Annotated in this window: 49 protein-coding genes (2 of these 49 only partly in view); 15 read left to right on the top strand and 34 right to left on the bottom strand. The window is 68.2% G+C overall.

The window, feature by feature from the left end:
• Positions 1-697, bottom strand: the 5' portion of a protein-coding gene (locus ACWDPV_RS15150; protein ID WP_449743649.1) for an MFS transporter. Its footprint begins 863 nt before the window's first position; the window shows 697 of its 1,560 coding nt (coding positions 1-697); the start codon lies at positions 695-697; the stop codon falls past the left edge of the window.
• A gap of 98 nt (positions 698-795) precedes the next feature.
• Between ACWDPV_RS15150 and ACWDPV_RS15145 the strand changes: the two genes are divergently transcribed.
• Positions 796-1,263, top strand: coding sequence for a MarR family winged helix-turn-helix transcriptional regulator (locus ACWDPV_RS15145; RefSeq protein WP_449743648.1), 468 nt, complete (start codon positions 796-798; stop codon positions 1,261-1,263).
• Between the two features lie 111 nt (positions 1,264-1,374).
• On the opposite strand, the gene tsaD is transcribed toward ACWDPV_RS15145, so the two are convergent.
• The 18 genes from tsaD to eccCa form a co-directional block, all read right to left on the bottom strand.
• Entirely contained in the window at positions 1,375-2,421 is a 1,047-nt protein-coding gene (gene tsaD / locus ACWDPV_RS15140; protein ID WP_449743647.1) for a tRNA (adenosine(37)-N6)-threonylcarbamoyltransferase complex transferase subunit TsaD, read from the bottom strand.
• Positions 2,418-2,987: a ribosomal protein S18-alanine N-acetyltransferase gene (gene rimI, locus ACWDPV_RS15135; protein WP_449743646.1), complete on the bottom strand. Its 570-nt coding sequence runs from the start codon at positions 2,985-2,987 to the stop codon at positions 2,418-2,420. Before rimI ends, tsaD begins: the two co-directional genes overlap by 4 nt.
• On the bottom strand, positions 2,984-3,730 hold the full coding sequence (gene tsaB / locus ACWDPV_RS15130) for a tRNA (adenosine(37)-N6)-threonylcarbamoyltransferase complex dimerization subunit type 1 TsaB (protein ID WP_449743645.1): 747 nt from the start codon (positions 3,728-3,730) through the stop codon (positions 2,984-2,986). Before tsaB ends, rimI begins: the two co-directional genes overlap by 4 nt.
• Positions 3,727-4,176: a tRNA (adenosine(37)-N6)-threonylcarbamoyltransferase complex ATPase subunit type 1 TsaE gene (tsaE, locus tag ACWDPV_RS15125; protein ID WP_449743644.1), complete on the bottom strand. Its 450-nt coding sequence runs from the start codon at positions 4,174-4,176 to the stop codon at positions 3,727-3,729. Before tsaE ends, tsaB begins: the two co-directional genes overlap by 4 nt.
• Positions 4,173-5,303 (bottom strand): alpha/beta fold hydrolase, encoded by a 1,131-nt coding sequence (locus ACWDPV_RS15120; protein ID WP_449743643.1) that lies wholly within the window; start codon positions 5,301-5,303, stop codon positions 4,173-4,175. The genes tsaE and ACWDPV_RS15120 overlap by 4 nt, the downstream gene beginning before the upstream one ends.
• Entirely contained in the window at positions 5,300-6,526 is a 1,227-nt protein-coding gene (alr, locus tag ACWDPV_RS15115) for an alanine racemase (protein WP_449743642.1), read from the bottom strand. Before alr ends, ACWDPV_RS15120 begins: the two co-directional genes overlap by 4 nt.
• Before the next feature lie 155 nt (positions 6,527-6,681).
• Complete coding sequence (locus ACWDPV_RS15110; RefSeq protein WP_449743641.1) at positions 6,682-8,172, bottom strand: NAD(P)H-hydrate dehydratase; 1,491 nt, start codon at positions 8,170-8,172, stop codon at positions 6,682-6,684.
• Between the two features lie 6 nt (positions 8,173-8,178).
• Entirely contained in the window at positions 8,179-10,041 is a 1,863-nt protein-coding gene (gene glmS / locus ACWDPV_RS15105; RefSeq protein ID WP_449743640.1) for a glutamine--fructose-6-phosphate transaminase (isomerizing), read from the bottom strand.
• Between the two features lie 6 nt (positions 10,042-10,047).
• Positions 10,048-10,989, bottom strand: a complete 942-nt coding sequence (locus ACWDPV_RS15100; RefSeq protein ID WP_449743639.1) for an alpha/beta hydrolase — start codon at positions 10,987-10,989, stop codon at positions 10,048-10,050.
• Between the two features lie 10 nt (positions 10,990-10,999).
• Positions 11,000-11,260 (bottom strand): hypothetical protein, encoded by a 261-nt coding sequence (locus ACWDPV_RS15095; RefSeq protein WP_449743638.1) that lies wholly within the window; start codon positions 11,258-11,260, stop codon positions 11,000-11,002.
• The gene (locus tag ACWDPV_RS15090; RefSeq protein WP_449743637.1) at positions 11,257-12,285 is read right to left on the bottom strand and encodes a hypothetical protein; all 1,029 of its coding nucleotides are present in this window, start codon (positions 12,283-12,285) and stop codon (positions 11,257-11,259) included. The genes ACWDPV_RS15095 and ACWDPV_RS15090 overlap by 4 nt, the downstream gene beginning before the upstream one ends.
• Positions 12,285-12,635: a hypothetical protein gene (locus ACWDPV_RS15085; protein ID WP_449743636.1), complete on the bottom strand. Its 351-nt coding sequence runs from the start codon at positions 12,633-12,635 to the stop codon at positions 12,285-12,287. The genes ACWDPV_RS15090 and ACWDPV_RS15085 overlap by 1 nt, the downstream gene beginning before the upstream one ends.
• A 79-nt stretch (positions 12,636-12,714) precedes the next feature.
• Positions 12,715-13,410, bottom strand: a complete 696-nt coding sequence (locus ACWDPV_RS15080; RefSeq protein WP_449743635.1) for an HAD family hydrolase — start codon at positions 13,408-13,410, stop codon at positions 12,715-12,717.
• Between the two features lie 11 nt (positions 13,411-13,421).
• Positions 13,422-14,750: a phosphoglucosamine mutase gene (gene glmM, locus ACWDPV_RS15075; RefSeq protein WP_449743634.1), complete on the bottom strand. Its 1,329-nt coding sequence runs from the start codon at positions 14,748-14,750 to the stop codon at positions 13,422-13,424.
• Between the two features lies 1 nt (position 14,751).
• Positions 14,752-15,354: a 30S ribosomal protein S9 gene (gene rpsI / locus ACWDPV_RS15070; protein ID WP_449743633.1), complete on the bottom strand. Its 603-nt coding sequence runs from the start codon at positions 15,352-15,354 to the stop codon at positions 14,752-14,754.
• Positions 15,351-15,794 carry a 50S ribosomal protein L13 gene (gene rplM, locus ACWDPV_RS15065; protein ID WP_348802675.1) on the bottom strand — a complete coding sequence of 148 codons (444 nt, stop codon included), beginning with the start codon at positions 15,792-15,794 and terminating at the stop codon, positions 15,351-15,353. Before rplM ends, rpsI begins: the two co-directional genes overlap by 4 nt.
• 205 nt (positions 15,795-15,999) lie before the next feature.
• The gene (locus ACWDPV_RS15060; RefSeq protein WP_449743632.1) at positions 16,000-17,352 is read right to left on the bottom strand and encodes a type VII secretion-associated protein; all 1,353 of its coding nucleotides are present in this window, start codon (positions 17,350-17,352) and stop codon (positions 16,000-16,002) included.
• On the bottom strand, positions 17,349-21,431 hold the full coding sequence (gene eccCa / locus ACWDPV_RS15055) for a type VII secretion protein EccCa (protein ID WP_449743631.1): 4,083 nt from the start codon (positions 21,429-21,431) through the stop codon (positions 17,349-17,351). Before eccCa ends, ACWDPV_RS15060 begins: the two co-directional genes overlap by 4 nt.
• A gap of 197 nt (positions 21,432-21,628) precedes the next feature.
• Between eccCa and eccD the strand changes: the two genes are divergently transcribed.
• Both eccD and mycP read left to right on the top strand, forming a co-directional pair.
• Positions 21,629-23,182, top strand: coding sequence for a type VII secretion integral membrane protein EccD (gene eccD / locus ACWDPV_RS15050; protein ID WP_449743630.1), 1,554 nt, complete (start codon positions 21,629-21,631; stop codon positions 23,180-23,182).
• A gap of 1 nt (position 23,183) precedes the next feature.
• Entirely contained in the window at positions 23,184-24,581 is a 1,398-nt protein-coding gene (gene mycP, locus ACWDPV_RS15045) for a type VII secretion-associated serine protease mycosin (protein WP_449743629.1), read from the top strand.
• Positions 24,582-24,682: 101 nt separating this feature from the next.
• On the opposite strand, the gene ACWDPV_RS15040 is transcribed toward mycP, so the two are convergent.
• Complete coding sequence (locus tag ACWDPV_RS15040; protein ID WP_348802678.1) at positions 24,683-25,636, bottom strand: 4-hydroxy-3-methylbut-2-enyl diphosphate reductase; 954 nt, start codon at positions 25,634-25,636, stop codon at positions 24,683-24,685.
• Positions 25,637-25,688: 52 nt separating this feature from the next.
• Here ACWDPV_RS15040 and ACWDPV_RS15035 point away from each other — a divergent pair, with 52 nt between their 5' ends.
• The 3 genes from ACWDPV_RS15035 to ACWDPV_RS15025 are packed head-to-tail and all read left to right on the top strand — an operon-like array spanning position 25,689 to position 28,067.
• Positions 25,689-26,489, top strand: a complete 801-nt coding sequence (locus ACWDPV_RS15035; RefSeq protein WP_449743628.1) for a lipid droplet-associated protein — start codon at positions 25,689-25,691, stop codon at positions 26,487-26,489.
• A 49-nt stretch (positions 26,490-26,538) separates the two neighbouring features.
• The gene (gene xseA / locus ACWDPV_RS15030) at positions 26,539-27,792 is read left to right on the top strand and encodes an exodeoxyribonuclease VII large subunit (RefSeq protein WP_449743627.1); all 1,254 of its coding nucleotides are present in this window, start codon (positions 26,539-26,541) and stop codon (positions 27,790-27,792) included.
• Positions 27,789-28,067: an exodeoxyribonuclease VII small subunit gene (locus ACWDPV_RS15025; RefSeq protein ID WP_449743626.1), complete on the top strand. Its 279-nt coding sequence runs from the start codon at positions 27,789-27,791 to the stop codon at positions 28,065-28,067. The genes xseA and ACWDPV_RS15025 overlap by 4 nt, the downstream gene beginning before the upstream one ends.
• A 53-nt stretch (positions 28,068-28,120) precedes the next feature.
• Here the strand turns inward: ACWDPV_RS15025 and ACWDPV_RS15020 are convergent, their stop codons facing one another.
• A complete protein-coding gene (locus tag ACWDPV_RS15020) occupies positions 28,121-29,689 on the bottom strand; it encodes an FMN-binding glutamate synthase family protein (RefSeq protein WP_449743694.1) in 1,569 nt (522 codons plus the stop codon).
• Positions 29,690-29,839: 150 nt separating this feature from the next.
• Positions 29,840-30,421, bottom strand: a complete 582-nt coding sequence (locus ACWDPV_RS15015; protein WP_348802683.1) for a DUF4245 domain-containing protein — start codon at positions 30,419-30,421, stop codon at positions 29,840-29,842.
• Between the two features lie 157 nt (positions 30,422-30,578).
• On the opposite strand from ACWDPV_RS15015, the gene glpX reads away from it, so the two are divergent.
• Both glpX and ACWDPV_RS15005 read left to right on the top strand, forming a co-directional pair.
• Positions 30,579-31,574 (top strand): class II fructose-bisphosphatase, encoded by a 996-nt coding sequence (glpX, locus tag ACWDPV_RS15010; protein WP_449743625.1) that lies wholly within the window; start codon positions 30,579-30,581, stop codon positions 31,572-31,574.
• Positions 31,575-31,690: 116 nt separating this feature from the next.
• The gene (locus ACWDPV_RS15005) at positions 31,691-32,344 is read left to right on the top strand and encodes a YoaK family protein (RefSeq protein WP_449743624.1); all 654 of its coding nucleotides are present in this window, start codon (positions 31,691-31,693) and stop codon (positions 32,342-32,344) included.
• Positions 32,345-32,395: 51 nt separating this feature from the next.
• On the opposite strand, the gene ACWDPV_RS15000 is transcribed toward ACWDPV_RS15005, so the two are convergent.
• From ACWDPV_RS15000 to ACWDPV_RS14990, 3 genes are read right to left on the bottom strand one after another with little or no spacing between them, the layout of a single operon-like run.
• Positions 32,396-33,838, bottom strand: a complete 1,443-nt coding sequence (locus tag ACWDPV_RS15000; protein ID WP_449743623.1) for a wax ester/triacylglycerol synthase domain-containing protein — start codon at positions 33,836-33,838, stop codon at positions 32,396-32,398.
• Position 33,839: 1 nt separating this feature from the next.
• A complete protein-coding gene (locus tag ACWDPV_RS14995) occupies positions 33,840-35,321 on the bottom strand; it encodes an HAD-IB family hydrolase (RefSeq protein WP_449743622.1) in 1,482 nt (493 codons plus the stop codon).
• Complete coding sequence (locus ACWDPV_RS14990) at positions 35,318-37,558, bottom strand: glycerol-3-phosphate 1-O-acyltransferase (protein WP_449743621.1); 2,241 nt, start codon at positions 37,556-37,558, stop codon at positions 35,318-35,320. The genes ACWDPV_RS14995 and ACWDPV_RS14990 overlap by 4 nt, the downstream gene beginning before the upstream one ends.
• Before the next feature lie 154 nt (positions 37,559-37,712).
• On the opposite strand from ACWDPV_RS14990, the gene ACWDPV_RS14985 reads away from it, so the two are divergent.
• The 3 genes from ACWDPV_RS14985 to ACWDPV_RS14975 all read left to right on the top strand — a co-directional run bounded on the left by ACWDPV_RS14985 (position 37,713) and on the right by ACWDPV_RS14975 (position 42,270).
• Positions 37,713-39,413 carry a fumarate hydratase gene (locus ACWDPV_RS14985; protein WP_449743620.1) on the top strand — a complete coding sequence of 567 codons (1,701 nt, stop codon included), beginning with the start codon at positions 37,713-37,715 and terminating at the stop codon, positions 39,411-39,413.
• Positions 39,414-39,912: 499 nt separating this feature from the next.
• The gene (locus ACWDPV_RS14980; protein WP_348802694.1) at positions 39,913-41,328 is read left to right on the top strand and encodes a class II fumarate hydratase; all 1,416 of its coding nucleotides are present in this window, start codon (positions 39,913-39,915) and stop codon (positions 41,326-41,328) included.
• A gap of 255 nt (positions 41,329-41,583) precedes the next feature.
• Positions 41,584-42,270 (top strand): PIG-L deacetylase family protein, encoded by a 687-nt coding sequence (locus ACWDPV_RS14975; RefSeq protein WP_449743619.1) that lies wholly within the window; start codon positions 41,584-41,586, stop codon positions 42,268-42,270.
• Between the two features lie 78 nt (positions 42,271-42,348).
• On the opposite strand, the gene ACWDPV_RS14970 is transcribed toward ACWDPV_RS14975, so the two are convergent.
• Positions 42,349-43,326, bottom strand: coding sequence for a L,D-transpeptidase family protein (locus ACWDPV_RS14970; protein WP_449743618.1), 978 nt, complete (start codon positions 43,324-43,326; stop codon positions 42,349-42,351).
• A gap of 198 nt (positions 43,327-43,524) precedes the next feature.
• Between ACWDPV_RS14970 and ACWDPV_RS14965 the strand changes: the two genes are divergently transcribed.
• The 3 genes from ACWDPV_RS14965 (at position 43,525) to ACWDPV_RS14955 (ending at position 47,493) form a co-directional block, all read left to right on the top strand.
• Positions 43,525-44,484, top strand: coding sequence for a phosphotriesterase family protein (locus ACWDPV_RS14965; protein WP_348802697.1), 960 nt, complete (start codon positions 43,525-43,527; stop codon positions 44,482-44,484).
• Between the two features lie 109 nt (positions 44,485-44,593).
• Positions 44,594-46,096, top strand: coding sequence for a class I adenylate-forming enzyme family protein (locus ACWDPV_RS14960; RefSeq protein ID WP_449743617.1), 1,503 nt, complete (start codon positions 44,594-44,596; stop codon positions 46,094-46,096).
• A gap of 146 nt (positions 46,097-46,242) precedes the next feature.
• The gene (locus ACWDPV_RS14955) at positions 46,243-47,493 is read left to right on the top strand and encodes an MCE family protein (protein WP_449743616.1); all 1,251 of its coding nucleotides are present in this window, start codon (positions 46,243-46,245) and stop codon (positions 47,491-47,493) included.
• On the opposite strand, the gene ACWDPV_RS14950 is transcribed toward ACWDPV_RS14955, so the two are convergent.
• The 8 genes from ACWDPV_RS14950 to ACWDPV_RS14915 all read right to left on the bottom strand — a co-directional run bounded on the left by ACWDPV_RS14950 (position 47,494) and on the right by ACWDPV_RS14915 (position 57,481).
• Positions 47,494-48,204 carry a TetR/AcrR family transcriptional regulator gene (locus ACWDPV_RS14950; RefSeq protein WP_348808586.1) on the bottom strand — a complete coding sequence of 237 codons (711 nt, stop codon included), beginning with the start codon at positions 48,202-48,204 and terminating at the stop codon, positions 47,494-47,496.
• Between the two features lie 119 nt (positions 48,205-48,323).
• Positions 48,324-49,373, bottom strand: coding sequence for a phosphotransferase family protein (locus ACWDPV_RS14945; protein WP_425476171.1), 1,050 nt, complete (start codon positions 49,371-49,373; stop codon positions 48,324-48,326).
• A gap of 31 nt (positions 49,374-49,404) precedes the next feature.
• Positions 49,405-50,712, bottom strand: a complete 1,308-nt coding sequence (locus ACWDPV_RS14940; RefSeq protein ID WP_348808588.1) for an acyl-CoA dehydrogenase family protein — start codon at positions 50,710-50,712, stop codon at positions 49,405-49,407.
• Between the two features lie 46 nt (positions 50,713-50,758).
• Positions 50,759-51,580, bottom strand: coding sequence for an SDR family oxidoreductase (locus tag ACWDPV_RS14935; protein WP_449743615.1), 822 nt, complete (start codon positions 51,578-51,580; stop codon positions 50,759-50,761).
• A gap of 81 nt (positions 51,581-51,661) precedes the next feature.
• Positions 51,662-53,524 (bottom strand): ABC transporter permease subunit, encoded by a 1,863-nt coding sequence (locus tag ACWDPV_RS14930; RefSeq protein ID WP_449743614.1) that lies wholly within the window; start codon positions 53,522-53,524, stop codon positions 51,662-51,664.
• Positions 53,521-54,639: a polyamine ABC transporter substrate-binding protein gene (locus tag ACWDPV_RS14925; RefSeq protein WP_449743613.1), complete on the bottom strand. Its 1,119-nt coding sequence runs from the start codon at positions 54,637-54,639 to the stop codon at positions 53,521-53,523. Before ACWDPV_RS14925 ends, ACWDPV_RS14930 begins: the two co-directional genes overlap by 4 nt.
• A 62-nt stretch (positions 54,640-54,701) precedes the next feature.
• On the bottom strand, positions 54,702-55,832 hold the full coding sequence (locus tag ACWDPV_RS14920) for an ABC transporter ATP-binding protein (protein WP_449743612.1): 1,131 nt from the start codon (positions 55,830-55,832) through the stop codon (positions 54,702-54,704).
• Complete coding sequence (locus ACWDPV_RS14915; RefSeq protein WP_449743611.1) at positions 55,829-57,481, bottom strand: amidohydrolase; 1,653 nt, start codon at positions 57,479-57,481, stop codon at positions 55,829-55,831. Before ACWDPV_RS14915 ends, ACWDPV_RS14920 begins: the two co-directional genes overlap by 4 nt.
• Positions 57,482-57,651: 170 nt before the next feature.
• Between ACWDPV_RS14915 and ACWDPV_RS14910 the strand changes: the two genes are divergently transcribed.
• Positions 57,652-57,671, top strand: the 5' end (the start) of a protein-coding gene (locus ACWDPV_RS14910) for an NAD(P)/FAD-dependent oxidoreductase (protein ID WP_449743610.1). It continues 1,369 nt past the right edge of the window; the window shows 20 of its 1,389 coding nt (coding positions 1-20); its start codon is at positions 57,652-57,654; its stop codon lies off the right edge, out of view.

Here is a 57,671-nt window from a genome sequence, read left to right as displayed (position 1 = left end):
CGTCGAACTGCGCCCACCGGAAGTGCGTGCGCTCGCCGCGGGGGATCACCCGCATACCGATCACCAACAGCGCCAACGCAACCGGACCCGGGAACATCAGCGTCGCGCGCCACGACCACTCCGTCAGCAGTCCACCGAAGACCAGACCCAGCGAGAATCCACTCGCACCGCACACCGTGTAGATGCTCAGTGCCCGATTACGGGCCGGACCTTCGGCGAAGGTCGTGGTGATGATGGACAGACCGGCGGGCACGGTGAACGCCGCGGCCGCCCCCTTCACGAACCGCAATCCGACGATCACCCCGTCGACGTCGACGAGCCCGCTGATCACCGACGCCACCCCGAACACGCCCAGGGCCACCAGAAAGACCCGTCGTCGGCCGAGTAGATCACTGACCCGCCCGCCCAGGAGCAGCAGACCGCCGTAGCCGAGAACGTATCCGCTCACGATCCACTGCAACGCGGATTGCCCCATCCCCAGGTCCGCACCGATCGACGGCAGGGCGACGCCGACCATCGAGATGTCCAGGCCGTCGAGGAACAACGCCCCCGCCAGCACCACCAGCAGTATCCAGGTACGCGCCGGCCACCCACCTCCCGAGGTGATGTGGCCGGCCGCGACGTGGTCGGACGGGTTGATCTCTGGCGCGCGGAGCGCCTCCTGATGCGCGATCACATGCGGATCTGTCTGCGTCATGAGCAAAGTATATGCATATACATTTAATGTTTGTGCATCTATTGATCTCACATAATTTTCTCTTGCATGCGAATCCCGCGCGGTGCTAGCATGCAGCCATGAGCAGGGCGCCCGAGCCGACCGCCGCGATCGACAACACCGGGCAACCGGGTGCCGCCGATGACACGGCCGCCGATCATCTGGCAGCCGCCTGGCACGACCTTTCGATCCGTTTCCACCGCATCCAGTGCACCCTCGACCGCGAACTTCAGGACCGGCACCAGCTCACGGCCAGCGAATTCGAAGTGCTGGAACAACTCTGCGCCGCCGACGGTCACTCGCTGCGGATGAACGACCTCGCCGGCGAGGTGCACCTGACGCAGAGCGCGTTGTCGCGTGTGGTCGGCCGACTCGAGAAGGACGGCCTCGTGCACCGGACGATGTGCGCGACCGATCGCCGATCGGTGTTCGCCGCACTCACCCCCGCCGGGATCACCCGCTACGACCAGGCCCGCCCCACCCAACGCCGCATCCTGGCCGAATTGTGCGTCGGCTGCCCGGACCTGCTCCGCGAGCAGGCGCGGTAACCCAGCAGGCGAGGTAACTCAGCAGGCGCGGTAACCCAGTAGGCGCGGTAACCCAGTAGGCGAGGTAACTCGGACCGGCCGAGTCGGTCCCGCCGAGACAGTCCTGCCGGGTCAGACCTGCGAGAGCTGCACGCTCAACCCGGGATCGGTCGCCACGGTCAGCGGCGACGGCTGCGCCCCACCGGCGATCACATGAGCGCCCAGGGTCGCGATCATCACGCCGTTGTCGGTGCACCGTCGCGGGGTCGGAACCCGCAGGGTGATGCCGGTGGCCTCACACCGCTGCGCGGCCAGCGACCGGATACGCGAATTCGCGGTCGCCCCGCCACCGAGCACCAGGGTGCTCACACCCAGATCCTGACAGGCCCGAACGGCCTTGAGCGTCAACACATCCGCGACGGCCTCCTGGAACGAGGCGGCGACGTCGGCGATCGGCGCCTCCACGCCGTCGCGGCGGCACTTTTCCACATACCGCGCCACCGCCGTCTTCACCCCACTGAAGGAGAAGTCGTAGCGGGCATCGCGCGGGCCGGTCATTCCGCGCGGGAACTCGATGGCGTGCGGATCACCGTGTGCGGCAGCCTTGTCCAGTGCCGGGCCACCCGGGAACCCGAGGTCGAGGAGCCGGGCGACCTTGTCGAAGGCCTCACCCGCCGCATCGTCGACGGTGGTGCCCAACTCGACGATCGGCTCGGCGAGGTCGGTCACGTGCAGCAGATGGGTGTGTCCACCGGACACCAGCAGTGCCACGCATTCGGGCATCGGACCGTGTTCGAGCGTGTCGACCGCCACGTGCCCGCCGAGATGATTCATCGCATACAGCGGCACATCCCAGGCCAGCGCATAGGCCTTCGCCGCGGCCACCCCCACCAGGAGTGCACCCGCCAGGCCTGGTCCGATGGTCACCGCGATCGCGTCGGGACGGTTGACTCCGGCCGTCTCGCGGGCGCGCCGCATCGTCGGGACGATGGCCTCGAGGTGGGCGCGTGACGCGATCTCGGGCACCACTCCCCCGAAGCGGGCGTGCTCGTCGACGCTCGATGCCACCTCGTCGGCGAGCAGCACCGCACGTCCGGGCTCGTCGCCGAGACCGGGTTCCCACCGCACGATGCCGACCCCGGTCTCATCGCACGAACTCTCGATCCCCATCACGATCATGGCTGTTCACTCCTACCGCCGTGCACGTCGCTCGGCGCATCGGCCGACCGCACCTGCGGCTGCTCGGACCGTCGCGGACGGATCATCGTGTAGGCATCTGCTCCCGACGGCTGGTAATAGCCACACCGAACGCCCGACGTCACGAAACCGTTGCGTTCATACAGTGCGATCGCGGTGCCGTTGTCGACGCGGACCTCCAGGAAGACCGGTGCGTCGAGGCCATCGGCGACCGCCAGCATCGACGCGAGGAGGCCGCGTCCGTATCCGCGACCTCGATGTGTCGGTGCCACCGCGATCGTGTGGATCTCGCATTCGTGATCGCCCGGCGATCCGAGGGCGGAGATCCCCGCATAGCCGACCACCTGCGCACCGCGCTCGTCCCGGGCGGCGAAATACCGGTTGTACGGTGCGTTGAGTTCGGCGCGAAAGGCCGCGGCGGGCCACGGCGAATCCTCGCTGAACATCTCGCGTTCCAACGCCGCGCACCGCGGGATGTCCGAATACTCCAGCGCGTCGATGATCCCGCCGCCGGTCACCTGCGCACCTGTCACCGTCTCGCCTGTCACGGGGCGCTCACCGTCTTGGGCCGCTGATCCTTGCGTTCGACCGCATCGGGCCGGCGCAGGTACAGCGGCGTCAGGGGTCCCGGGCCGGCATCGGCGTAGAGGTCACCCCGTGCGGCCTCGACGAGGCCTGCCACCGTCGGCACCGAGATCACCGGATCGCTTCCGGCCCAGCCGATCAGGCGGAGATGATCGGCGGAGCCACCCACCGCGTCAACGGCGGCGGGTCCACCGTCGATGAGATCGGCGACGTGGGCGGGTGCGGTGACCTCGGGCCCGACGCGGCGGTGCCCGCCCGGCCCGTAGAGGGCCCAGTACACCTCGCGGCGACGCGCGTCGGTGGCCACCAGCACCGCCGCCGCCGGCACCGCACGAGCGGTCTCGCGGGCGATCGCATCCAGCGAACACACCCCGTACGCCGGAATGCCCAGGGCGTCGGCGAAACCCGCGCCGGTAGCCATACCCACCCGCAGTCCGGTGAAGGGTCCTGGACCGGTGCCGACGACCACCGCGTCGATCTGATCACGACCGATTCCCGCCTCGTCCAGGCACTGCACCATCAGGGTGGTCAGGATCTCGGCGTGGCGCCGACCGTCGGCACTCGCCCGCTGCGCGAGTACCTCGACCTCGCCGGTCGGGTGGCACCTCGCCACCCCGGTGACCACGGTGTCAGTCGCGGTGTCGATGACCAGCACGGTGAGCCCTGCGGCATCGGGCGTCTGCGCACGCGAAGTGATTGTGCTCATTGGTGATTCACCCATCCCCATTCGGCAAGCCGGACGTCGGTATCGGGATCGCGGGTCAACCGCACCAGCAGATGACGGTCGGCGAGTCGCTCGGCCACCCCCTCACCCCACTCGACCACCACCACGGCGTCGGCGAGATCGGTGTCGAGATCGAGGGCGTCGAGTTCCTCCAGACCGCCGAGCCGATAGGCATCCACGTGCACCATTCCGGGCCGCCCGTCGCCGCCCGGGCGGTGCTCGCGCGCGATGATGAACGTCGGCGACGAGACCCTGCCGACGACGCCGAGTCCGCGGGCGATACCCCGGGCCAGCGCGGTCTTCCCGGCGCCCAGCGGACCGTCCAGAATCACCAGATCGCCGGACGAAAGGCCATGTGCCAGTGACTCTCCCAGGCTCTCGGTGTCGGTGACGTCGGGGAGCTCGCGGGTCTGCACCTCGGTACTCATGCGCGCACCTTGCGCCGCTGCCACCACCGACGGGGTGGCTGCGGCAGCGCCACCCGGGCACGGTCGAGGAGTTGATCGATCGCGTCGGTGACCCGATCGGGTTCCTCCATCAGCACCATGTGCCCGGCACCGTCGACGACCTCCATCACCGAATCGGCACCGAGTTCGCCGTAGAGGCGCAAGGAGTTCGGCAGCGGTGTCATCTTGTCCGCGTCGCCACAGACGACCACGGTCGGCACCTGCGCCAGGATCGGCAGTGCCAGCATCTCGTCGTGGCGTTCGAGCGCGCCGAGGAAATTCACGACGGTGGTGATGGGCGTGTTCTGGATCATCTTCTCCACCGCACGGCCGGCGGCCGGGCTGTGGAAGTCCGGCCCGAAGCTCGCCTCCACCAGCACCGGTTCGAGTGCGAGGCGGGTCAGGTCCCGTCCGGCCTGGATGACGCGGGGGGTGTGCCGAGCTGTCAGGGCGAAGGCGTCGAGCAGCGGATTGCGAAGTACGCGACCGAGTCCGGCCTTGGTCAGTCCGCTCGCGGCCGTGGCCACGAGTGCGACCCCGGCCACCCGGCCGTCCGGTCCGAAGTGGCGCGGATGCCGATCGGCCAGCTTCATCAGCGACATACCGCCCATCGAATGTCCCACGAGGACAACCGGTCCGGCGGGTGCCATCGCCTCGATCACGGTGGCGGCATCGTCACCGAGGCGCGCCATGGTGCACTCCTCGGCCGGTGCGGCGTCACTGGCTCCGTGCCCACGCTGGTCGTAGAACACCATGCGGATTCGCCGGTCGGCCCACCGCCGGGCGAGGTCGTAACGCTGGAAGTGCCAGCTCGCCATCCGCAGGCTGAACCCGTGCGCGAAGATCACGGTGAACTCCGGCGTCTGTCCGGGTTCGAGACCGCCGAGATCGACGATCCGGACCGCGAGCGCCAGACCGTCGTCGGTGGTGACCGTCGCGGCGGGATCGTCATAGATCGTGGTGAAATCGATTCCGGCATAGGCATCGTCACCGCGGGCCATCCGTCTGCGGGTGACCGCGGTGCGTGCGGCGCCCGAGGCCACGAGGCCGCCGAGTGCCGCCACACCCGCCAAACCCGCTGCCACACCGAATCGTTCGGTGGTGTTCATCGGCGATCCCCCGTCGCTGAATGTCCGGCCACCTGGTGTGCGGTCACCGCCGTATCGCCCGCCACCGTGCCGTGGGCGCTCGGTGATACCGATGATCGGTGCACCCGGGCGGCGCGGCCACCGATACGCGACAGGATCTCGTAGTCGATGGTGCCGATGGTCTCGGCCCATTCCTGCGCCGTCGGGCCGCCGTCGGCACCGGTGCCGAAGAGTTCGGCCACATCCCCCTCGCGCACGTCGCCCCCTGCGCTGTCCCCACCGCCGGGTCCGAGGTCGACGACCATCTGATCCATACAGACCCGGCCGATCTGCGGGAAGTCCCGGCCGTTGATGCGGGCACGCAGCCGCCCGGACGCCAGGCGGGGTACCCCGTCGGCGTAACCGGCCGGGATGACCGCGATGGTGGTGTCCCGTTCGGCCACCCAGGTGTGGCTGTAGGACACGCCCTGTCCCGCCGGGATCCGTTTGACCAGCGCGATCTCCCCGGTCAGGGTCATCGCCGGGATCAGTCCGAAGTCACGTCCGGGGATCGGGACACCGCCGTAGAGCGCGATACCCGGCCGGACCAGGTCGTAGGCCAGATCGGGACGAGTCAGTGCCGCAGGCGAATTCGCCAGATGCATCACCTGCGGTGCGGCACCGAGCCGGGCCAGGTCATCGCGTGCCTCTTCGAGCCGGTGCGCCTGAAGCGAATTCAACGGGTGATCGGGTTCGTCTCCGCGGGCGAGATGACACATCAGGCCCCGCACCCGGACCGCGTCATCGGCGACCGCCTTGGCGAGATCGTCGGCGAAGTCCGCCCATTCGTCGGGTGCCACGCCGCTGCGTCCCAGCCCGGTGTCGAGCTTGACTGTGACGGTGGCGGTGGACCCGGTGGCCGCGGCGGCATCGAGGACCGCGGCGAGTTGCCTGCGTGAGGACAGCGCGAGATCGACATCGGCGGCGATCGCCGCCGAGAAGTCGGCCGAGTTTGTGTGCAACCACGCGGTGATGTGCGAGTCGATGCCGGCCGCACGCAGGTCGAGCGCTTCGCCGATGACGGCGACCCCGAGTTCACTCGCCCCGGCGGCCAGGGCGGCGCGTGCCACCGGGACCGCACCGTGCCCGTAGGCCTCGGCCTTGACCACCGCGATCACACCGGCCCCCGACGCCGCACGTACCACGCCCACGTTGTGGGCGATCGCGTCGAGGTCGATGGTTGCGGTCAGCGCTGAGGTACTCATCGGCGTCCATTGTCCCAGATGATGCGGAGTGCTCTGCCGACCGAGGTGACGGTCACGGTGGCTGGTCCGTCACTCTGCATCCCATCGTGACGCCGACCACGATGCGCGCCTGGAACGAAGCCGCTTCGATCGGCCGGCCGGCCGGCCCGAGGGCGTTACCGTCGCTGCTCGTGCTCACGACCGTGTGAGGTCAGCAGGTCGCGAATCGCCGGGCGCAGCGCCCCGAGCAGCGCCGACGCCCCGATGGGTGCTCCCCGCGAGGCCAGCGCGGCGGCGTGTGCGTGGACCCGCGCGGCGGCCGCACCGGCCCACGCCGGTGGCAGTCCCGCGGCCAGGAGCGATCCGGCGATCCCGGACAGCACGTCACCGGCGCCTGCGGTCGCCGCCCACGATGACCCGGCATCGTTGCCGTAGACGATCCCATCGGACTCGGCGACGAGGGTGATCCGGCCCTTGAGCAGGACCGTGACACCCCAGCGTCGGGCCAGTTCCCGCACGGCGGCGAGGCGGTCGGGGCCGACGGGTTCACCGGTCAATCGCGCGAATTCACCGGCGTGCGGGGTCAGCAGGGTGGGTGCGTCCCGGCCGACGACGAGGTCGTGGTGATCGGCGACGAGGGTCAGGCCGTCGGCGTCCACCAGCACCGGAAGATCGGTCGCCAGGACGGTCCGCAGGGTCTCCAGCGCGGCGTCGTCGGTGCCGGCCCCCGGCCCGATCGTCCACGCCTGCACCCGCCCGGAGTCGGCGAGATCGGCGACGGAGACGACCTCGGGGAAGTGTGAGACCACCTCGGCGTGGGCCGAGCCGACATACCGCGTCATCCCGGAGGTCGCCGACACCGCAGCACCCGAACACAGGATGGCCGCCCCCGGATACCGATGCGAACCGGCGATGATGCCGACGACGCCCTGGGTGTACTTGTCGTCGTGCGGCCCGGGGACCGGCCAGCTCTCGGCGATGTCGGTGTCGGTCAGCGCATACAGATGGGTGGCCCCTGTCGCGACTGCCGCGCCGGGCGCCGTCGGCTCCCCCTCGGCGTCCTGCGCCAACCCGATGTCGACGAGCACCACCCGCCCGCACTGCGGGGCGGCCAGCAGATGGACGTGGCGGCGCACCCCGAACGTGACGGTGATGTCGGCACGCACCGCCGGTGTATTCACCGCTCCGGTGTCGGCGTCGACGCCCGATGGCAGGTCCACGGCCACCACCAGGGTGCGCGGGTCGAGCGCGGCGAACACCGCCGCGGCCGCCGGGCGCAACGGTCCCCGACCACCGATGCCGACGACACCGTCGATGATCGCGTCGAGCCCCGTCGGCAGCACGTCGACGACGCGGCCGCCCGCTCGGCGGAGCGCGGCGAGCCCGCCGGGATGGGCCTTGCCGGGCGCGAGGAGCAGGGCACTCACCGCGACGCCTCGACGGACGAGCGCGGCCCCGGCGTAGAGGGCGTCTCCGCCGTTGTCACCGGCGCCGACGACCACCCCGACGCGGCGCCCGTGGCAGCCACCCGCGCGGGTGAACTCGTCGATCACCGCCTGCGCCACCCCGTGCGACGCGCGGCGCATCAGCGTGCCGTTCGTCAGCAGGTCGCCGGTCGCGCGTTCGGCCTCGCGGACCCGTTCGGCGGTGACGTAGGTGACCGGCATGGCTGCCTATTCGACGGTGACCGACTTGGCCAGGTTGCGGGGCTTGTCGACGTCGTAGCCGCGCGCCTGCGCGACGCTGGCGGCGAACACCTGCAGCGGGACGGTGGAGACCAGCGGCTGCAGCAGCGTGGGCGTCTTGGGGATCGGGATGAAGTGATCGGCGACGGCGCGAGCCGAGTCATCGTCGGGTTCGGCGATGACGATGGTCCGCGCACCTCGTGCCTGGATCTCACGGATGTTGCTGACCATCTTCGAATGCAGCACGGCACGACCGTCGGCCGACGGCATCACGATGATCACCGGCAGGCCGTCGTCGATCAGGGCGATCGGTCCGTGCTTGAGCTCGCCGGCCGCGAAACCCTCGGCGTGCATGTAGGCGAGTTCCTTGAGCTTCAGCGCACCCTCGAGGGCCACCGGGAAGCCGACATGGCGACCGATGAACAGCACGGTGTTGTGGTGGGCCAGCGATCGGGCGAGCTCCCGGACCGGTTCCATGGTGCCGAGGACGTCACGGACCGCATCGGTCATCGCCTCCATCGCCGCGAACTCGCGGGCGACCTCGTCGGAATACTTGGTGCCGCGGGCCTGCGCGAGCGCCAGCCCCACCAGATAGGCGGCGGCGATCTGCGCCAGGAAGCACTTGGTGGAGGCCACCCCGATCTCGGGGCCGGCGTGGGTGTAGAGCACCGCGTCGGACTCGCGGGGGATCTGCGCGCCGTTGGTGTTGCAGATGGCCAGGACCCGCGCCTTCTGCGTCTTGGCATGCCGGACCGCTTCCAGGGTGTCGGCGGTCTCACCGGATTGTGAGATCGCCACCACCAGGGTGGATCGGTCGAGCACCGGATCGCGGTAGCGGAACTCGCTGGCCAGTTCCACCTCGACGGGAAGTCGGGTCCAGTGTTCGATGGCGTACTTGGCGAGCATGCCGGCGTGGTAGGCGGTGCCGCAGGCCACCACGAAGACCTTGTCGACGTCGCGGAGATCCTGATCGGTCAGCCGCTGCTCGTCGAGCACAATCCGCCCCTCGTCGAGGTGACCGAGCAGGGTGTCGGCGATCGCGGCGGGCTGCTCGGCGATCTCCTTGAGCATGAAGAAGTCGTAGCCGCCCTTCTCTGCGGCCGCGAGATCCCAATCGATGTGAAAAGGCTTGCCCGCCTGCGGATTCTGATCGAAGTCGGTGATGGTAAAACTGTCCGCGGTGATCACCACGACCTCGTCCTGCCCGAGTTCGACGGCGTCACGGGTGTGCTCGATGAACGCCGTCACATCCGAGGCGACGAACATCTCGCCGTCGCCGACGCCCACCACCAGCGGGGTGGATCGTCGCGCGGCGACGATGGTGCCGGGGTGGTCGGAATGGGTGAAGACGAGCGTGAACGCCCCCTCGAGCCGACTCAGGGCGGCATACGCGCTGGCCACGAAGTCGCCGGCGGTGGCGCCGTGGGCGTACTCCCGCTCGATCAGGTGGACCGCGGTCTCGGTGTCGGTGTCGGAGCGGAACTCGATGCCGGCATCCTCGAGTTCGGCCCGCAGGGGGGCGTAGTTCTCGATGATGCCGTTGTGCACCACCGCGATCTTGCCGTCGGTGCTGACGTGTGGATGCGCGTTGCGGTCGGTGGGCTGCCCGTGGGTGGCCCAGCGGGTGTGTCCCATGCCGGTCGTCCCGGCCAGCGACTCCCGTCCCACTGTGGCGATCTGCTTGTCGAGGTTCTCCAGCCTGCCGGCCTTCTTCTCCACCGCCGTGTGACCACGGCCGTCGAGGATCGCGACCCCGGCGGAGTCGTATCCGCGGTATTCCATCCGTCGCAGTGCTTCCACCACGATGTCGAGGGCATCACGGCTGCCCACATATCCGACGATTCCACACATAGAAGGTCAGGGTACCGGGATTCTGCGGGCGATCCGGCCACGCTGATTGCGCGGTTTGGCGCCCAACAACCGTGACACGTGATCCAGCTCGCCCTCCGGGGTCTCCGACGGTTCGCTGACCACGGTCTTCTTGATGACTTCCGAGGCATCGGCGAACCCGGCATAGCGGTCGTCACCGGCCACCGCATGCAGCAGAAAGCCCGTCGTCAGCGCGCGGACCTGCGTGTGGGTCACCTTGTCGGCACCGTTGATGCCGAGCAGCGATTTCGGTGAGCGGTGTTCGAGGAATCCCTTGCTGGTGGCCCCGGGCAGGGTGCGCAAGACCACATCACCGCCGTAGGCCTGCGCCAGCGGGCGGGCGTTGGCGTCGAACGTGTCGAGGGCGGTACCGGCCGCGAGAACCAGACCGGACGCGCGGACCTGCGCCGCGGCGGCCGGGAGTATCGGGGTCGTCGGCGCGGGGAAGATCGCGACCACACCCGACGTCGACACGGCCGGTTGGCCGAGGACGACCTCGTCGGAGGCCGCGATCACCGCGGCCGCGGCCCCGAAGCCGTGGCCGAGAAAGCCGATGCGGGCCGGATCCGCGGTCACGGTGCCGTCGCCGAGGGGCGCGTAGGACACGATGGTGGCCGCCGAGCGCATCTCGGCGGCCAGACCCACGTCGGATGCGAACGGTCCGCGTTGGCCCTCGGGTACCGCGACCACGAAGCCCCAGGACGCGAGGTGATAGAGGAAGTCGCGATAGCGACCGGCCCCGGTGAGCCAGCCGTGCCCGAAGGCGAGCACGGGTCGTCGGGTGCCGTCGGCGGGCGCGAATACACGACCCTCGATGCCGACGATGCCGAGACCACCGGCGAGCACGCGATGCGGACCTCGCCGGGTCAGCTCCTTCATCAGCTTCACCGGGGGCGTGGAAGGTTTGCGGGAACGCTTCTTGCCGGGCACGTGTGACAGCCTATGCGTTCGGACGGCCCCGATGGGGACTGGCCTCGGACATGTCCGCGGGCAGCAGGATTCGGGGGGTGGCGGTGTCGCAGGCGTCCGCCGCGGCCTGCAGTTCGGTGCGCAGGTCCGCGACCTCGTTGCGGCGGATCTGCTGGTGTTCGCCGAGTTCGGTGGCCAGACGCAGCGTCGCCTCACTGAACCGGCGTGACTCCGCGGTCACCGTGGCGACGGTCCCGCGCGCGATCATCTCGATCTGCTCGGCGGCGTTCACTGATCACCCGCCAGTGCGAGGTCGGATTCCGGAAGCGTCGACGACGGGGGTGGTGCCGGAGAAGGCGGCATCGGCGCGTGACCTCCCAGCGCTTGGCCGGGTTGCCCGGACTTGGATATGACACCGGAATCTGTTGCCTGACCGGATGTTTCGTCAGGAACGGCCACTTCTGACTTCTGCGCCGTGAGTGTCAGCGGTACGTCTGCCGACATGTCGTTCGGGGTCTCGATGTCCTTCGGGGTCGGGTGCCCCACCGCCGACGCGTCGATGCCACCGCCGACGCCGTGGATGACGTCGTCACCGGTGTGCACCGCGACCGTACTGCCGCGGTCGCCGGGTTCGTACCCATCGGCCGTACCGCCCGCACCCGCCAGACCCGATTCCGCCCGCGCGTTCGACGGCGGTGACCAGGCGCCGACCGAGGTGGCCAGCTGTTCGAGGATGGCCGAGATCCCGGTGCGGGTGGAATCGGCCGTGGTGTGCAGAAGACGCACTCGAGCGCCGATGTCGGCGGCGACGACGGTCAGGGGCACCCGACCGGACAGGACGGCGGCGGGGAGTTCGCCCGGCGGGACACCGGCGATCAGCGGCGTGGACAGTCGCGCGACGGTCAGATACCAGGTGCGAAGGACCTGATCGATTCCCGACGCCGCCGCGGCCGTCGCGTCGGCGACCGAACGCAGAGCCTGCAGATCGGCCTCGGCGCGCCGCTGATGGTCGACGGCCAGGGTCATCGCCACCGCACCGGCACCCGACGACCAGGCGTGATCGAGTCGGACCTGCTGTTCGGGGAGCCGATGCCACAGATCGGCGACCACCCGGTGGACGGTCTGCAGGCGATGCGCATCGGCGGACAGCCGGGCCAGGTCGAGGGTCCCGACCTCACGCAGTGTGGTGCGAACGTCGTCGTCGGCGGGCACCGTCACCCCGATGGTGCGCCCGACGCCGAGAACCGTCACCAGGTCCTCCACACCCGCGACGGCCCGATCACGCAGCGCCGCAAGGGTTTCTGGCTCCCGAACCATCAGGACGCCGGCTCCGGATCGGCGGATGCGGCCACCACCCGGGCCGCCTCGGCATCCGCATCGGCGAGCGTCGCCAGGCCGTGGGCCAGGATGTCGGCCAGCCGGGCCGCCGATGCGGCCTGCGCGGCGAGGCCCTGTGCGAGCGCGCGGCCCATCTCGCCGACCCGTACGCCGAGGTTGTCGGCCACCGCGTGATCGGGCAGGTCGCCACACCCGCTACTGCTCCACGCACCGAAGTCGTGCGCGGTCAGGTCATCGGTGGCGGCCGTCAACACGTGCGACGCACGCCGGTAGAACGCGATCACCTCGGCCACCTCATCCGCATCGACCGCGACATTCGACGATTCCACGTGGTCCCCCTCCCGTCGTCAGACGATTGTGACCCACGATCCCCCATCTGTGCCGGAGGAATCCACAACTACCGGTACTTCAGTGCAGCAGGCCGTGCGCCCGGATGGCGTCGGTCAATGCGCTCGGACGCCCGGCGACCGGGACGTCGTGCACGAGTTCGAAGGCGCAGCCGATGCGCGTGGCACCGCCGTCGGCTTCGGCGCTGTCGCCGATCATCAGCGCGTCGTAGGCCGGCACGCCGAGCGGTTCGAGGGCGGCGCGGAAGATCCGTGGGTTGGGTTTGATGGCGCCGACCTCATACGACAGCGCGAAGGCACCGATCGTGTCGGAAAGTCCGTGCAGGGCAAAGACTTTCCGGAGATCAAAGGCGATGTTGCTGACCACGCCGACCGGCACCGATGCAGCGGCGAGTCCGGTGAGCACGGTGGTGGTGTCACCGAACGGCACCCACGAGTGCGGGTCGAGGACACGTTCGTAAAGCGATTCGGCGTGCCCGGGGGTACGCAGTCCGGATGCCCGGAGCACCGCGAGATAGGCGCGGCGATGCTGTTCGGGGTCGAGATCGCGGCGTTCCCAGGCGATCCGATCATCGTCGACGATGTCGGCGGGCAGCCCGACGGGCTGGGTCATCCGGCGCATCAGTTCGGCCTGGGCGTCGACGTGCAGTGGCTCACCATGCTCGTCGTGCAGGTCGGCGAACCACTCGTCACGAGCCTCGAACCGGAACAGGGTGCCGGAGAAGTCGAACAGGACGGCCTTCGGTGCGCCGCTCATCACCCGCGGCCTCAGGCACCCGCGGTGGCGACGACGTCGGCGACACGCGCCGCGATGGCGTGTGCCAGTTCGGCGGTCGGCGCTTCCACCATCACCCGTACGAGTTGTTCGGTTCCCGACGGCCGCAACAGGATTCGGCCCTGATCGCCGAGCTCGGCCGCCGCCGCGGTGACCGCCTCGGTCACCGAGACCGCCACGGCGACCGCGTGTTTGTCGGCCACCCGCACGTTGATCAGTTCCTGCGGCAACGTCGTCATGACGCCGGCCAGATCGGCCAGACGTGTGCCGCTCTCCACCATTTCGGCCATCAGCAGCAGACCGGTGAGGATGCCGTCGCCGGTGGTCCCGGAGCCGGGGACGACGATGTGCCCGGACTGTTCGCCGCCGAGTGAGTAGTCACCGCGGCGTAGTTCCTCGAGCACGTACCGATCGCCGACGGCGGTGGTGTGCAACGCGATTCCGGCCTCGCGCATGGCGATGTGCAGTCCGAGGTTGCTCATCACGGTGGCGACGAGGACACCGTCCCGCAGACGCCCGTGGCGATGCATGGCGCTCGCCAGGATCGCCATGATGTGGTCGCCGTCGACGAGTTGGCCGGTCGAGTCGACGGCCAGGCAGCGGTCGGCGTCACCGTCGTGGGCCAGGCCGAGGTCGGCGCCGTGCTCGAGCACGGCAGCCTGCAGCTTACCCATGTGGGTGGAGCCGCAGTCCTCGTTGATGTTGATGCCGTCGGGATCGGCGTGGATCGGGATGACCGTGGCACCCGCGGCGGCGTAGACGTGCGGCGCCACATGTGAGGCGGCGCCGTGCGCGCAGTCGACGACGACGGTCAGCGCGTCGAGTCGCACATCGATCGCGGCGGCGAGGTGACGGGCGTAGCGGTCCTGGGCGTCCGGCGCGTCGGACAGTCGACCCACGCCGGCACCGGTCGGGCGCGGCAGGTCACCGTTCATCGCGGCCTCGATGCGATCCTCGATCTCGTCGTCGAGTTTGTGTCCGCCGGCGCCGAAGAACTTGATGCCGTTGTCGGGCATGGGGTTGTGCGATGCGGAGATCATCACACCGAAGGCGGCGCCGTAGTCGGCGGTCAGGAATGCGATCGCCGGGGTGGGCAGCACACCCACCCGGATCGCGTCGACGCCGGAGGCGGCCAGTCCCGCGCAGACCGCGGCCTCGAGCATCTCGCTGGAGGCGCGGGGATCGCGACCCACCACCGCGCGGGGGCGTGGGCCGGTACCGAGAACGAACGCGGCGGCCGAGGCCAGGCGCAACGCGAGCTCGGAGGTGAGCTCGGCGTTGGCCAGGCCTCGGACGCCGTCGGTTCCGAAGAGGCGTGCCAAGTCAGCGCTTGGAGTACTGCGACGCCTTGCGGGCCTTCTTCAGGCCGTACTTCTTGCGCTCGACCGCACGCGGGTCACGCGTCAGGAAGCCGGCCTTCTTGAGGGCCGGGCGATCCTCCGGGGTGACCTCGATGAGGGCACGGGCGATGGCCAGACGCAGCGCACCGGCCTGGCCCGAGGGGCCGCCACCGACGAGCTTGGCGTAGATGTCGAACGACTCGGTGCGCTCGACGGTGACCAGCGGGGCCTTGATCAGCTGCTGGTGCACCTTGTTCGGGAAGTACTCCTCGATGGTGCGGCCGTTGAGGGTGAACTGGCCCGAACCGGGAACCAGACGCACCCGCACCACGGCCTCCTTGCGGCGGCCGACGGTCTGGATCGGGCGGTCGATGACGACCGGCGCACGATCCACGGCCGACTCGGCGACGACATCGGTGTCGGCGTCGTAGTCGTCGGAAGCGGCCTCGACCTCTTCGACGGCCTCGACGGCCCGCTCGACGGCGGTCTCGGCGGCAGCGGTGTCGTCACCGGCAGCGGCCTGGGCCTCGGCGGCATTCTCCACGGCGGCCTCGACGGCCTCGTCGGAAATGTTCTCGTTGGTCACTGGGCCACCTGCTTGATCTCGAAGGGGACGGGCCGCTGCGCGGCGTGGGGGTGATTCGGGCCGGCGTACACCTTGAGCTTTGACGCCATCGCGCGTCCCAGCTTGGTGTGCGGCAGCATGCCCTTGATGGCCTTCTCGACCACGCGCTCGGGGTTGGATTCGAGCAGCTCGGCGGTCGTCTGGACCTTCAGGCCACCCGGATGCCCGGAGTGCCGGTAGTTCAGCTTGCGCTCGGCCTTGTTGCTGGTCAGGGCGACCTTGTCGGCATTGATGATGACGACGAAATCGCCACCGTCGACATGCGGGGCGTAGGTCGGCTTGTGCTTGCCGCGGAGCAGGTTCGCGCTCTGCACGGCCAGCCGGCCGAGCACCACGTCGGTGGCGTCGATGACATGCCACGTGCGTGTGATGTCACCGGCCTTCGGGGTGTAGGTAGGCACAGTTGGTCCTCAACTTGTCTGTGATCGGTGCTGGTCAGGCACGATGGCAGAGGTTGTTCCGGCGACCAGTGGGGACCCGGGCCTCGACTACCCGCATACCACGACGGCATGAGGGTGCCACGCACCAGCGATCCAGAGTACGGGAGCGGGCCCATCAGGGTCAAAACGCCGTCTGAGCTGGCCGGTAAGGGCACCAGAGCGGGAACTATCGGGCGGCGATCCGGGCCGATTCAACCGCCTGCACGCAGGGCCCGTCCACCGATTGGCCGCCGGTGCCCGCCTGACATCCGATGCTGACCTGAAGATCATGTTCGACCAGGACGTACCAGCGGATCGGTGCGCCGGACGCCGGTGCCTCGCGGTAACTGATCACATCCCGGCCGGCGAACCGGGTCGAGGGCGAGAACTCGCTGACCACGTCGTCGCCGCGCTGTCCGATCCGGTTACCCATGCTCACGCCCACCGACGCCGGTGTCGATCCGGCGCGGACCGGCGATTGCACGAGGATGAGCCGGGCGCCGTCGTCGGGGGCGACGAAGACGGTGCGTGACTGGGATGGTGACCGGGTCGTCGGTGACGCCGGCGCCGAGCCCGTTGCCGGCGGGTCGTCGCGGTGCCAGGCGGATGGGATCAGCATCGACGTGCGGCCCACCGTGACGGCCAGCGGTGCGGGCGGTGGTGATTCGTCGGTCTGGACGAGCCCCACCAGCCCGGCGACCGCGACGACGATCACCGCGGCCATCGCCGCGGCGGCCCAGGCCCACCGCCGTCGACCGGCGCGAGAGATACTCGGCATCGGCTCCGCCGCGGCGTCGGCCCAGGCCAGGTCGGTGGCGGCGGATCCCGCCGAGCCGGCCGTCGACGGCTGCCGGGTGACCAGGCGCCGGTCGACCCGCACCACCCGACCGGCGACGGTGTGTTCGGTGATGGTGTCGACTGCTCGGGTCACCTCGGCCGCGGTGGCCCCGTCGACGAACACGGCTTCGACACCGTCGTCGATCACCGCCGCGACCGCGGCGGAATCGGTCGCGTCGCCGACCGCGCGCAGGATGCCGCTCGCCTCGATCTCCCACCCGGTCGGGATGCGGCGCAACCGCTGCACGTCCCACCGGGGAGAGCGGCGCCCGTCGTCATGGTCGGGAAGGGCAGTCGTCTCCACGACCGCGCACCGCGAGACGGTGACGTCGGCGTGGGTGCGGGCGATCTGCACCGCGCGGGGCAGCACGTCGATGTCGGTCGGCACCATCGCCGCGGCGCTGCGAAGCACCCCGGTGCGCACAGATCCCCAGGTGCTGGGGTGGGTGAGGATCAGTGGAGTCCATCCGACCGACTCGGCGATCGCCGCAATCACCGCCGCCCACCGCGCCGGGGTCGGCGCGGCGACACCGTCGACGACGATCGTGTCGGCGTCGATGGCGTTGAGCAGCGCGGACACATCCGGGCCCGCCCCCGCATCGCCGAGGACCACCTGTCCGAAGGCGAGGTCGACGACGGTCGCCCGCCGGGACACCACCGGCGCCGGCGGATCGGCTCGCGATGGCGCCGTCGTCGCGGTCACGAGGACACCTGATCGGAGATGCCGACCTGGATCATCTCCGCCGGCCGGCTGCGTGAGATCAGTTCACCGCGCCCGGGAACGAGTCGCTGCAATCGCGAGCGTCCGGTGATGTAGCCCTCGTCCCGGTCACCGCTCATCAGCAACATGTCGCAGGACAGGTCGCGCAACCGGGCGATCACCGGATCGAACATCGCCCGCCCCAGGCCGCCGGATCGGCGTGCGAGAACGATGTGCATCCCGATGTCACGGGCGTGGGAGGCCAGATCCAGCAGGGGCAGCATCGGATTCGCAGACGACGTCGCGACCATGTCGTAGTCGTCGACGATGACGTAGACGTCCGGGCCCGACCACCAGCTGCGGTCCTTGAGCGCATCCACCGTGATGTCCTCGGGTGGAAGGCGCTGGGTGAAGTAGCCGGCCAGTTGGCGCATCATGGCCGTGGCGTTGTCGTTGGAGCTGGCATAGCCGGCGAGATGGTCACCGGAGATCAGGCCGAGCATCGTCCGCCGGTAGTCGACCAGCACGATCTTCACCTGTTCGGGTGTCGAACCCGAAACCAGGCCGGCCACAATGGTTCTCAGCAGCGTCGTCTTGCCGTGCTCGACGTCGGCAAACACCATGAAGTGCGGCTGTGCGGCGAAATCCAGTATCACCGGTGCCAATTCGAGTTCGCCGAGGCCGATGGCCACCTGAGTGACCGGCAGTGATCCCCGTTCGGCCGTGACGCGTTCGGCAACGTGGGACATCAGGATCTCGGTGCCCAGCGTGCGTACCCGCATCGCCCGACGGTCACCGTAGGCCAGCGAGATGGCGTCGATCGCCATCTGCGCACCGACCGGGAGCGACGCGGGCGAAGAGTCACCATCGAGCCGCGGCAGCGCCACCAGCAGGTGCATCTCGTCCGGGCTCAGACCGCGGCCCGGGCGGTTGTGCGGAACAAGTGCGGCGGCCCGGCGCCCGACCTCGGAATCCATCGCATCACCGAGCCGCAGTTCGAGACGACTTCCGATGAGGTCACGCATCGCCGGCCGGACCTCGGCCCACCTGGTGGCCGTGATCACCAGGTGGACACCGTAGGACAGCCCCTGCGCGGCGATCATGGAGATCTGCTCCTCGAGGAATTCCATCTCGCCGCGCAGCACGCCGACGCCGTCGAGCACCAGGAAGACGTCGCCGTGCGGGTCGTCGGCGAGCGGATCGTCAGGGTCGGTCCGTCCGGTGCCCGCCCAGGCGGCCCGGCGCTGTCGATAATCCTGCATCGACTCCAGACCGACCCGCGCGAAACGCAATTCGCGGGCCCGGACGACTGCGGCCACCTCGGCGACGGTGCGACGAACCGCATCCATGTCGGCGCGCGTGGCCACCGACCCGACGTGCGGGAGCCCCGCCACCCCGGCGAGCGAACCACCACCGAAATCGAGGCAGTAGAACTGCACCTGCTCGGGTGTGTGCGTGGCCGCCGCGGCCACGATCAACGTGCGCAGTGCCGTCGACTTGCCCGACTGCGGTCCACCCACGATCGCGACATTGCCTGCGGCCGCGGACAGATCGAGGACGTGCACGTCCCGCCGCTGATCGAAGGGTCGGTCGATGATGCCGATCGGCACCCGCAGTGCGCCCGGCGGTGCGGGCGCGGAGTAGTCGCGGTCGCCGACGAGTGCGTCCACGGTGGGCGAGGAGTCCAGGGGCGGCAGCCAGACCTCGTGAGCCGGCGGACCGAATCCGACGATACGTCCCACCAGCGTCTGCAGCAGCGTGGGCACCGTCACCGACCCACCGTGCCGCGCAGCAGGATTCGGCACTCCGGCACCGAGCTCCAGATGATCGGGCACCGGCGTCGCCGGTGGGGTCTCCTCGAGCAACGCGGCCGCATTGTCGAGGACCGAACCCACCACCGGCGCACTCTCGGGTGGCGGCGGCCCATCCAAGGGCACAGGTAGCGCGGTGAAGACCTTCATGCGGGCGCGGGGAGCCCGTCCGTCGATCGCACCGAACTCGTCGGGCGAGCCGAGCGCCGGTGGGTGATACGGACCCGACACATAGGAGGTGTTGAAGCGGACCGGTTCACCGGAGTCGGCCTTGAGATATGCCGAACCCGGCACGCTCGGCAGATGATAGGCGTCCGGAACGCCGAGCACCGATCGTGACTCGTTGGCCGAGAAGGTCTTCAGTCCGATCCGATACGACAGGTGCGAATCGAGCCCACGGAGTTTCCCCTCCTCCAACCGCTGCGAGGCCAGCAGCAGATGGATGTGCAGGGACCGTCCCAGACGGCCGATCGCGACGAACAGCTCAGCGAAATCCGGCTTCTGAGAGAGCAATTCGGAGAACTCATCGACGACGATGAACAACGCCGGAAGCGGTTCGAGGGGCGCCCCGGCCAGCCGGGCCTGTTCGTACTCGGTGACGTTGGCGAAATTCCCCGCCGAGCGCAGCACCTCCTGCCTGCGGTTCATCTCCCCCGAGAGGGCATCCTTCATCCGATCGACCATCGCCAGCTCCTGCTCCAGGTTGGTGATGATCGCCGCCACGTGCGGGCTTCGCTCCAGACCCAGAAAGGTTGCGCCACCCTTGAAGTCGACGAGAACGAGATTGAGCTCGGCGGGTGAGTGGGTGGCCAGCAGGGCCACCACGAGGGTCCGCAGGAACTCCGATTTCCCCGAGCCCGTCGCGCCGATGCACAGGCCGTGCGGCCCGGTACCGCCGTGGGCGCTCTCCTTGATGTCGAGTTCGACGGTCGAGCCGTTCGGGGTGTAGCCGATGGGCACCCGAAGTCGTTCCCGCCCGGATCGTCCGCGCCAGCCCGACGCCGGATCGAATCGCGACACATCGTCGATGCCGAGCAGCGCGGGCAGACCCGGGTCGACGGCGGTGGCCTCCGCGTCGAGGCTGGCGATGCTGGCCGCCGACGCGAGGCGGTAGCGCGCCAGACGTCGGGCGACGGCCTCACACTCGGCGATCGACAACGCGTCCCTCGTAGCGAACTCCTCGACGCCGAATGCACTCCGCGCGGACACCGTGCCATCTCGAACCACCAGGGACAGACCACGTCTGGCGGCCAGACCGTCGGCGGGCGCCGTGAGATCGACGACGGTGACACCTTCCATCCCGGCATCGTTGATCAGCCGTTCGCCGCCCTCGATGAGACCATCGTCGATGATGACGACGAGGTGGGGCCGGCCCGGGGTGGGTGGCGCCGAGCGGCTGAACCGGCCACGCTCGGACAGGTCGGTGGCCAGCGCGAGCTCCAGATCGCCCAGGCTCGGGAAGATCATCCGCATCGGACCGATGGCGTCGGCCAGACGCGGATGACCCACGTGCGGGAGCCATTTGGCCCAATCCCATGCCTCGCCGACCGGATCGGCAGTGACCACGGCCACCCGCAGGTGATCCGGACCGTGGAAGACACACAGTTCGATCACCATGGCCCGCACCAGGTCCCGGGTATCCTGCCGGGCACCCTCGATGTTGAGGGCCGGGAAACCCCGCAGCGACACCGCCGTCGGCAGCCGGTGGACCGCCGAATGGGTACGGACGAACCGGCGCAACGCCACCATCGACACCGGTTCGATGTCCTCGAGCGGCCCGGTCTCCGGCGGGACCAGTCGCGTCGCCAACCGTTGCGTGCCGACACCGACACGGACGTGGGCGAAGTCGCTGTCGGTGGGACGCCGCTCCCACATCCGCCGGCCACCGATGACCTCGGCCAGCGACCGCGGGTCGGGATGGCTCCAGGACAACGCCACGCGCTGGGCTCGGGCGGTCTCGTCGACCTGGCCCCGCAGTTGCGCCAGATACCGGAAGTAGTCCTTGCGTTCCTCGTTGAGTTCGGCCGCCTTCTTCCCACCGCTACGTCCGCCGGCCGCGAACATCCCGAACATCGACATCAGCATCATCAGGGGAAACATCATGAACAGGGGGTTGGAGACGATATTGCGTCCACCGGTGGCGAACATCAGTCCGACCATGCCCAACACCGCAACGATCATGACCACCGGCAACAGCTTGACCAGCAGGTTGCCGGGCACCACGCGGGGCACGTCCGGTGGTTGCGCGATGTTGAGTTCACCACCGGGCATGCGGGGTGGCGTGATACGCGGTCGCCGCACGAAGCCGTCCGTGAGCACCAACCAACTCCCCCTCGTCAGTCCACCCGTGCCGACCATCTCCGCGCCGTCGTGACGGGTCGGGTTATCCACCGCCGGCAGTGGCCCGGGTCACCCGGACCGTGATGTCCGGTTATGGTAACTGCGAACCAGCGGGGAGGTAGCGGTAGATGTCACTTGTGGATACACGATCAACGGGGCACCCGGTCCCATCGATACCGCCGGATTCCGCACCGTCGGCGGACACCCCCACAGTCGAGCCCACGATGGTGCGGGTGTCGGTGCTCGGTGGCAACACCCAGATGGACGTGGCACTCCCGGCCGGTGTGCCCATCGCCGCGCTGATGACCGATCTCATCGCCCACATCGAATCCCGCAATCCCCGGCGCAGCCGGAGCGACGACCCGGATGGCGAAGCGGCGTCGGAGGGTTCGCGACCCGACGATCACCGTCACCGGTGGACCCTGTCGCACATCGGCCGACACCCACTGCCCCTCGAGCGGACGCTGGCGGAGTGCGGGGTCCGCCACGGCGACCTGCTGGTGATCTCCCGGCTGCGTACCGGCGAGGCACCGGTCCTCTACGACGACGTCGTCGACGCGGTCGCGCGGCTCAACGAGTCGCATTTCGCCAACTGGTCTGCACGTGCCGCCCGGATCCTCGGTTTCTCCGCGACGATCCTCGCGTCGCTGGTCGCCGCGGTGAGCCTGTGCGGCATGCGTGCCGAGCACAGTGACTGGTGGCCGGCGATCCCGGCCGCGCTCTGCGCCGTCGCACTGATCACCGCATCGACGATCGTGGCGCGTCATCGTCGTGACGGAGCCACCGCCGCGGCGTTGTCGGCGGCCGCGATCCCGCCCGCGTTCGCGGCCGGGATGCTGGGCGTGCCCGGCACTTTCGGCTCCGCCGGAGTGAGCTTGGGGTTCGCCAGCGCACTAGTGTGTGCGGTGATCTCCTATCGATGTTCGGCCGCCGGGCCGGTGATCCACAGCGCGGCCATCACGGCGTCGATACTGGGTGGTGGTGCCTGTGTCGCCGATCTGCTCCTCACCGCGCCCGGTGGTGACGTGGCGGCGGTGACCGCGGTGGTCGGCCTGGTGGTGATCGGCCTGGCGCCACGGCTGACCATCGTGCTCGCCAAACTGCCGCTTCCGCCCGTGCCGACGGCCGGGGCGCCCATCGACATCGACGACGCGGAGCCACCCCCGAGCATCGAGGGGATCGGCGCGATCGGCGCCATCGCCCTACCCAAAACCGATGCACTGGAACGTCGTTCGTACCTGGCGAACGCCTACCTCACCGGGATCGTCGCCGGATCGACGGTGATAACGGCGGTCGCCGCCGTTGTGACGGCCACCCCGTGGACCGGAATCGACTGGCGGTCGATGTCGCTGGCGATGATCGTCGCCGTCGTACTGTGCCTGCGCGGGCGGTCGCACTCCGATCTCGCGCAGGCCGCCACCCTGATCGCCGGCGGGTGTCTGACACTGGCAACAATCGTCGCGTCGTGGGCGCTGGGCCCGGGGATGTGGCCGCTCGTTGGTTTCGCCGTGGGTGTCCTCGCCATGATCGTCGCCATGATCGGCGGGGTTGTGGCTCCGCGACACGCGTTTTCGCCGGTGATGCGTCGGCTGGCGGAGCTCGCCGAGTATGCGCTGATCGCCGTGATCGTGCCGTTGCTGGCATGGATTCTCGACCTGTATCAGACCGTCCGGAATCTGTGAGATGACCTCGGACACCGCGCTGGGTACCCGGCGTGTCCTGGCCGCAGCGCTCACCGCGGTGATTGTCGCACTGGGCGGCGCGTCCCCGGCGACGGCGCTGACACCACCGGTCATCGACGTGGGTGCACTCGTGCGTTCGGCGCCGGTGGCACCGCCGGAACGCACCGAACAGCGGACCCTCTGCGCGCGGCCTCTCACCGCACCGTCCCCCACCCGGGTCTCGCCCGCGCAGCAGATGATGAATCTCGATGACGCGTGGCGGTTCTCCCGGGGCGCCGGGCAGCGCGTCGCGGTGATCGACACGGGTGTGTCGCCGCACCCGCGCCTGTCACGACTCCGGGGCGGCGGCGATTACGTGTCGTCCGGCGACGGCCTGTCCGACTGCGACGCGCACGGGACGCTGGTCGCCGGAATCATCGGCGCCGCACCGTCATCCGACGACGCCTTCGTCGGGGTCGCGCCCGATGCCTCGATCATCTCAATCCGGCAGTCGAGCGCGGCATTCGACGCCGCCGACCGCCGGCGGGAGGACTCCGATCCCGCGGTCGGCGGTGGCTACGGGTCCGTGTCGACACTGGCGAACGCGGTTGTGCGGGCGGTCGATCTCGGTGCCACGGTCATCAACATCTCCGAGGTGGCCTGTTCGTCCGCCGGCGATCGTCCCGCCGATCGAGCACTGGGCGCGGCCGTCCGCCACGCCTATGAACGCAATGTGGTGGTGGTCGTCGCCGCGGGCAATCTGTCACAGGGATCGGCCTGCGCACAACAGAATCCGCCGCCGGATCCCGCCGACACCGCGGGCTGGGGTTCGGTGGTGACCGTGGCGAGCCCCGCCTGGTTCTCCCCGTACGTACTCACCGTCGGCGCGGTGGACGCCGGTTCGGGTACCCCGAGTTCCTTCAGCCTCCACGGTCCGTGGGTCGACGTCGCCGCCCCGGGGACCGACATCGTCAGCCTCGACAGCACCCCGCGCAGTTCCGCGCTGGTGAATGCCCTGCGCAGCGACTCCGGCCCGGTCCCGGTGCTGGGCACCAGCTTTGCCGCGCCCTACGTCGCCGGGACCGCCGCGCTGATCCGCGCCCGCTACCCGCAGCTGTCGGCGGGACAGGTGATGGACCGCATCATCGCCACCGCCCACGCCCCCGGGACCGGACACGATCAGGCCATCGGTTACGGCGTCATCGATCCGGTGGCAGCCCTCACCGCCGAGCTCGGTCCCGCCACCGAGGCGGTCTCCTCGACGCCGATCGGGGCCCCGGCTGCCCCGCCGGCCACCGACCACACCGCCCGCAACGTCGCCCTGATCGGCGTGGCGGCGGCCGTCGCGCTCGTGATCGCGGTACTCGCGCTGTCGTTACCGCATCGTCGCGTCCGCCGACTCGAACCCGACGAGTACTGAGCGGCCGGCTCCCGAAGCTGCGCGCGCAAATCCCATCTGCACGGAATGCATTGCGTGCAGATGGGAGTTGAGCATGCAGATGGCCGAGCTGGTCAGGGAGGTCAGCGCGCCGTCCGCGCCGGCCGCAGCTCCCGCGGCAACGCGAAGGTGAGGGTCTCCTCGGCGGTGGTGACCTTCTCCACGGAGTCGAATCCGTACTCGGACAGGAAGTCGATGACGCCGCGCACCAGCACCTCGGGCACCGACGCCCCGGAGGTGATGCCGACGGTGCTGACACCCTCGAGCCACGACGGATCGATCTCGCGGGCGTAGTCGACCAGATACGACGCGGCCGCCCCGTTCTGCAGGGCCACCTCCACCAAACGCACCGAGTTCGACGAGTTCTTCGACCCGACCACGATCACCAGGTCGCACTGCGGGGCCATCGCCTTCACCGCGACCTGGCGATTCTGGGTGGCGTAGCAGATGTCGTCGCTCGGCGGGTCATTGAGTTCCGGGAAACGTTCGCGCAGGCGCCGGACGGTTTCCATCGTCTCGTCCACCGACAGCGTGGTCTGCGACAGCCAGATCACCTTGGACTCGTCACGCACGGTCACCTTGTCCACCGCGTCGGGGCCGTCGACGAGCTGGATGTGCTCGGGTGCCTCACCGGCGGTGCCCTCGACCTCCTCGTGGCCCTCGTGACCGATGAGCAGGATGTCGTAATCGTCGCGGGCGAATCGCTTGGCCTCCTGGTGCACCTTCGTGACCAGCGGACATGTCGCGTCGATGGTCTTCAGGTTGCGCACCGCGGCGGTGCGGTGGACCTCCGGGGACACACCGTGCGCGGAGAACACGACGATCGCCCCCTCGGGCACCTCGTCGGTCTCCCCGACGAAGATCGCGCCGCGTTCGGCCAGCGTGTCGACGACGTGCCGGTTGTGCACGATCTCTTTGCGGACGTAGACGGGAGCCCCGTGTTTGTCGAGGGCACGCTCGACGGTCTCCACGGCCCGGTCGACGCCGGCACAGTACCCCCGCGGTTCGGCGAGCAGGACGCGCTTGGGTTCAGACATGCCTCCCAGGGTACGTGTTGGCCGCCACGAGCGAAGATGGCAGAGTGAACCCATGGTTCGCGCACCTTATCCGGCCCGTATCGCCGCAGGTCTCGTCGTCACCGCGATCGAGGAGACGCGCAAGCTCCCCACTCTGCTCGTCACCTTGCCGATGACCGCGGTCAGCGAAACCCTGCAGTTCGCGATGCGCGCACAGCAGGGCATCGCCGAACTCGCCATCAAGGGTGACACCGCGCTCGAGTTCCTCTTCGACCATCCCGACGAGCAACCGTCGTGGGCCCGCTTCGACGACGACGAGATCGACGTCACCGAGTCGGTCGTGCCGATCGAGTCGGGCCGCAAGGGCGGCGCCACCGACAAGTCGACGTCGGCGGCGGCCACACCGGCCCCGGTGAAGAAGGCGGCCGCGAAGAAGGCACCCGCCACCAAGGCCCCTGAACCAAAGACGCCGGCGAAGAAGGCCCCGGCGGCCAAGAAAACTCCGGCGGCCGCGAAGACTCCGGCCAAGAAGGCATCCGCTCCGGCCCCTGCGCCCGAATCCGAGGCACCCCGCGCCGACGCCGGCCGGTTCGCGCTCTACAGCTCCGCGCCCAAGGAGGTCATCGACTCGGCCCACGACTCCGAGGCGGACGCCGAGTCGCCGGCATCCGGCGACGTCCCCGAAGTCGTCGAGTACACCGACTACGACACCCTCACCCTGGCCCAGCTGCGCGCCAAGCTCCGCACCGTCGGCGTCGACGACCTCACCGCGCTGCTGGCGTATGAGAAGAGCACCCGCAACCGCGCACCGTTCATCACGATGATCGACAACCGGATCACCGCCGCCGAGAACAAGCGCTCCACCTCCTCGTGACGGGGCGCGTCACCTTTCCGGGGGCTGTGACCGTCGCACCGGGGACACCGTGACCGCCGGGGCCAACACCGCCGACAATCCCTGGCCGGTCCGCACGGTCAACACCAAGATCGCCGACTGGGTTCATCGTCTCGGCCAGATCTGGGTGGAAGGCCAGATCACCCAGATCAGCCGACGCCCGGGCACCCGCACATCCTTTCTGACACTGCGGGATCCGGCCGCCGACATCTCCATCTCGGTGACCTGCAGCCCCGATCTGCTCGCCCGCTCCGAGGTGCCGCTGACCGAGGGCGCGCACGTGGTGATGCTCGGACGCCCCAGCTACTACACCGGCCGTGGCACGATCTCGTTGCGGGTCAGCGACATTCGCCCCATCGGCATCGGGCAACTGTTGCTGCGGATCGAACGGCTGCGGCAGCTCCTGGCCGCCGAGGGCCTGTTCGACACCCGGATGAAACGCCGACTACCCTTCCTGCCCCGCACCATCGGCCTGATCTCCGGGCGGGCGAGCGCCGCGCAGCACGACGTCGTCACGGTCGCGTCAACCCGTTGGGCGGCAGTGCGTTTCGACGTGCGGGACGCTCCGGTCCAAGGGCCGACCGCGGTACCGCGGATCATCGCCCACCTCAACGACCTCGATGCACACCCCGACATCGACGTCATCATCATCGCCCGCGGCGGCGGCAGCGTCGAAGACCTGTTGCCGTTCTCCGACGAGACCCTGCTGCGCGCGGTGGCCGCCTGTACCACCCCGGTGGTCAGTGCCATCGGCCACGAACCCGACACGCCCCTGCTCGATCTCGTCGCCGACCTGCGCGCGGCCACTCCAACCGACGCCGCCAAACGTGTGGTCCCCGACGTCGAGGCCGAACTGGCCGGCATCACCGCGCTGCGGCGGCGCAGTGCGCACGCCCTGCGCAACTGGGTGCATCGGGAGGATCGGGTGATTTCCGGCCTGCGCGCGAGACCTGTTCTCGCCGATCCATTCTCGATGATCGACCGGCACGTCGAGGGCGTCGAGCGGGCCCGCTCCGACATCCGGCGTGACGTGCTGCGCCTCATCGACACCCAGGAGCGCCGCACCGAGGCCCTCGCGGCCCGGCTGGCCACCCTCGGGCCGGCCCAGACCCTCGCCCGCGGATATGCCGTCGTGCAACGCACCGACGTCGATCCGCCGCAGGTCCTCGACTCCGTCGACGGCGTCGTCGCCGGGACCGCGCTGCGCATCCGCGTGGCCGACGGTTCCCTGCACGCGCACGTCGATCAGCCCGCACATCCCGATCATCAGGAGCCCGATCAGTGAGTCCGCAACGGAGCCAGAAAGATTCATCCGAACCCGCCGCCGTCCCGGTCGAGCAACTCGGCTACGAGCAGGCCCGTGACGAACTCGTTGAGGTGGTGACCACCCTCGAACGCGGCGGCCTCGATCTCGATGCGTCACTGGCCCTGTGGGAACGCGGTGAGGCCCTCGCCGACCGCTGCGAGGCACACCTCGCCGGTGCCCGCGACCGCATCGAGGCAGTGCTCAACGACGGCGAGGACGATGGTGACGACGACGAGGACGATCTCGATGACTGACCAGCGCGCCGTCGGGATCTGACCGGGATCTGACCGTGATGTACCGGCCCCGATCAGCCCACCGGCCGGAACGAATCCGGGTCGGCGCGGGAGAAGTCCTCGACCCACGATTCCGGCGGATCACACAGCAGCACACCGTCGTCGAGCCACTCGTAGATCTCGGCATAGGACCGCTGTTCGGTGGCCGAGAGCCGTTTGCGCAGCAGGTGCGGGCCGAGGCGGGCCGGATCGTCGATACCCATCGAAGCCATCAGCCGCATCGCCTGCGCCACCGTCGCCTTGTGATAGCGGTAGACGCGTTCACTCTTGTCGGCGACGTCCAGCGCCCGCGCCCGCCGCGCATCCTGGGTGGCCACTCCCACCGGGCAGTGATTGGTGTGGCAGCGCTGCGACTGGATGCAGCCGACCGCCATCATCATCGCGCGGGCGGCGTTGGTGAAATCGGCCCCCTGGATGAGGCGTTTGACGATGTCGTTGCCGGAGGCCACCTTGGCGCTCGCCCCGATCCGGATTCGGTCCCGCAGACCACATCCGACCAGGGCGTTGTGCATCGTCATCAGTCCGTCGGTCAGCGGCAGACCGACGTGATCCTCGAATTCCAGCGGCGCCGCCGCGGTGCCGCCCTCGGCGCCGTCGATCACAATGAAGTCCGGGGTGATCTGCTCCTCCACCATCGCCTTGCACATCGCCAGCACATCCACCCGGGAACCCACACACAGCTTGAACCCCACCGGTTTACCGTCGGCCAGTTCCCGCAGCCGTCCGATGAAGGTGACGAGTTCACGCGGGGTGGAGAACGCCGAATGCGCGGGCGGACTCACACACTTCTGCCCCACCGGCACACCTCGATACCGCGCGATCTCCTCGGTGACCTTCGACCCGGGCAGCACGCCACCGATGCCCGGCTTCGCGCCCTGACTCAGCTTGACCAGGATCCCCTTGACTTGTTCGGTGGCGGCCTTCTCGGCGAAGGTGTCCGGATCGAAATGACCGTCGGCGGTGCGGGTTCCGAAGTAGCCCGAGCCGATCTCCCAGATGACGTCGGCACCGGTCAGGTGATACGGCGTCAACCCACCCTCGCCGGTGTCGTGGGCGAAACCGCCCTTCCTGGCCCCCTCGTTCAGCGCCCGCAACGCATTCGACGACAGCGCACCGAAACTCATCGCCGAGACATTGAGCAGCGACATGTCGTACGGGCGGGTGCAGTCGGGTCCGCCGATCCGCACCCGGAACGGCTCGGGCGGCGCCACCAGCGGTGCGGCCGAGTGGACGAGGTATTCGTAACCCTCGGCGTCGATGTCGCGTTCGGTGCCGAAGGACAATTCCGACGCGGTGCCCTTGGCCCGCTCGTAAATCAGGGAGCGGACGTCACGATCGAAGGGGCGACCGTCGAAGTTCCGCTCGATGAAGTACTGCTGGATCTCCGGACGCAGCATCTCCAGCAGGAATCTCACATGTCCGAGCACCGGATAGTTCCGCAGGATCGAGTGCTTGCGCTGGAGCAGATCGTAGATGCCGAGGACAGCGAGCGGCGTCAGGATCGCCGCCGGGATGATCCACACCCAGGAGCCGATCACGGCACCGACGATGCAGACCACCGCGGCCACCACCAGCGCGCCCATCCGCAGTCGTAACACCCCGACACCCTACTTTCCGACCACATGGCACGACTTCTTTCCGACCACATGTCACGACGCCACGTCGGCAACGCCATCCGACATGAGATCACGACGGCCGGGGAGTGTCTGCCCAACCGCGCGTGGAACCCGGGTTCAGCCCCGACCGGGCAGGGGTTGCTGCGCGAGAACCGCCGCGGCCATCTTCTCCATGTCGTCGGCGGACCCGGTCGACATCACCGCGATGCGCACATTCCCCAGATCGGTGATCCAGATGTTGTTGCCGTCGTAAGTGGAATAGAGCACCCAGCGATGGCCACCGATCTCGCGGGTACCGGTACCGGAGGCCACCTCGTCGTCGTCGCCACCCCCGGCGAGATGGGTGACGAGGGTGTCCTCCGAGGCGTCGGTCTGGGTCAGCTGCACGTAGTTACCCGACGGGGTCAGCCATCCCACATTGCTCAGCACATGTCCCGAGGCGTTCTCGCGGCTACCGGAGCTGGGTTTCCAGCCGTCCGGGTCGGCGGGCCGCCGGATCGGGAACGGCATCGTCTGCGAATCGGCAAGCAGTGCGCCCTGCACGTCGAACGGTGCGCGCCGGTCGTCCTTGGCGGTCCCGGTCAGTCCGACCGAGCAGTTGCCGGAGACCATGGCGACGAACGCGCAGATCACCAGCAGCGGAATGATCGACCAGATCATGTCCTTGCCGCTGGTCAGATAGCGCGGTTTGGAGGCCATGAGGCCAGTATTGCAGTCGGCCTCGCGCCGACCCCAATCGTGTGATCGCAGGCACGCACACCCCCCGCGCCCAAAGGGCGACCCGCCGACGCGCGGGCGGCGTGACATGCGAGGATGGACGGTGAGCCGCAACGCCGCACGCCGAGGAGTCGAAGACATGAGCGCATCCACCCACCAGGCACCCGACCGCAACTTGGCGATGGAGTTGGTGCGAGTCACCGAGGCGGCCGCGCTCGCGGCCGGTCGCTGGGTGGGTCGCGGCGACAAGAAGGGCGGCGACGGTGCCGCCGTGGATGCCATGCGCGAACTGCTGTCGACGGTGTCGATGCGCGGTGTGGTCGTGATCGGTGAGGGCGAGAAGGACGAGGCCCCGATGCTGTTCAACGGCGAAGAGGTCGGCGACGGCGACGGCCCCGACTGCGACGTCGCGGTCGACCCGATCGACGGCACCACGCTGATGGCCGAGGGCCGCCCCAACTCGATCGCGGTGATCGCGGTCAGCGAGCGCGGCTCCATGTACGATCCGTCGGCCGTCTTCTACATGGACAAGATCGCGGTGGGCCCGGAGGCCAAGGGCGCGATCAACATCGACGAGTCGGTGCAGTGGAACATCAACTCGGTCGCCAAGGCCAAGGGCATCGACGTCGCCGACCTGACCGTGGTCGTCCTCGACCGTCCCCGCCACGCCGACCTGATCGGCGAGATCCGTCAGGCCGGCGCCAAGATCCGCCTGATCTCCGACGGCGACGTCGCCGGATCGATCGCCGCGGCCGGCGACTACAGCACCGTCGACATGCTGATGGGTGTCGGCGGCACCCCGGAGGGCATCATCACCGCCGTCGCGATGAAGTGCATGGGTGGCGAGATCCAGGGCAAGCTGTGGCCGCGTAACGAGGAGGAGCGCAAAAAAGCCCTCGACGCCGGCCACGACCTCGACCGGGTCCTCACCAACGACATCCTGGTCAGCGGCGAGAACTCCTTCTTCTGCGCCACCGGCGTCACCAACGGTGACATGCTGCGCGGCGTCACCTACCGTCCTGGCGGTGCCACCACCCGCTCGCTTGTGATGCGCTCGAAGTCCGGCACCATCCGCCGGATCGAGGCCGTGCACAAGACCTCCAAGCTGCGCGAGTACGCCCGCCTCGACATCTAGGGCGCCGATCTCCTGACACCTCGCCCGGTCCCCCACGAGGGGACCGGGCGAATGTCGTATGGACACACGCGCATTCACCGATTCTCCGACCTATCTCGGCTGATACCCTCACACCCGTGTCGGACACAGCCGCAGCCACGCCGGGGCGAGCGCCGTCCGAACGCGCGCTGGCACTGACGTTGCTGGCCGTGGCCGGATTTCTCGACGCCATCGCGTTCACCGCCCTCAGCGGAATCTTCGTCGCCTTCATGTCCGGCAACACCACCATTCTCGGGCAATCGGTCGCCTACCGGCATTGGCACACCCTCGCCATCTGCGCGGCGCTGATCGCCGGTTTCTTCGCCGGGAACGTTCTCGGCAATGTGATCACCCGGTGGGCCGGTCCGCGCAGGCATCTGCTCCAGATGTCGGCGACGGCCGCATGGGTGGCGATCGGGACCGTGATCACCATCGCGGCGTCACCGGAGGTGGGCCTGCCGGTGGTCGCGATCGGCAGCGGGCTGATCAACACCGCCCTGTCGCGATCCACCGATGTGCATGTGGGGCTGACCTACGTCACCGGGACCCTGGTCAAGGCCGCGCACCAGTTGGTGTACGGCATCAGGACCGACAACGCCTGGCAGTGGACCGCCACCGTGGCGACCTGGTTCGTCTTCGCCTGCGGTGCGATGGCCGGCGGGTTCGGCTATCGCTGGCTCGGAGTGACGTCGATGTGGATCGCGGTGGCCGTGCTGGTGATCGCCACGCTTCTGCCGCACCGCGGCGACTGACCAGACGTGGTGGGCTGATCACACGGCGACCGACCCCGCCGCGATGTCGCCTCAGACGACCCGACGCATCACGCCCGGGGTGGCATCGGCACCGTCGGGGCCCTCGGTCACCAGACCCAGCACCTCGTCGAAACCGGCGACGACGGATTCGGCGAAGAGTTCCGGATCGGTTACCGCCGCGGCGTCGAAATTCAGTCCCAGGCACGCGATCTGATTATGGGTGATCAACGTGGCCATCACCGCGCACCCCGGCAGCGGCCCGAACGGGAAGAGCCGCTCCACCTTTGCACCGGCGACGTAGGTGTCCCACGGGATTCCGGGGACGTTGCTGGCCTGCAGGTCGTTCTGGCTCGTCGCGCCACTGAACTGTCCCAGCAGCCGGCCGGGCATCCAGGCGAGCACCGACCCCAGGGTGTTGAAGATGTCGACGGCGGGTTCGCTCTTGGCGGCCCGCACCTGCTCCCGAATGGTCAGCACCCGCTCGAAGGGATCGGCGATGTCCATCGGGCCGGCCAGCCGTCCGACGGCGATACGGTTGCCGCCCTCGGGATCCTCGGGTCGCCGCACCGAGATCGGGATGGCCACCGGTATCGGGGCGAGTGCGGCACCGCTCTTCTCGTGATAGATCCGGAATCCGCCGATGAGCCCGCCGAGGTAGATGTCGTTGATCGAGGCCCGCACCGCGCGGGCCGCGGCCTGCATGTCCGCGAACGGCACCTCGAACGCGGCGAACCGCCACGACACGCTGCGCGCCGATAGCAGCGCCGATCCCGGCGGCGAGACCATCCCGGCCACGCGTGGTACCGAACGCCCGTACCGCAGAACCGAACTGAGCGCATGACCCGGGTCCCGCAGGGCGGCCACACCGCGCAGCGCCAGCGAGGCACGATGCGGTATCCGGGCCACTTCCTCGCCGATCTGTCGCCGCAGCACATCGAGCGCCGAGATGGATGTCGGCATCGGGGCGGGCGGCTGCGGTTTACCCGGGATCGGGTCACGTGACGTCGAATGCAGTTGCGCTAGAACGAGAATCGCTCCGAGTCCGTCGGTGAGCGCGTGGTGCGCCTTGAGGAAGTAGGCGCACTTGCCGCCGGCGAGTCCCTCGATCAGGTAGCCCTCCCACGGCGGCCGTGCCGGATCGAGCGCCGTCATCGCGAGTTGTTCACAGGTGGACAGCAATTCGCGCATCGAACCGTCGCCGACGAGTGCGATCCGGCGCACGTGATAGTGCAGGTCGAATTCCGCGTCGACCGCCCAACTCGGTGTTCCGGTGGCCAATGGCGACTCGATGACGCGTTGCCGGAATCGGGGCGCCATCCGGCTTCCCCAGTCGAGCGCCGCGAGCAACCGGTCCCAATCCGGTACGCGATCATAGATTTCCAGCATGGAGATGGTGCCCCGCAGTTTGCGGTCGGCATCGCCGCGCCACATCAGGGCGTCGACCGGGCTCATATGCGGTTCGGTCCCCCACGAAAGGGGTGCGTCCTCGCTCATCTCACGCCTCCATCGTGCGGGTCATCCGGCCGTCCTCGAACGATTCGACGGGCCACTGGGCCAGCGTGGACACGAACATCTGACGCACCTCCTCGGCATGTTCTCCGACGGCCTCGGTGGTCCAGGTCGAGGTGTCCACCGGCGGCAGCACCTTCACCTCGACGGTGCCCGGCGAGATGAGTTGCGCACCGCGCCACATCAATTCGCCCACGTTGCGCAGCACGATGGGCACCACCGGCACACCCGCCTGCATGGCGATGTGGAAGGGACCCTTCTTGAACGGCCCGATCCGCGGGGTCGCCGAGCGCGTGCCCTCCGGCGCCACCACCAGTGATGCACCGCCGTCGCGTAGTTTGCGCACGGCGGGTTCGAGTTGGTCGATGGCGCGTCCGGCATCGGCACGGTCGATGAACACCAGCCCCGCCGAGTCGAGGATCTGCCCGAAGACCGGCAGGTCCCCCACTTCCTTCTTCGCCACCCCGGTCGCGTCACGCCGCACCAGGTGGACGATGACGGCCAGGTCGAGCTTCGACTGATGGTTGAAGACGAACACACACGGCCGCGACGAGGTGAGGTACCGACCACCTTCGAGGACGCTGACATCGATGCCGGCGAGGGCCAGTCCGACGTCGGTGCCCATCGCCACCGCGGTCTGCATGGCCGTCTCCGATCCGACGCCGGGCACCAGTCCGGCGGCGAAACCCGCTGCGGCAGAAACGAGGAACGAGCCGTAGCAGGCGCCGGTCCGCGCTGCCATCGCCCATCGGTTGTGTGACGGGTTGCGCAGGTCGAGAATCGGCCAGCCGCGGGCGCTCGCCACCGCACGCAGTGTGCGGCGCGGCGACACCGCGGCCGGATGCCCCACGCTCTCCAGGTAGGGGATGTCCTCGTTGCCGTCGCTGTAGGCGAACGAGGCGTCGAGGTCCATGTCGTGTTCCCGCGCGAGGGCGCGTACCGCGGCGGCCTTGCCCGGTCCCCACAGCGGTCGGCCGATCACCGCTCCGGTGACGATGCCGTCGACCACCTCGACGTCGGTGGCCAGGGCGTGATCGGCGCCGATCTCGCGCGCGATCGGTTCGATCTGGAACCGGGTCGCCGACGACGCGATCACGATGCGATGCCCGCGTTCCCGATGCGCCCGCAGGATCTGCCACATCTGCGGCCGGAGTTTGGCGGCGGTGTCCTGCCGGAAGAGCCGCTCCCCCATGGCCAGCAGCTCGGTGTACGGTTTGCCGGCGAAGGTCGGTTTGGTGGCCTCGAGCACCTCGGCGTAATCCTGTTCGGATTCCACTCCGCGCAGTCCGATGAGAGCGAAGTCGGCGACCTCACCGAGCCCGAACTCGAGGCTGCGGATACGTTCCCCGAAGATCGCGGTGGCCGAGAATCCCTCGATCAGGGTGCCGTCGTAGTCGAAGAAGGCACCGATGTGTTTGCCGCGTGGCGACGACCGGATCGCCTCGAGCCGCCGGGTGAACGCACTCACGACAGTGCCTCCTCCTGGGCGACCTCGATGGCCGCGATGCGCGCGAGGCGATCACGCATCTGCTCGACCTCGGCCAACCACGCGGTCCGCCCGCTCACCACGTCGACGCCGTCGCCACCTGAGATCAGCCGCCGGTTCTCCGCCAGCCGGTAGGCCGCGTCGTACAGTTCGGTCGACACCGAGTCCTGGCTGCGCACAACACCTTGCAGCGCGAGTTGACGTCCCAGCCCGAGTCCGTCGGCGATCACCTGCTCCTTGGCGACGGCGGCCGCCCCACCGGCGACCAGCAACTGCGCCACCACCAACTGGGCGTCGAAGAACGGTTGCAGGGTCCGCCGCGCGAACAGCGCTCCCGACGTGGACAACAGCGTGTTGTGGAACCACTCCGCCGACGGGGTGACGGTCCGCCATTCCGGCGCGATCAGGTCCACCTCGCCGCCGAGCCGATGCAGGAACTCGGTCTTGGTGGGAAAGAAGAATTCGAACTTCAGCAGGTCACGGACCCGCAGTGCCTCCTCCTGCGCGGCGGCCAGCATCGTTTCGTGCTCGTGATCGTGGCCGAGGTCGCCGTCGAGGGCGGCCAGCAACGCCACCTCGACGATCGCCCGGTCCACGAAGTGATGCAGCGCCCCGTTGCGGTAGTAGGCCGCGATCGCGTGGCTGTTCGGGGCGATCGACCACACCGTGTCGGGCCCGCCGGTGAAGCATTGGAGGACCTTGGCGGTTTCCAGTTCCCGCAGGGTCGTCTGCAGACCGAGTCCGCGGCACAATGACGGGTCGGGGCCGGGCAGTCCGCGGGCTTCGATGTAGTCGAGCAGGGGCGCGAGGATCGTCTCGACCTCGGCGACGGTATAGGCGCGATCGCCGGCACCGAGCAGCGCGAATCCCGCGAGCGACGTCGCCGAGATCGGGGTGACCGCGTTGATCTCGTCCATCACCGTGAACGCGACCTTCTCCAGCCCGGCCGGGTCGTCGGCGACCTTGTCGATCGCCTCCCGCAACGAGAACGGTTCGCCGAAGCGCACCCGCGCCTCACCCATGTAGGTGCGTTGAGCCTTGGCGTACTTCAGCAGCCAGGTGACGCTCTCGGGCTTCTTGGTCCCGCCGGCCGATTCGCGGGCGATCGCCCCGATCTCGTGGAGCTGGTCGTAGACGATCGACGTCGGGACCACCATCATGTCGGCGTTCTCGAGGTTGGCGACGGCGTCGACCACATAGGACAGCAGGCCCAGCTTCGGTGGGCGCAGCTTGCCGGTGCGACTGCGGCCGCCCTCGATGTACCACTCGAGGTTGAAGCGTTTCTCCACGATGAACGAGAGATACGAGCGCATCGCGAACTTGTACACCGGGTCGCCACCGAAGCGGCGGCGGATGAAGATCACCCCCGCGCGCCGCGCGATCGGGGCCAGCGGCCACAGCGCCAGGTTGTTGCCCCCCAACACCAGATTCGGTGGGAAGTCATGGGAGCGAAGGATTTCCGACAGCACCAGGGTGTCGACGTAAGAGCGATGCGACGGCAGGAAGATCAACCCGTGGGTCTTGTTGAGGGTCCGTAGTCGCCCCAGGGTGTCGAGGTCGGCCGACACCGTCCAGGTGCGCTCGTAGAGGGCGCGGAACGTCGAGGAGAAGACGTCGTCCATCAACCGCGACTGGGTCGCCACGAAGGTCGACATCTTGTCGGTGGCCTCGGCCACCACCGCAGCCGCCGGACGCCCGAGTTCGGCCGCCAGCTTCGCCGCGTTGGTGCGGAACCGTGCCGACGACCCGATCTGTTCGGCGACCAGCCGTGGCACCTTGTAGCGGTCACCCACCAGCTGCCGTTCGGCGCGTTCGGCCGACAGAGATGCCTGCAACGCAACGTAACTCGCGAACGACTCCCCTTCGGCCGACGCCGATGCGTGCCGGGTGCGCAGATCGTCGACCGTGGCCGCCTCACCGGCCACCACCCGCAGCCGGTCCGGTGCCCGGTTGCGGATGGCCGACTGCCGAAAGGCCATCGGACGCCGAGGGTTCGACAACGCCAGGACATCGGCCATCGACACCCGCCGCTCACCGCGACGAACCGGCGGGAGCCACACGGCCCGTGCGGGTATCAACGAGGTGTCGGGGTCGAGGCCGTCCGGGTCGACCTCACCGAGGGTGCGCAGCGTCGCCTCGGGGTGGGTGGCCGCAGCCCACTCGGCCACCGCCTCGCGCTCACACGACGTTCGAACCTCCGCCAACACAATTGCCGGCACCTGCACCACCCGCCTTCCTCCCCGCCATCACTGATGATGAGGCCACAATAGCCATCACATGTTATCTGTGGCACACAGATCCCTGCCTCCGCCGGTCGGAACGGGCCCAGCGGGCGCCCATCACGACGCTGACCGGCCACGATAGAATCCGGGGGTGAGCAAACCAGCCCTTGCTCCGGAGTTCCGCTATGCCGACTTGCTGCCCTCCGGCGCCGACGAGACCCCCTACCGCCTGATCACCACCGAGGGGGTGTCCACCGTCGACGTCGACGGCCACCGCTTCCTCAAGGTCGCCCCCGAGGCATTGCAGAGGCTGACCGCCGAGGCGATGCACGACATCAGCCACTATCTGCGTCCCGCGCACCTCGCCCAGTTGCGCAAGATCATCGACGACCCGGAGGCGTCGGGCAACGACCGCTTCGTCGCGCTCGATCTGCTCAAGAACGTCAACATCTCCGCCGGTGGAGTGCTGCCGATGTGCCAGGACACCGGCACCGCGATCGTGATGGGCAAGAAGTCCGAGGGCGTACTGACCGGCGCCGATGACGCGCAATGGATTTCGCGCGGGGTATATGACGCCTACACCAAACTCAACCTGCGCTACTCCCAGCTGGCCCCGCTGACCACCTACGAGGAGAAGAACACCGGAACCAACCTGCCGGCGCAGGTGGAGATCTACGCCACCGAGCAGGGACCGAAGGGCCCGGAGTACAAGTTCCTGTTCATGGCCAAGGGCGGCGGCTCGGCCAACAAGTCCTTTCTCTTCCAGGAGACCAAGGCCATCCTGAATCCCAAGCGGCTCTTGGAGTTTCTCGACGAGAAGATCCGCTCACTCGGGACCGCGGCCTGCCCGCCGTATCACCTCGCCGTCGTCATCGGCGGCACCTCGGCGGAATTCGCACTCAAGACCGCGAAGTACGCCTCCGCGCACTACCTCGACACCCTGCCCACCTCGGGTTCGATGTCCGCACACGGCTTCCGTGACCTCGAACTCGAGGAGGAGGTGTTCAAGCTGACCCAGTCCTTCGGTATCGGAGCACAATTCGGCGGTAAGTACTTCTGCCACGACGTCCGCGTCGTTCGCCTGCCACGGCACGGCGCGTCGTGCCCCGTCGCCATCGCGGTCTCCTGCTCGGCCGACCGTCAGGCGCTCGGCAAGATCACCGCCGACGGCGTCTTCCTCGAGCAACTCGAAACCGATCCCGCCCACTACATGCCCGATGCCGGGGTCACCGAGGACATCGAGGGCGGTGAGGTCGTCGCGATCGACCTGAACCGGCCGATGCCGGAGATCCTCGCCGAATTGTCGAAGTATCCGGTCAAGACCCGTCTGTCGCTGACCGGTCCGCTCGTCGTCGCCCGCGACATCGCGCACGCCAAGATCAAGGAACGTCTCGACGCCGGCGAACCGATGCCGGACTATCTGCGCGATCATCCGGTCTACTACGCGGGCCCGGCCAAGACCCCCGAGGGCATGGCGTCGGGCTCCTTCGGGCCGACCACCGCGGGCCGGATGGACTCCTACGTCGAACAGTTCCAGGCGGCCGGCGGCTCGATGGTGATGCTGGCCAAGGGCAATCGCTCCAAGCAGGTCACCAACGCCTGCGCCGCCCACGGCGGGTTCTACCTCGGCTCGATCGGCGGACCCGCCGCACGCCTGGCCCTGGACTGCATCAAGAGCCAGGAGGTCATCGAATACCCCGAGTTGGGGATGGAGGCCGTCTGGAAGATCGAGGTCGAGGACTTCCCCGCCTTCATCGTCGTCGACGACAAGGGCAACGACTTCTTCACCGATCCCGGTGGCGCCGTGACGGTTCCGCTGGGCGGAGTGCGGATCCGGTCCCGGGAACGCTGAACCCCGGGAACGCTGAACCCCGGGAACGCTGAACCCCGGGAATGCTGAAGACGGTGCCGTAGATCGGTGCCAGTACAAGTGACACCTGCGTACGGCACCGGCTCTCGGCAACCGGATCGCCGCGGCGCAGGATAGCGTGAAGCGACGTCGTCCCATCCGAGGAAAGAAGCCCGAACCGAGCCCGTCGTCGTTCCTCACACGCGTCACCTCCCGGTGGGGCAGCACACAAAGGCGTCAGCCCGGAGACATCGCGGACGGTGACGGAGGAACTCTCCACGGCCGACTCGCTGTCGACCCGGTTGGAGATCGAATACGACATCCGCGAGCGGACGACGCCACGTCAGGCGTCTCGGCATTGGGCATCTCCTATCTGCTGGGCGATCTACTGTTGTGACCAACAACCCGTTGTGACGAGCGGGTGGAGTTGGTCCTGCAGACGCTGAGTACCGTGGACCAAGGACACCCTTATCTCCCCGACGAAGCCGGAGGCATTGCAACCATGGCCGAGCAGCACCCCGCCGAACAGCAGTACCGCATCGAGCACGACACGATGGGCGAGGTCAAGGTGCCCGTCGACGCGCTGTGGCGGGCGCAGACACAACGCGCGGTGGAAAACTTCCCCATCAGCCACCGGCCGCTCGAACGCACCCAGATCCGGGCGATGGGCTTGCTGAAGGCGGCATGCGCGCAGGTCAACAAAGATCTGGGGTTGCTCGACGCCACCAAGGCCGACGCGATCATCGCCGCGGCCAAGGAGATCGCCGACGGCAAACATGACGACCAGTTCCCGATCGACGTGTTTCAGACCGGTTCGGGTACCAGCTCCAACATGAACACCAACGAGGTGATCGCCTCGATCGCGAAGGCCGCCGGCGTCGAAGTCCATCCCAACGACCACGTCAACATGTCTCAGTCGTCCAACGACACCTTCCCCACCGCCACCCATGTGGCCGCCACCGAGGCGGTGGTCAGCGACCTGATTCCGGCGCTGGATCATCTGCGGCTCGCCCTGTTGGCGAAGTCGGAGGAGTGGCGCGAGGTGGTCAAGAGTGGCCGCACCCACCTGATGGATGCGGTGCCGGTGACCCTCGGCCAGGAATTCGGCGGGTACGCACGACAGGTCGAGGCCGGCATGGAGCGTCTCACCGCGACCCTGCCGCGCGTCGGTGAACTGCCGATCGGCGGGACCGCCGTGGGTACCGGCCTCAATGCGCCCGCCGGATTCGGCACCAAGGTCGTCGCCGAACTCCGCAATCTCACCGACGTCGACGCCCTCGCGCTGGCGAAGGACAACTTCGAGGCGCAGGCCGCGCGTGACGGCCTCGTCGAGTTGTCCGGTCAGCTCAAGACGGTGGCGGTGTCGTTGACCAAGATCGCCAACGATGTCCGCTGGATGGGCTCCGGTCCGCTGACCGGCCTCGGCGAGATCCATCTGCCGGACCTGCAGCCCGGCAGCTCGATCATGCCCGGCAAGGTGAATCCGGTTCTGCCCGAGGCGGTGACGCAGGTCGCGGCACAGGTCATCGGCAACGACGCCGCGGTCACCTGGGGCGGCGGCAACGGCGCCTTCGAACTCAACGTCTACATCCCGATGATGGCCCGCAACGTGCTCGAGTCACTGAAGCTGCTCGCCAACGTCTCCCGGATCTTCGCCGATCGGTGCATCAGCGGACTCACCGCAAACACCGAGCATCTCAAAACCCTGGCCGAGAGTTCGCCGTCGATCGTGACACCACTGAACAGCGCGATCGGCTATGAGGAAGCGGCCGCGGTCGCCAAGCAGGCCCTCAAGGAGCACAAGACGATTCGGCAGACGGTCATCGATCGCGGACTGATCGGTGAGAATCTCAGCGAGGCCGAACTCGACAAGCGCCTCGACGTGCTCAAGATGGCCAATCTGGATCGGGAGCGCTGACCCGACCCCGAGCCCGACGAGGCGTGGGGGCGCCCGGATGGGGCGCCCCCCGGTCCTCGGCCCGGCTCGAACGGGCTACCACCCTCACCAACTGCGGGCGCCGTCATCCGGTGGCCACGGCGCCTTGGGCGAGGCCGAAACGAGAGTAGCGGACCGGCCGCGCGCGGTTTCGAGCGGTTTTCGTGGCGGTGCTCCTCATCGGGGGCATCGCTCATCGGGGGCATCACGGTGGGTGGCCCGCTGTAAGGTCGGTCCATGTCCACCCTCTCCGATTTTCCCGAGGACTGGCACACCGCACTGGTGCTCGTCGCCCATCCCGACGACCCCGAGTACGGGATCGCCGCCGCCGTACGCCGATGGACCGACGAGGGCAAGCACGTCGTCTACGCGCTCGCCTCGAGCGGCGAAAAGGGGATCGCCGGAATGGATCCCGCCGAGGCCGGCCCGCTCCGCGAGAATGAACAACGAATCTCGGCGGCGATCGTCGGGGTCGACGAGGTCGAATTCTGGGGGTACCCCGACAGCGACATCCGCAACAGCGCGACCCTGCGCGCGACCATCGCCGACGCCATCCGCCGTATTCGTCCCGACCTCATCGTGTCGCTCTACGGCGGCACGCACTGGGCCCCCGATGCACCCAATCAGCCCGACCACATCGAGTTCTCGGCCGCGGTCCGCGAGGCATTCTCGGCGTTGGAGCAGGCCGATCGACCGCGGTGGTTGTTCGAGAACGGACCTGATGCCACGCACGCCGTCCCGGTGAGCGCTACCGACATCAACTCCGCGATCCGGGCTCTGGCGGCCCACCGCGTCTATCTGGAAGTCCTCGATCCCGACACGCCGGTCGCCGAGCAGGCCCGCGCACAGGTCGATCAGATGACCGCCGCCCGACCGGACTACGACGGCCGCCGCGCGGTGGGATTCGCAGCGAAGCTGTTGTGACACAGTGCGATACACGCAGCGACGCCGCCGATCATCACGATCGACGGCGTCACCTCGTCACCGATGAGTCTGTGTGCGTTATCCACCCGCTCCCAGCAGCGCCGGCAGCAGTCCGACGAGCTGACCGAGCAACTGGGTCAACGCATTCGAGCCGAGGTCACTGGTACCGGGGGTGGTGGTACCCGGAGTCGTCGTTCCCGGAGTGGTCGTACCCGGAGTCGTCGTACCCGGAGTCGTCGTACCCGGCGTGGTCACCGCGGGCGCGGTGCCGGTCGGTGCTCCCTGGTTCACGCCGATGGTGATCTTGGGACGTTTGGCCGGGTCGAGCCAGACGAGGATGTTGCGCAGCACCTCCTTGTCGATGGCCACACATCCCATCGTCGGTTCGCCGGTGCTGGCGTGCAGGAAGATCGCCGACGCCTTGCCCGGGATACGCTGCGGGTTGGACGCGATGTTCACCGCGTAGTCGTAGGCCGCGCCGGAGTTGTACAGGTTCTCACTGTCACCGCCGGGGCTCTGCACCTGGCGTACGTGGGTGTTGTAGGTCGGCGACTTCATGTCCGAGTCCCACCAGTCCTGGGTGTCGGTCTTGAAGTACGGCATTTTGGTGCCCGGGTTGGCCAGTCGCCCGAAGGCCTGATCCAGGGCGAAGGTGCCCTCCGGCGTCCGGTAGACATTGTCGGCCGCCTGACCCATTCCGAGTTCGCCGAGGTAGGCCTTCGTCGGCCCGAAGACCGGCTTCCACGTTCCGCTCGCATCCTTCTCGAACGCGGTGAGTGTGCCGGTCTCGTCGCTCGCATTCGGAGCGGTGACCACGATCATCTGGCTGGTGTCACCGGAGGTCGCGCCGTCGCCGGAACCACTACCCGACAACGTGTTCAGAATCCCGTCGACCTCGGGGATACCGGTCTGCGGAATGCTGATCCCCCCGGGCAGCGTGGCACCGGCACCCGGCGTCGTCGTGGGTGTCGTGGTTTCCGGTGCGGCGACCGCGTGGCCGGCTCCACCGGCGAGCGCGGCGAACAGCGCAATCACCAGTAGTCCCAAAAACCTCATTCGCCTCATCAGTAACTTCTGCACCACACCAGTGTGACAAAAGGCAAGAGGCGTTGAGTCTCGCGATGGTCACGGTGCGGCATGAATCCGATCACCCATGCCCTTGAACTTGAACTCACACTCAATTACGCTGGCCTGACCGTGACGCAGACCACGTTCGGACGTCGCGGGGATACCGCTCGCAGCGAAGGGAAGCGCATGTCCGCCGTCAACACCGTCACCGGCACCATCGACTCGGCCGATCTCGGCCGCACGCTGATCCACGAACACGTCTTCGTGCTCGGTGAGGAGTTCCGCGAGAACTACCAGTACGACTGGGACGAGGAGCAGAAGATCGCCGAGGCCGTGCGTGACCTCACCGAACTCAAGTCCCTCGGCATCGACACGATCTTCGATCCGACCGTGCTCGGCCTCGGCCGCTACATCCCCCGCATCCAGCGCATCGCCGAACAGATCGACCTCAACATCGTCGTCGCCACCGGCGTCTACACCTACAACGACGTCCCGTTCCAGTTCCACTACACCGGCCCGGGCCTGCTTTTCGACGTCGACGAGCCGCTGGTCACCTACTTCGTCACCGACCTGACCAAGGGAATCGCCGACACCGGCGTCCGCGCCGCCTTCCTGAAATGCGCCATCGAGGAACCCGGCCTGACGCCCGGCGTCGAACGCGTCATGCGGGCCGTCGGGCAGGCCAGTGTGCAGACCGGTGCGCCGATCACCGTGCACACCAACCCGCACACCGAGTCGGGCTTGGTCGCCCAACGCGTCCTCGCCGAGGAGGGCGCCGACCTCACCAAGGTGGTCATCGGCCACTCCGGCGACAGCACCGACCTCGACTATCTGATGAAGATCGCCGACGCCGGGTCGATTCTCGGGATGGACCGGTTCGGCCTCGACGTCCTGCTGCCCTTCGACGACCGCATCAACACCATCGTCGAGCTCGTCAAGCGCGGCTACGCCGACCGCATCGGCCTCGCCCACGACGCATCCTGCTTCATCGACTGGTTCGACCCGGAGGACAAGCGGAAAGTGGTGCCCAAGTGGAACTTCCGGCACATCAGTGAGGACGTGCTACCGGCATTGCGCGAACGCGGTGTCACCGACGAACAGATCACCACCATGCTCGTCGACGTCCCACGCCGCTACTTCGAATGAGCCACGCGATCACCCACTCCCCGACCCCACCCGATGAAGGAACATCCCTGATGGCCAACCCCGTTGCCGCACGGTCTCACCGGCCACACCCTCGAGAAGGAGAGCACTGATGGCCAACCCCGTTGCCGCACTGTGGCGCGGCGCCGAGCACCACCCCGACCGCATCGCGGTGCGCACCGGGGCACGCACCCTCACCTACGCCGAACTGGTCGATCACATCGCGTGTGCAGCAGCCGATTTCCGAAGCAGAGGCGTCACCCCCGGCGACCGCGTCCTGCTCATCGCTCCGACGATCCCGGAGTTCGCCATCACCTACTATGCCCTGCACACCGTCGGCGCCACCGTCATCACCGTGAATGTGATGTCCACGGCACCCGAGATCGAGTATGTGACAACCGATTCCGGGACCTCGATGATCGTGGCGTGGCAGGACTGCGCCGACGCCGCCCGCCGGGTCGCCGACTCGGCTGGCCTGCCGCTCGTCGTGGTCGAACCCTGTGAGAACACCGACACCGACACCGACCGGGTGAGCACCTATGTGGACCGGGATGACAACAGCACGGCGGTCATCCTCTACACCTCCGGCACCACCGGCCGACCCAAGGGTGCGCAGCTCAGTGTCGCGAACGTCGATGCCGCACCACAGGCCTTCCGCCCCGCCCTGCGACTGGGCGAACAGGAACGCTGGGCCACCGCCCTCCCACTGTTCCACTGCTTCGGTCAGGTGGTCGTCATGCACGGCGCACTCACCTGGGGCGGCACTCTGTCGCTGCTGAGCCCGTTCTCGCCGCGCGAGTTCATGGATCGCCTGCGCGACGAGCAGATCACCATCGCGTGCGGGGTGCCGACGATGTGGAATGCCATGCTGCACGTCACCACCGGCTACCGCCCGGACGACTTCACGCATCTGCGGCTCGCCTGCTCGGGTGGAGCGTCGTTGCCCGGCGAGGTGATCCGCGCCTTCGAGGAGCGCTTCGGTTGTTCCATCCTCGAGGGTTACGGACTCACCGAGACCGCGGGTACCGCAACGTTCCGCAACCTGGACGGACCGGCCAAGGTCGGCACGGTCGGTACCGCCCTACCCGGATTCCGCATCGAGGTGCGCGACCCCGAGGGCCGGGTGGTGCCCGACGGCCAGGTCGGTGAGATCGTCATCTCCGGCCCGACCGTGATGACCGGCTACTGGAACCGACCCGAGGCCACCGCGGCCGACCTCGTCGACGGCTGGCTCAAGACCGGCGATCTCGGATCGATGGACGCCGACGGCGACGTCCGAATCGTCGACCGCGCCAAGGACCTGATCATCCGGGGTGGGTACAACGTCTATCCCCGCGAGGTCGAGGAGGTGCTCTACGAACACCCGGATATCGTCGAGGTGGCCGTGATCGGCGTTCCCGACGATCATTACGGCGAGGAGATCGCGGCGGTGATCGCGCCGCGTCCGGGCACCGAGATCGACATCGAGGCGTTGCGTTCCTGGGCCAAGGAACGGCTGTCGGCGTACAAGGTGCCGCGGATCATCCACTGTGTGGACGCGCTGCCGAAGGGCGCGACCGGCAAGATCCTGAAACGGGCCATCGACCGGGATCCCCTGAGCGCCACGGTGAGGTGACGCGCCACAGGATCGGTGAGTGTGGCCGCCGCTACTGTGCGAGTCGGTGCGCGGCCACATCACCGAGCCCTTCCCCACCGAACTGACCGACGAGTAGGGTTACCGAGTCCCGGTCGGGGACAGGAAGGGTCGGGTCCCCGCGGCACATGCCACCTCTCAGTCGTCTTGCGCGCCTCCAGATTGCGGCGATTCTCATCATCGGGCTCGCCGTGAGCGTGTTCGCCGGAATCCGGTATGTGCATCTCAATCGACTGGCCGGCATCGGGGTCTACACCGTCACCGCGTCGCTCCCGGACTCCGGTGGCATCTTCACCAACGCCGAGGTGACCTACCTCGGCGTACCGGTCGGGCGGGTGGGTGACCTGCGGTTGACCGCCGACGGCGTCGACGTGGAGATGATCCTCGACTCCTCGGCCCCACAGGTCCCCGCATCGTCGGTGGCGTTGGTGGCCAACCGTTCGGCCATCGGCGAGCAGTACATCGATCTGCAACCCGCCGCGATCGACGGCGAATATCTCACCGATGGGGCGTCGGTCACGCGATCGTCGGTACCGCCTCGCCTCGAGGATGTGGTGTCGTCGGCGATCGATCTCACCTCGTCGATCCCGCTCGATGACCTGCACACCGTGATCACCGAGCTGGGTACGGCCTTCGCCGGGCAACACGAGAACCTCCCGCGACTGGTCGATTCGCTGTCGGCGCTGGCCGCCGCCGGTGCCGACAATCTGCCGCAGACCATCGGGCTGATCCGTGACGCCGACGTCGCGCTGGCCACCCAGGAGGATCAGGCCGACGCGATTCTCACGTGGTCACGCGGACTCGACGTCGTCACCGCGACCCTGGCGACCGCCGATCCCGACCTGCGGCGACTGTTGACGACCGGTTCGGCCTCGGCCACCGAGATCTCTGCCCTCGTGCAGAACAACGGTGATGACCTCGCGACCGTGGTCCGTCAGCTCGCCGACACCGCAGGCACCATCGAACCGGCCACCTACACCACGGCGACCACCTTTTCACTGCTGTCGCTGTTGTCCGGCGGTGCCCACTCCCCTGCCCCCGGGGATGGTCAGATCCACTTCGGCATCGTGCTCGAGACCAACAATCCGCCGGCATGCACCCGGGGATACGAGAGCACGCAGCGGATGATCGACGAGTTGACACGCAAGAACCCGCAGTTCGACATCCGCTACGACGATTTCCCGTTCAACACCGATGCCCATTGCGATGTGCCGCTGGGCAATCCGACGGGAGTGCGAGGCGCCGCCCGCACCGTCTACGCCGATCCCGACACCGCACAGCCGTGGGATGCCACCCCCAAGAAGGACCCGGACAAGCTCAACCTCACTCCGCTGGCGCAACAACTGGCGACACTGATGGGTGTGCGCCCCGTCCGATGATCACCGCGTGTCGGGATGATTCAGCCCGATCGCATTGGCCCACAGCCGGGTTGCGGTGAATACGAGCTGATCCATGTCGGCGCCGCCCGTGTCCGGACCGCCCGTGTCCGGGTCGACTCCGACGGCGAACGCCTGATAGGCCATTCGAGAAACCATGCCCGAGAGCGCACTTGCCGCCGCGAGCGGATCGAGGTCGGGGTCGGCCAGGCCGCGCTCCTGGAGTTCGGCGACGTGCCGTGCATTGCGCAGGGCGAAGACCTGTCCACGCGCACGGCGCTTCTCGCGGAACTCGGGAATGTTGGCCGACACCTGCTCGAGCACCAGCCGCAGTTTCGCATTGCGCTTGTACGCCTCGAAGTAGGCGCGGTTGGCCGCCTCGAGAACCGCGATCGGATCGTCCTGCTGTCCCGGCTCGACGTGCGGATAGCCTGGATGCAGCATGTCCTCGTGTGCAAGGGCCAGCACCGCGTCGAGGATCTCTTCCTTGCTGTCGAAGTAGGTGTAGAAGGTGCCGGTCGAACACTTCGCCTCGGCGGTGATGTCGGTCAGCCGCGCATCCGAGAAGCCGTCGCGTTCAAAGATCCGGCGGGCCGCCGCGATCAGCGCCGACCGGGTCCGCTCACCGCGGGCGGTGACGGGCGGTGCCTTGTCGGCCTGCGTCACCGCCAGCGGCGGCAGCGGATCGCGATCAGTGGTCTCGCGTGCGGTCATGACGTCATCATCTCAGGCCCGAGGCCGAATTCACATTCATGACCGTCCCTTCTCATCCAGGTCTGCCCGTGTCGTCACAGCCGATGTCGTCGCAGCCGGTGTCGTGACAGCCGGTGTCGTCACAGCCCGGCGGCGTCGGCGACCGTTGTCGCCTTGGCGACGAGTCCGTCGATCACCGCCGTGGTCGGTACACCTGCCGCGGCGCGGTTACCGGGATTGTCCTGCGCGCGCCGGAGTACGCCTTCGGCGATGATGGCCACCTTCCACAATCCGAGCGCATGCCAGAATCGCAGGGCCTGGGCGTCGCGGCCGGTGCGCTCGAGGTAGGAGGCCGCCAATCGGTCTCGGTCCGGGAAGCCGTCGAGCAGTTCTACCGGCGCGGCGCTGAGCGGCGCCTCCCCGGGTGCCGGCCAGTACGCAAGGGTGCTGCCGATGTCGGCGAGCGGATCACCGAGGGTGGACAGTTCCCAGTCGAGTGCCGCGCGGACGTGCCCATCGCCCGGGTCGACCATGACGTTGCGAATATGGAAGTCGCCGTGCACCAATCGGGTTTCGCGTTGTTCGGGAACGTTCGCCGACAGCCGCGCGGTCAGCGCGTCGAGTTCGGGGACCTCCCGCGTCTTCGACTTCTCCCACTGTGCACTCCACCGCTTCAGTTGCCGTGCGGCATAGGGTTTGTGACCGGCCAGATCCGACAGGCCCACCGTGTCGATGTCGACGGCATGGATCTTCGCCAGCGTGACCACCATCGACTCGCCGACGGCGGACCGCGTTGCCGGCGACAGCGCCGTCGCCTTGTCCATCGAGTCCAGGACGACGCCGTCGACGAACTCCATCACCACCAGCGGTACCGGGGCGACGGCCGCGTCGTCGCACACTCCGAGGATGCCGGGCACCGGAACGTCGGTGGTGGACAAGGCCGACAGTATCCGTGCCTCGCGGACCACGTCATGGGCCGACGCGAGCAGATTGCCCACCGGCGGCCGACGCAGCACCCACTTCGCGCCGGCCTCGTCGGCGAGCAGGTAGGTCAGATTCGACTGGCCGAAACCGACTCGCGTGCATGTCGATTCACCCTGCGGTTCGACCCCGATGCCACCGAGCCAGGCGACCAGGGCGGCGGCGTCGACCTCCGGGATGACCGCCAGCCCCGAGGCCGGCGCACTCACGTCACTCACTGTGATTCCTTCCCGACGGTGCTCAGTACCGCGCCGAGAGCGCGTCGTCGGACACCCCGGCCACCGTCTCGGGCACCGTGGCCGCGTCCCGGTAGCTGCGGAGTTCGCGACGGGCGATGGCCCGCTTGTGCACCTCGTCCGGTCCGTCGGCCAGACGCAGGGTGCGGATGTGCGCGTAGGCCATGGCGAGCGGGAAGTCGTCGGTGACGCCCCCACCGCCGTGCACCTGGATGGCCCGGTCGATGATCTTGAGCGCCATGCTCGGTGCGGCGACCTTGATGGCGGCGATCTCGGTGGCCGCGGCCTTGTTGCCGACGGTGTCCATCATGTAGGCGGCCTTGAGCGTGAGCAGACGCACCATCTCGATGTCGATGCGCGCCTCGGCAATCCAATCCTGGATGTTGGCACGGTCGGCGATCGGACGACCGAAGGTGGTGCGTTCGGTGGCGCGCTTGCACATCAGTTCCAGGGCCCGTTCGGCCATGCCGATGGTCCGCATGCAGTGATGGATGCGGCCCGGACCCAGTCGTGCCTGCGCGATGGCAAATCCCTCGCCTTCGCCCTTGAGCACGTCGGTCGCCGGCACCCGGACACTGTCGAAGATCAACTCGCCGTGACTTTCCCGGTCGACGTAGCCGAAGACCGGCAGGTTGCGCACGATGGTGAGTCCGGGGGCATCCGATGGCACGACCATCATCGACTGCTGCCGGTGCGTCGGGGCACTCGGGTCGGTCTTGCCCATCACGATGAGCACCTTGCAGTCCGGGCGAACGGCGTTGGAGGCGAACCACTTCCGGCCGTTGAGTACGTACTCGTCGCCGTCGCGGACCATCTGCAGTTCGATGTTGGTGGCATCCGAGCTCGCCACCGCGGGCTCGGTCATGGCGAACGCCGATGCGATCTCGCCGTCGAGGAGGGGCTGCAGGTACTTCTTCTTGTGCTCGTCGGTGCCGAAGAGGGTGAGCACCTCCATGTTCCCGGTGTCGGGGGCGTTGCAGTTGAACACCTCCGACGCCCAGCCGACCCGGCCCATGATCTCGGCGAGGTGCGCGTACTCCAGATTGCTCAGCCCCGGCCCCTGTTCCGCGTGCGGATGGCCGTCATGATCGTTCCCGCTCGCACCGCTCCCGGCGAACCAGAGATTCCACAGGCCTTCGGCCTTTGCCTTCTGCTTCAGCTCGATCAGAATATCCGGTGTCGCATGGGGATTCGACGACTCGCGCATCTGCTGTTCATAGACCGCCTCGTTCGGATAGACGTAGGCGTCCATGAAGGCGAGCAGCTTCTGCCGGTACTCCTCGGCGCGCGGTGAGGGCTCGAACAAGGTCATTGTTCCTCCTGATAGAAAAAAGGGTTGAGGTGTGGGGCCGGCGATCTCACGAATCGGCGGTCGCGAGCAGCGACTGCTGGAAGCGGCGCATTCCGCGCAGCCACCGGTCATAGTCGGATCCCTTGTGCCGGTACATCTCCAGTACCTCCGGATGCGGCAGGATCAGGAAGTGCTCGGCAACGATGGCGGCCAGTACGACGTCGGCGACGTCGTCGGCGTCGAGGACCGCACCGGCGGTCTCCACGGCGCGCTGCATGAGGCGTTCCCCGGGGTCGTCGCCGCCGGCGTCGGGCCGTAGGAGTTTGGTGTCGACACCCATCGGGCACAGGCAGCTCACCCGGACACCGGCGTCACCGTAGGTGGCGCTGAGCCACTCGGCGAAACCGACCGCGGCGTGCTTGGTCACCGAGTACGTCGCCGATCCGAGCTGGGTCAGCAGGCCCGCGGCCGATGCGGTGCTGACGAAGTAGCCGCTGCCCCGCCCGGTCCATTCGGGGACGAGGCGCCGGGCGGCGCGGATGTGCGCCATCAGGTTGACGTCGATCACGGTGGCCCAGTCGGCGTCGGTGGCGTCGAGACCGGACTTGCCGCCGATGCCGGCGTTGGCAAAGTACATGTCGACCGGGCCGAACGACGCCTCGGCGGCGGCGATGGCCTCGTCGATGTGGGCGTCACTGGCGGCGTCCCCGGAAACCGCGATCGCCGATCCGCCGTCGGCCGTGATCGCGGCGGCGGTGGCCGCGACCGCGTCGGCATCGAGATCGGTGACCACCACGCGCGCACCGGCCCGGCTCAAGGCCTTCGCGATCGCTCCCCCGATACCGCCGCCCGCTCCGGTGACGATGGCGACTGTGTTCTGGATCTCCATGAATTGACCGTACTTGAACCCGGTTTCAAGTTCAAGCGAATTGGTTCACGTCGGCGCGGCTCCCTCGGAGAGTCCCGGTACTCACCCGATCATCTTGGCCATCGACGTCGAGTCCTCCCCGGATCGCCGCAGGATGAGTCCGGACAACGCGAGCACCACGAGGGTGAGGAGCAGCATGAGGGTCGACATCGCCGCGATCTCCGGGCGCAGCGCGACACGGACCGACGAGAAGATGTACACCGGCCACGGGGTGTAGCCCGGCTGCTGCACGAACGACGAGATCACCACGTCGTCGAGGCTGAAGGTGAAGGCCAGCATCATGCCGGCGAACACCCCCGGCATGGCGGCCGGTGCGATGACGTGCCGGAGTCGGGCGAGCGGCGACGCGTAGAGGTCGGCGGCGGCCTCCTCCAGCGACGGATCGAGCGCCGCGATGCGCGCCCGGACGATGAAGGTGACCACCACCATCGACACCACGGCATGCGAGATCACCAGGCGCACCAGGCCGTCGTTGAACGGCACGATGTTCCAGTCCACACCGAGCGTCACATACCAGGGCAGGAAGGCCACCGCGTCGGCGATGTCGGGCGTCACCAGCGTGACGGTCAGCAGACCGAGCAGACCGACCGACCACCACCGCGGCCGACGGGACGTCCCGATCGCGATGCCCGCAAAGGAACCCAGCACGGTGGCGAGCAGCGCCGAGAGCAACCCGACCTCGAGGGACACCTTCACCGACTGCAGGATCGTGTCATTCCCGATGGCGTCGGTGTAGGCGCTCAGCCCGAACCCCTCGAACGAGCTGAGCACCCGGCCGGTGTTGAACGAGTAGACGACGATCACCAGGATGGGCAGGCACAGGAAGAGGTACACCAACACCGCCCACACCTTCAGACAGATGCTGTACCAATCCGTCTGTGTGCGTAGCGGTGTCATCCGCAACGGGGCCAGCGGCGGCAGCGAGCCGGCGTCACCGTCCGGCGCGGGCAGCGTCACCGCGAACGGTCCCCGATCCAGCGCCACCGCGATCGCCTTGATGACCAGTCCGACGATCACCACACACGCCAGCACGACCAGCATGAGCGACACCGTCATCGCCGACCCCAGCGCCCAGTTCTGGGCGGTCTCGAACTGGGCGGCGATCATCTGACCGGCCATCGTGCCCTTGGCGCCACCGAGGACCGACGGGGTGACGTAGTCACCCATCAGCGGGATGAACACCAGCAACGCACCGGAGACGATGCCCGGGGACGCCAGTGGCAGGGTGATGCGGAAGAACGTGGTCACCCGGTTGGCGCCGAGATCGCGCCCGGCCTCACGCAACGACACCCCGGCCCGGTCCATCGCGACGAACAGCGGGAACACCATCAGCGGCAGGTAGTTGTAGACGACACCGATCTGCACCGCGGCGCGCGTGTAGAGGATGTCGAGTTCGCCGAGGCCGACGCTCTGCATCAGACCCGACAGCCAGCCCGACGGTGCCAGGGTGATCTGCCAGCCGATGGTGCGGACCAGGAAGTTGGTGAAGAACGGGATGATGATCAGGGCGAGGTAGATCGGACGTCGACGCGGATTCGATTTCACCGCAAGCCAATACGCGAACGGGATGCCCACCAGCAGCGAGATCACCACTCCGGTGACCGCGATGCCGAGGGTGTTGACGAAGGTCGAACGGTAATCCGCGCCGAAGGCCTCGGAGTAGCGGCCGAAACCCAATTGGTCGGTGGCGTAGGTGGTGAACTGATCGGGTTTGTAGCCGAAGCTGTACCAGATCACCAACGCCAGCGGGATCACGAAGAAGAAGACCAGATACGCCCAGGCCGGGAAGGTGAGGCCGCCCGCACCGAAGATCCGCTGCCGCAGCGGGGGTTTCGGGGTGGGGATCGACTCGGGCTCCGGTACGGCACGCCGGGGACCGTCCGGGGTCGTGAGGGTGGTACTCATCGGGCGCTCCTCGCCTGCATCTGGTTCAGGATCTCGGTCCGTTCCTGGGTGGCCGAGTCGACGTTGGCCGACACCAGCCGGTTGACCACCTCGTCGGGTGGGAACAGCAGATCCGGGAAGTCGAGGTCGGCCGCCCGGCCCTTCTCCGCGAGTCCTTTCACACCGGTCTGGTAACCGATGTATTCCATCTCGCGGAAGGAGACCTCCGGATCGAGCATGTAGTTGATGAATTCGTGTGCGGCGACCGGGTGTTGGGTGCCGCGCACGATGGAGAAGTTGTCCACGAACAGGTTTGCGGTGGGCAGCGGATAGACGAAGCCCCACGCGTCGGGGTCGTCCTCCTCCGACAAGGTCAGGCGCGCATCGCCGTTCCACGCCTGCAGCAGGGTGTAGGCACCGCCGGAGACCACCGAGGTGATCGACGAGTTGTATCCCTGCACCGTCGGCGCGAGCTCGTTGACCAGGAGTGCGCGCGCGGCGTCGAGGTCCTTCCGCTCGGTGGTGTTGGGGTCGATGTTCAATGCGCCCATGGCAATCGAGACGACCTCCCACGGGTCCTCGAGCACACTCACCTTGCCGCGCGCCGGGCCCTGGGCGAGTTCGATGAAGTCGCGCCAGGTGGTCGGCGTGGTGGAGGTGAGGTCCTTGCGGTACATGAAACCGGTGGTGCCCCAGTCCTTACACGCCCCGTACTTCGACTGCGGGTTCCATGACGGGTTGAAGAAGCGCTCCTCCAGATTCGCCAGGTTCGGGATACGGGAGTGGTCGAGCGGGTCGAGTAGTCCGTGCTCCACCATCTGCGGAATGTAGACACCGGTCGGCACTACCACGTCGTATCCCGAGGTGCCGCGTGCCGCAGCGAGTTTGGCGATCATCTCCTCGTTGGAGCCGAAGGAGTCGACCTGCAGGGTGAGCCCGACCTCGTCCTCGAAGGCCTCCAGATCGGCCGGGTCCTCGTAGTCGCCCCAGCTGTAGTAGTTGAGTCGGCCCTCGGTGGTGTCACCCATCGGCGCCGACCCGGCGACCTTGTGGCTGCCACCGCAGGCCGACACGGCCACTCCGGCGGCCGCCACGCCGATACCGGCCAGAAAACTGCGACGGCTGATCCGGGCCACACTCGCCTGCGGGACGAGTGCGTTGACGGTGCCCGGTTCTCTGTGAGATCGATTGCGGCCCTTCACTTGGCGTACACCCGGGTGTCGGCGGCGGCGAAGGTCGCGGTCACGTGCTGACCCTCGTGCAGCGGCGGGAAGTTGCGGGTCGCGCCGCGGACGAGGATCTCGGTGCCGGCGTCGGTGGTGACCACGACCTGGGTGAGGTCACCGAGGAAGGACACCCCGGAGGCCGTGCCCGACACCACATTGTCGGCCGCGTCGATGTCGGCCTGGCCCTCGGCGAACCAGATCGCCTCCGGGCGCACCGCCACCACCAGATCGCCGGTGAGGTTGTCGACGTCGCCGGAGGCGGCGAACGCACCGTCGGTGGTCTGTACCCGTCCGTCCACGTAGCCGCCCGTGACGTCAAAAAAGGTTTGTTTGCCGATGAAGTCGGCGACGAACCGGTTGGCCGGGGCCGCGTAGATCTCCTGCCCCTGGCCGACCTGGGCGATGTGACCTTCGCGCATCACCACGATGCGGTCGCTCATCGACAGCGCCTCCTCCTGATCGTGGGTGACGAAGATGAAGGTGGTGCCGAGTTCCTTCTGCAGGAGTTTGAGTTCGATCTGCATCTCTTCGCGGAGTTTGCGATCCAGCGCGCTCATCGGTTCGTCGAGGAGCAGGACGTCGGGCCGGTTGGCCAGTGCCCGCGCCAGCGCCACACGCTGCTGCTGACCACCCGACAGCATCGACGGTTTGCGGTCGGCGAAGCGGGTCATCTGCACCAGTTCGAGTGCGTCTGCGACGCGCCGGCCGATCTCTTTCTTGTGGACCTTGCGTTGGCGCAGCCCGAATCCGACGTTCTGGGCCACCGACATGTGCGGAAATAGGGCGTAGGACTGGAAGACGGTGTTCACCGGCCGCCGTTCCGGTGGCACGCCGATGATCGAGGCACCGTCGAGCAGGATGTCACCGGCGGTGGGTCGTTCGAAGCCGGCGAGCATGCGCAGCAGCGTCGTCTTGCCGCAGCCCGACGGCCCGAGGAGCGACACGAATTCGCCTGCGGCGACGTCGAGGTCGATGTCGGTGACGGCGACGTGCCCGTTGTCGTAGACCTTGGTGATCCCGCGCAGGCTGACCGCTCCGCGTGGTGCGGAGCCGTCCGCCGGGACGGTGTCCGGGCTGTGGGGGGCGTCGGGAAGTGCGGTCATGTATCGGGCCTTTCATGGACGATGACACCGTCGGCGACGACGAGGTCGGATCGGGTCTGCCAGAGCGAATCACTGGGCTCGGAGAACGGATTGCGGTCGGCGACGACGAGATCGGCGACGGCGCCGATCCGGATCATGCCGCTGCGGTCGCGGCGGTTGATCCAGGCGGAACCGCGGGTGTAGGCGCCGAGTGCGGTGGCCAGGTCCAGGGCCTCGCCGGGAAGCAGTGGTGGGTCGTCGGAGTCCGGTTCGACGCGGTTGACCGCCACCGAGATCGCCGCCCACGGGTCCGGCGTCGACACCGGCCAGTCACTGCCGGCGACCATCGTCGCGCCGGTGGCGGCCAGTGAGGCGAACGGATAGTGCCATTGGTAGCGGTCCGCGCCGATCGCGGGACGCACGAGCGCGGTCATCGAGTCGTCGTTGCATGCCCACAGCGCCTGCATGTTGACCGCGACGTCGAGGTGGACGAAGCGTTCGATGTCGTCGGGGCTGACGAGTTGGACATGTGCGATGTGGTGGCGACCGGTGGTGATGCCGTTGGCGCGCCGCGCGGCGGTCATCGCGTCGAGGGCAGCGGTGACCGCGGCGTCCCCGATGGCGTGGAAGTGGATGTCAAGTCCCGCGGCGTCGCAGGCGATTACGGTGGCGGTGAGGACCTTCTCATCGAAGTAGGCGAGTCCCGCTCCGACCGGATCTCCGCCGCCGCAGGTGCAGTACGGTGCCGACAACAGGGCCGTCTGGTTCTCGACGACCCCGTCGACCATGATCTTCACCGCCGGCATGCTCCAGCGGCGCCCGGCCGTGCGGTCGCGGCGGTTGACGAACTCGGCGACCACATCGTCGACGTCGCCGACGGTCGTGCCTCGCGGCAGCCAGGATGCTCCGACGACGCGCCCGGTGAGCCGTCCCGCGTCCTCGGCCGCCGCATAGGTGCGTGCGAGGTCGGTCATCCCCGGGTAGTCACCGACGATGGCCTCCTGCCAGCCGGTGACGCCCAGAGAATGCAGATAGCGCTGGGCGGTCGTCAGCCCCGCCGCCTGCTCGGCGTCGCCGGGTGGCGGGATCAGCGCCGACACCAGATCCATTGCACCCTCGTGCAGGGTGCCGGTGGGAGTGCCGGCGGTATCTCGTTCGATCCGGCCGTCGGGCGGGTCCGGGGTGTCCGCATCGATTCCGGCCAGGTGCAGGGCACGGGAGTTGACCCATGCGCCGTGGTGGTCGCGGTTCAGCAGAAAGGCAGGGCGGTCGGGCACCACCGCATCCAGTGCCGCGGCCGTCGGGCACCCGCGGTCGAAATGGCTCATCGACCACCCCGATCCGGCGATCCATTCGCCGTCATGACCGGCGGCGTAGGCGGCGACCGTCGCGACGGCACTCGAGGCGTCGACGGCGTCGGTCAGGTCGCAGGCGTTGCGGTCGATCCCCGCCGAGAGTGCATGGATATGGGCGTCGGTGAAGCCGGGATGCAGGAGTCGCCCGGCCAGGTCGATGTCTGCCGCGTCGGGAATGACCTCGCGCACTCGCCGCACGTCACCCAGGGCGATCACCCGTCCGTCGCGCACCCCGACGGCCAGGTCGGGGTACACGCGGCGACCGTCGAAGACCGGTCCCGAGTGGAATACGGTGTCCGGGAGAGCTCGTGACACGGGCGGACCGGGTCCTTCCTGTCGTGCATCCGATCCGATACCGCCCTTGCGGTCGAACTGGCGTAATCATCAGTCTGACTCGATGATCGTCACGGATTTCGTGGCAGCATGCCACATCGGCGACTGATTATTAATGTGCTCGCAACATTCGCTCGAATACGGTGATGGATATGCGCAACGGCGACGTGTC

The sequence above is a fragment of the Gordonia sp. NPDC003504 genome, from assembly GCF_053587995.1.
Note: the sequence above shows the minus strand (reverse complement) of the source record. Positions and strands in the feature narration are given on the sequence as shown.

Excerpts from the sequence above, each read along its gene's own strand:
- ACWDPV_RS15145 (WP_449743648.1), top strand. The coding sequence starts at position 796 with ATGAGCAGGGCGCCCGAGCCGACCGCCGCGATCGACAACACCGGGCAA.
- tsaD (WP_449743647.1), bottom strand. The coding sequence starts at position 2,421 with ATGATCGTGATGGGGATCGAGAGTTCGTGCGATGAGACCGGGGTCGGC.
- tsaB (WP_449743645.1), bottom strand. The coding sequence starts at position 3,730 with ATGAGCACAATCACTTCGCGTGCGCAGACGCCCGATGCCGCAGGGCTC.
- tsaE (WP_449743644.1), bottom strand. The coding sequence starts at position 4,176 with ATGAGTACCGAGGTGCAGACCCGCGAGCTCCCCGACGTCACCGACACC.
- ACWDPV_RS15120 (WP_449743643.1), bottom strand. The coding sequence starts at position 5,303 with ATGAACACCACCGAACGATTCGGTGTGGCAGCGGGTTTGGCGGGTGTG.
- alr (WP_449743642.1), bottom strand. The coding sequence starts at position 6,526 with ATGAGTACCTCAGCGCTGACCGCAACCATCGACCTCGACGCGATCGCC.
- ACWDPV_RS15110 (WP_449743641.1), bottom strand. The coding sequence starts at position 8,172 with ATGCCGGTCACCTACGTCACCGCCGAACGGGTCCGCGAGGCCGAACGC.
- glmS (WP_449743640.1), bottom strand. The coding sequence starts at position 10,041 with ATGTGTGGAATCGTCGGATATGTGGGCAGCCGTGATGCCCTCGACATC.
- ACWDPV_RS15090 (WP_449743637.1), bottom strand. The coding sequence starts at position 12,285 with ATGGTTCGGGAGCCAGAAACCCTTGCGGCGCTGCGTGATCGGGCCGTC.
- ACWDPV_RS15080 (WP_449743635.1), bottom strand. The coding sequence starts at position 13,410 with ATGAGCGGCGCACCGAAGGCCGTCCTGTTCGACTTCTCCGGCACCCTG.
- eccCa (WP_449743631.1), bottom strand. The coding sequence starts at position 21,431 with ATGCCCGGTGGTGAACTCAACATCGCGCAACCACCGGACGTGCCCCGC.
- eccD (WP_449743630.1), top strand. The coding sequence starts at position 21,629 with ATGTCACTTGTGGATACACGATCAACGGGGCACCCGGTCCCATCGATA.
- mycP (WP_449743629.1), top strand. The coding sequence starts at position 23,184 with ATGACCTCGGACACCGCGCTGGGTACCCGGCGTGTCCTGGCCGCAGCG.
- ACWDPV_RS15040 (WP_348802678.1), bottom strand. The coding sequence starts at position 25,636 with ATGTCTGAACCCAAGCGCGTCCTGCTCGCCGAACCGCGGGGGTACTGT.
- ACWDPV_RS15035 (WP_449743628.1), top strand. The coding sequence starts at position 25,689 with ATGGTTCGCGCACCTTATCCGGCCCGTATCGCCGCAGGTCTCGTCGTC.
- ACWDPV_RS15020 (WP_449743694.1), bottom strand. The coding sequence starts at position 29,689 with ATGGGCGCGCTGGTGGTGGCCGCGGTGGTCTGCATCGTCGGTGCCGTG.
- ACWDPV_RS15015 (WP_348802683.1), bottom strand. The coding sequence starts at position 30,421 with ATGGCCTCCAAACCGCGCTATCTGACCAGCGGCAAGGACATGATCTGG.
- glpX (WP_449743625.1), top strand. The coding sequence starts at position 30,579 with ATGAGCGCATCCACCCACCAGGCACCCGACCGCAACTTGGCGATGGAG.
- ACWDPV_RS15000 (WP_449743623.1), bottom strand. The coding sequence starts at position 33,838 with ATGAGCGAGGACGCACCCCTTTCGTGGGGGACCGAACCGCATATGAGC.
- ACWDPV_RS14980 (WP_348802694.1), top strand. The coding sequence starts at position 39,913 with ATGGCCGAGCAGCACCCCGCCGAACAGCAGTACCGCATCGAGCACGAC.
- ACWDPV_RS14975 (WP_449743619.1), top strand. The coding sequence starts at position 41,584 with ATGTCCACCCTCTCCGATTTTCCCGAGGACTGGCACACCGCACTGGTG.
- ACWDPV_RS14970 (WP_449743618.1), bottom strand. The coding sequence starts at position 43,326 with ATGAGGTTTTTGGGACTACTGGTGATTGCGCTGTTCGCCGCGCTCGCC.
- ACWDPV_RS14965 (WP_348802697.1), top strand. The coding sequence starts at position 43,525 with ATGTCCGCCGTCAACACCGTCACCGGCACCATCGACTCGGCCGATCTC.
- ACWDPV_RS14960 (WP_449743617.1), top strand. The coding sequence starts at position 44,594 with ATGGCCAACCCCGTTGCCGCACTGTGGCGCGGCGCCGAGCACCACCCC.
- ACWDPV_RS14955 (WP_449743616.1), top strand. The coding sequence starts at position 46,243 with ATGCCACCTCTCAGTCGTCTTGCGCGCCTCCAGATTGCGGCGATTCTC.
- ACWDPV_RS14950 (WP_348808586.1), bottom strand. The coding sequence starts at position 48,204 with ATGACCGCACGCGAGACCACTGATCGCGATCCGCTGCCGCCGCTGGCG.
- ACWDPV_RS14940 (WP_348808588.1), bottom strand. The coding sequence starts at position 50,712 with ATGACCTTGTTCGAGCCCTCACCGCGCGCCGAGGAGTACCGGCAGAAG.
- ACWDPV_RS14935 (WP_449743615.1), bottom strand. The coding sequence starts at position 51,580 with ATGGAGATCCAGAACACAGTCGCCATCGTCACCGGAGCGGGCGGCGGT.
- ACWDPV_RS14930 (WP_449743614.1), bottom strand. The coding sequence starts at position 53,524 with ATGAGTACCACCCTCACGACCCCGGACGGTCCCCGGCGTGCCGTACCG.
- ACWDPV_RS14920 (WP_449743612.1), bottom strand. The coding sequence starts at position 55,832 with ATGACCGCACTTCCCGACGCCCCCCACAGCCCGGACACCGTCCCGGCG.